53 protein-coding genes (2 of these 53 only partly in view) are annotated in these 55,790 nt (G+C 57.8%); 24 read left to right on the top strand and 29 right to left on the bottom strand.

Going from position 1 to position 55,790, the window contains the following annotated elements; genetic code table 11:
• Positions 1 to 593, bottom strand: the beginning of a protein-coding gene (locus BMZ66_RS02180; RefSeq protein ID WP_439645756.1) for a S9 family peptidase. Its footprint begins 1,555 nt before the window's first position; only the first 593 of its 2,148 coding nucleotides appear in the window; the start codon lies at positions 591 to 593; the stop codon falls past the left edge of the window.
• A 141-nt stretch (positions 594 to 734) separates the two neighbouring features.
• Here BMZ66_RS02180 and BMZ66_RS02175 point away from each other — a divergent pair, with 141 nt between their 5' ends.
• Positions 735 to 2,360: a family 43 glycosylhydrolase gene (locus BMZ66_RS02175; RefSeq protein ID WP_092668499.1), complete on the top strand. Its 1,626-nt coding sequence runs from the start codon at positions 735 to 737 to the stop codon at positions 2,358 to 2,360.
• 9 nt (positions 2,361 to 2,369) lie between these two features.
• Here BMZ66_RS02175 and BMZ66_RS02170 read toward each other — a convergent pair whose 3' ends face one another.
• Positions 2,370 to 3,749 carry a glycosyl hydrolase 53 family protein gene (locus BMZ66_RS02170; RefSeq protein ID WP_092668497.1) on the bottom strand — a complete coding sequence of 460 codons (1,380 nt, stop codon included), beginning with the start codon at positions 3,747 to 3,749 and terminating at the stop codon, positions 2,370 to 2,372.
• 422 nt (positions 3,750 to 4,171) lie between these two features.
• Here BMZ66_RS02170 and BMZ66_RS02165 point away from each other — a divergent pair, with 422 nt between their 5' ends.
• Positions 4,172 to 5,602 carry a M50 family metallopeptidase gene (locus BMZ66_RS02165; protein WP_092668495.1) on the top strand — a complete coding sequence of 477 codons (1,431 nt, stop codon included), beginning with the start codon at positions 4,172 to 4,174 and terminating at the stop codon, positions 5,600 to 5,602.
• Between the two features lie 11 nt (positions 5,603 to 5,613).
• Here BMZ66_RS02165 and BMZ66_RS26225 read toward each other — a convergent pair whose 3' ends face one another.
• The 4 genes from BMZ66_RS26225 to BMZ66_RS02150 all read right to left on the bottom strand — a co-directional run bounded on the left by BMZ66_RS26225 (position 5,614) and on the right by BMZ66_RS02150 (position 9,955).
• Positions 5,614 to 5,736 (bottom strand): hypothetical protein, encoded by a 123-nt coding sequence (locus BMZ66_RS26225; RefSeq protein WP_262507564.1) that lies wholly within the window; start codon positions 5,734 to 5,736, stop codon positions 5,614 to 5,616.
• Between the two features lie 131 nt (positions 5,737 to 5,867).
• Entirely contained in the window at positions 5,868 to 6,449 is a 582-nt protein-coding gene (locus tag BMZ66_RS26380; protein WP_092668493.1) for a hypothetical protein, read from the bottom strand.
• A 149-nt stretch (positions 6,450 to 6,598) separates the two neighbouring features.
• The gene (locus tag BMZ66_RS02155) at positions 6,599 to 9,229 is read right to left on the bottom strand and encodes a valine--tRNA ligase (RefSeq protein WP_092668491.1); all 2,631 of its coding nucleotides are present in this window, start codon (positions 9,227 to 9,229) and stop codon (positions 6,599 to 6,601) included.
• A gap of 375 nt (positions 9,230 to 9,604) precedes the next feature.
• Entirely contained in the window at positions 9,605 to 9,955 is a 351-nt protein-coding gene (locus tag BMZ66_RS02150; RefSeq protein ID WP_092668489.1) for a 4Fe-4S dicluster domain-containing protein, read from the bottom strand.
• Positions 9,956 to 10,152: 197 nt separating this feature from the next.
• Here BMZ66_RS02150 and BMZ66_RS02145 point away from each other — a divergent pair, with 197 nt between their 5' ends.
• From BMZ66_RS02145 to BMZ66_RS02135, 3 genes are all read left to right on the top strand, one after another.
• A complete protein-coding gene (locus tag BMZ66_RS02145; protein ID WP_092670202.1) occupies positions 10,153 to 11,166 on the top strand; it encodes an acyl-CoA reductase in 1,014 nt (337 codons plus the stop codon).
• Positions 11,167 to 11,276: 110 nt separating this feature from the next.
• Positions 11,277 to 11,582 (top strand): hypothetical protein, encoded by a 306-nt coding sequence (locus BMZ66_RS02140; RefSeq protein ID WP_143080011.1) that lies wholly within the window; start codon positions 11,277 to 11,279, stop codon positions 11,580 to 11,582.
• 39 nt (positions 11,583 to 11,621) lie between these two features.
• Positions 11,622 to 11,840, top strand: coding sequence for a hypothetical protein (locus BMZ66_RS02135; protein ID WP_092668485.1), 219 nt, complete (start codon positions 11,622 to 11,624; stop codon positions 11,838 to 11,840).
• A 79-nt stretch (positions 11,841 to 11,919) separates the two neighbouring features.
• Here the strand turns inward: BMZ66_RS02135 and BMZ66_RS02130 are convergent, their stop codons facing one another.
• The 8 genes from BMZ66_RS02130 to xerD all read right to left on the bottom strand — a co-directional run bounded on the left by BMZ66_RS02130 (position 11,920) and on the right by xerD (position 22,222).
• Complete coding sequence (locus BMZ66_RS02130) at positions 11,920 to 12,795, bottom strand: nucleoside phosphorylase (RefSeq protein ID WP_177204559.1); 876 nt, start codon at positions 12,793 to 12,795, stop codon at positions 11,920 to 11,922.
• A 95-nt stretch (positions 12,796 to 12,890) separates the two neighbouring features.
• On the bottom strand, positions 12,891 to 13,832 hold the full coding sequence (gene trhO / locus BMZ66_RS02125) for an oxygen-dependent tRNA uridine(34) hydroxylase TrhO (protein WP_092668481.1): 942 nt from the start codon (positions 13,830 to 13,832) through the stop codon (positions 12,891 to 12,893).
• A gap of 96 nt (positions 13,833 to 13,928) precedes the next feature.
• Positions 13,929 to 14,561, bottom strand: a complete 633-nt coding sequence (locus BMZ66_RS02120) for a NeuD/PglB/VioB family sugar acetyltransferase (protein ID WP_092668479.1) — start codon at positions 14,559 to 14,561, stop codon at positions 13,929 to 13,931.
• Positions 14,562 to 14,684: 123 nt separating this feature from the next.
• The gene (locus BMZ66_RS02115) at positions 14,685 to 16,016 is read right to left on the bottom strand and encodes a hypothetical protein (protein WP_092668477.1); all 1,332 of its coding nucleotides are present in this window, start codon (positions 16,014 to 16,016) and stop codon (positions 14,685 to 14,687) included.
• Entirely contained in the window at positions 16,013 to 17,314 is a 1,302-nt protein-coding gene (locus tag BMZ66_RS02110; RefSeq protein ID WP_092668475.1) for a DUF2851 family protein, read from the bottom strand. Before BMZ66_RS02110 ends, BMZ66_RS02115 begins: the two co-directional genes overlap by 4 nt.
• Positions 17,315 to 17,397: 83 nt before the next feature.
• Positions 17,398 to 18,042, bottom strand: coding sequence for an outer membrane lipoprotein periplasmic chaperone LolA1 (gene lolA1, locus BMZ66_RS02105; protein WP_092668473.1), 645 nt, complete (start codon positions 18,040 to 18,042; stop codon positions 17,398 to 17,400).
• 217 nt (positions 18,043 to 18,259) lie between these two features.
• Positions 18,260 to 21,205, bottom strand: a complete 2,946-nt coding sequence (locus BMZ66_RS02100) for an FtsK/SpoIIIE family DNA translocase (RefSeq protein ID WP_214606940.1) — start codon at positions 21,203 to 21,205, stop codon at positions 18,260 to 18,262.
• A gap of 117 nt (positions 21,206 to 21,322) precedes the next feature.
• Complete coding sequence (xerD, locus tag BMZ66_RS02095; protein WP_092668471.1) at positions 21,323 to 22,222, bottom strand: site-specific tyrosine recombinase XerD; 900 nt, start codon at positions 22,220 to 22,222, stop codon at positions 21,323 to 21,325.
• 168 nt (positions 22,223 to 22,390) lie between these two features.
• Between xerD and aroQ the strand changes: the two genes are divergently transcribed.
• The 4 genes from aroQ to BMZ66_RS02075 all read left to right on the top strand — a co-directional run bounded on the left by aroQ (position 22,391) and on the right by BMZ66_RS02075 (position 25,616).
• Positions 22,391 to 22,837 (top strand): type II 3-dehydroquinate dehydratase, encoded by a 447-nt coding sequence (gene aroQ / locus BMZ66_RS02090; RefSeq protein ID WP_092668469.1) that lies wholly within the window; start codon positions 22,391 to 22,393, stop codon positions 22,835 to 22,837.
• A gap of 229 nt (positions 22,838 to 23,066) precedes the next feature.
• The gene (locus BMZ66_RS02085; protein WP_092668467.1) at positions 23,067 to 24,143 is read left to right on the top strand and encodes an aminotransferase class V-fold PLP-dependent enzyme; all 1,077 of its coding nucleotides are present in this window, start codon (positions 23,067 to 23,069) and stop codon (positions 24,141 to 24,143) included.
• A 254-nt stretch (positions 24,144 to 24,397) separates the two neighbouring features.
• The gene (gene rnhA / locus BMZ66_RS02080) at positions 24,398 to 24,868 is read left to right on the top strand and encodes a ribonuclease HI (protein WP_092668465.1); all 471 of its coding nucleotides are present in this window, start codon (positions 24,398 to 24,400) and stop codon (positions 24,866 to 24,868) included.
• A gap of 7 nt (positions 24,869 to 24,875) precedes the next feature.
• Positions 24,876 to 25,616 carry a tRNA1(Val) (adenine(37)-N6)-methyltransferase gene (locus BMZ66_RS02075; protein ID WP_092668463.1) on the top strand — a complete coding sequence of 247 codons (741 nt, stop codon included), beginning with the start codon at positions 24,876 to 24,878 and terminating at the stop codon, positions 25,614 to 25,616.
• A gap of 31 nt (positions 25,617 to 25,647) precedes the next feature.
• Here BMZ66_RS02075 and BMZ66_RS02070 read toward each other — a convergent pair whose 3' ends face one another.
• From BMZ66_RS02070 to BMZ66_RS02060, 3 genes are read right to left on the bottom strand one after another with little or no spacing between them, the layout of a single operon-like run.
• Entirely contained in the window at positions 25,648 to 26,340 is a 693-nt protein-coding gene (locus BMZ66_RS02070) for an ATP-binding cassette domain-containing protein (protein ID WP_092668461.1), read from the bottom strand.
• Positions 26,341 to 26,351: 11 nt separating this feature from the next.
• Positions 26,352 to 27,305: a hypothetical protein gene (locus BMZ66_RS02065; protein WP_143080010.1), complete on the bottom strand. Its 954-nt coding sequence runs from the start codon at positions 27,303 to 27,305 to the stop codon at positions 26,352 to 26,354.
• Between the two features lie 42 nt (positions 27,306 to 27,347).
• Positions 27,348 to 28,700, bottom strand: coding sequence for a saccharopine dehydrogenase family protein (locus BMZ66_RS02060; protein WP_092668457.1), 1,353 nt, complete (start codon positions 28,698 to 28,700; stop codon positions 27,348 to 27,350).
• A gap of 148 nt (positions 28,701 to 28,848) precedes the next feature.
• Between BMZ66_RS02060 and BMZ66_RS02055 the strand changes: the two genes are divergently transcribed.
• Together BMZ66_RS02055 and BMZ66_RS02050 are read left to right on the top strand one after the other, a co-directional pair.
• The gene (locus BMZ66_RS02055) at positions 28,849 to 29,346 is read left to right on the top strand and encodes a cytidine deaminase (RefSeq protein WP_092668455.1); all 498 of its coding nucleotides are present in this window, start codon (positions 28,849 to 28,851) and stop codon (positions 29,344 to 29,346) included.
• Positions 29,347 to 29,423: 77 nt separating this feature from the next.
• Positions 29,424 to 30,083, top strand: a complete 660-nt coding sequence (locus BMZ66_RS02050; protein WP_092668453.1) for an alpha/beta hydrolase — start codon at positions 29,424 to 29,426, stop codon at positions 30,081 to 30,083.
• Positions 30,084 to 30,122: 39 nt separating this feature from the next.
• On the opposite strand, the gene BMZ66_RS02045 is transcribed toward BMZ66_RS02050, so the two are convergent.
• The 4 genes from BMZ66_RS02045 to BMZ66_RS02030 form a co-directional block, all read right to left on the bottom strand.
• Positions 30,123 to 30,869 carry an SDR family NAD(P)-dependent oxidoreductase gene (locus tag BMZ66_RS02045; protein ID WP_092668451.1) on the bottom strand — a complete coding sequence of 249 codons (747 nt, stop codon included), beginning with the start codon at positions 30,867 to 30,869 and terminating at the stop codon, positions 30,123 to 30,125.
• Positions 30,870 to 30,948: 79 nt separating this feature from the next.
• Complete coding sequence (gene porT, locus BMZ66_RS02040) at positions 30,949 to 31,755, bottom strand: type IX secretion/gliding motility protein PorT/SprT (RefSeq protein WP_092668449.1); 807 nt, start codon at positions 31,753 to 31,755, stop codon at positions 30,949 to 30,951.
• The gene (gene ubiE, locus BMZ66_RS02035; protein ID WP_092668447.1) at positions 31,704 to 32,432 is read right to left on the bottom strand and encodes a bifunctional demethylmenaquinone methyltransferase/2-methoxy-6-polyprenyl-1,4-benzoquinol methylase UbiE; all 729 of its coding nucleotides are present in this window, start codon (positions 32,430 to 32,432) and stop codon (positions 31,704 to 31,706) included. Before ubiE ends, porT begins: the two co-directional genes overlap by 52 nt.
• Positions 32,433 to 32,607: 175 nt before the next feature.
• Positions 32,608 to 34,866, bottom strand: coding sequence for an OmpA family protein (locus BMZ66_RS02030; protein WP_177204558.1), 2,259 nt, complete (start codon positions 34,864 to 34,866; stop codon positions 32,608 to 32,610).
• A gap of 434 nt (positions 34,867 to 35,300) precedes the next feature.
• Between BMZ66_RS02030 and yihA the strand changes: the two genes are divergently transcribed.
• The 3 genes from yihA to BMZ66_RS02015 all read left to right on the top strand — a co-directional run bounded on the left by yihA (position 35,301) and on the right by BMZ66_RS02015 (position 37,108).
• Positions 35,301 to 35,921, top strand: coding sequence for a ribosome biogenesis GTP-binding protein YihA/YsxC (gene yihA, locus BMZ66_RS02025; protein ID WP_092668445.1), 621 nt, complete (start codon positions 35,301 to 35,303; stop codon positions 35,919 to 35,921).
• A 75-nt stretch (positions 35,922 to 35,996) separates the two neighbouring features.
• Complete coding sequence (locus tag BMZ66_RS02020) at positions 35,997 to 36,440, top strand: energy transducer TonB (protein ID WP_092668443.1); 444 nt, start codon at positions 35,997 to 35,999, stop codon at positions 36,438 to 36,440.
• A 113-nt stretch (positions 36,441 to 36,553) separates the two neighbouring features.
• Complete coding sequence (locus BMZ66_RS02015; RefSeq protein ID WP_092668441.1) at positions 36,554 to 37,108, top strand: DUF5606 family protein; 555 nt, start codon at positions 36,554 to 36,556, stop codon at positions 37,106 to 37,108.
• 75 nt (positions 37,109 to 37,183) lie between these two features.
• Here the strand turns inward: BMZ66_RS02015 and fbp are convergent, their stop codons facing one another.
• Positions 37,184 to 38,209 carry a class 1 fructose-bisphosphatase gene (fbp, locus tag BMZ66_RS02010; RefSeq protein ID WP_092668439.1) on the bottom strand — a complete coding sequence of 342 codons (1,026 nt, stop codon included), beginning with the start codon at positions 38,207 to 38,209 and terminating at the stop codon, positions 37,184 to 37,186.
• Between the two features lie 188 nt (positions 38,210 to 38,397).
• Here fbp and BMZ66_RS02005 point away from each other — a divergent pair, with 188 nt between their 5' ends.
• From BMZ66_RS02005 to rsgA, 5 genes are all read left to right on the top strand, one after another.
• Positions 38,398 to 39,675: an aspartate kinase gene (locus tag BMZ66_RS02005; RefSeq protein WP_092668437.1), complete on the top strand. Its 1,278-nt coding sequence runs from the start codon at positions 38,398 to 38,400 to the stop codon at positions 39,673 to 39,675.
• 138 nt (positions 39,676 to 39,813) lie between these two features.
• Positions 39,814 to 40,587, top strand: coding sequence for an enoyl-CoA hydratase-related protein (locus BMZ66_RS02000; RefSeq protein ID WP_092668435.1), 774 nt, complete (start codon positions 39,814 to 39,816; stop codon positions 40,585 to 40,587).
• Positions 40,588 to 40,710: 123 nt separating this feature from the next.
• On the top strand, positions 40,711 to 41,304 hold the full coding sequence (locus BMZ66_RS01995) for a peroxiredoxin (protein ID WP_092668433.1): 594 nt from the start codon (positions 40,711 to 40,713) through the stop codon (positions 41,302 to 41,304).
• A gap of 47 nt (positions 41,305 to 41,351) precedes the next feature.
• Positions 41,352 to 42,602: a 3-deoxy-D-manno-octulosonic acid transferase gene (locus BMZ66_RS01990; RefSeq protein WP_092668431.1), complete on the top strand. Its 1,251-nt coding sequence runs from the start codon at positions 41,352 to 41,354 to the stop codon at positions 42,600 to 42,602.
• Positions 42,599 to 43,567, top strand: coding sequence for a ribosome small subunit-dependent GTPase A (gene rsgA, locus BMZ66_RS01985; protein ID WP_177204557.1), 969 nt, complete (start codon positions 42,599 to 42,601; stop codon positions 43,565 to 43,567). The genes BMZ66_RS01990 and rsgA overlap by 4 nt, the downstream gene beginning before the upstream one ends.
• Before the next feature lie 76 nt (positions 43,568 to 43,643).
• Here rsgA and BMZ66_RS01980 read toward each other — a convergent pair whose 3' ends face one another.
• A complete protein-coding gene (locus BMZ66_RS01980) occupies positions 43,644 to 44,270 on the bottom strand; it encodes a fasciclin domain-containing protein (protein ID WP_092668429.1) in 627 nt (208 codons plus the stop codon).
• 185 nt (positions 44,271 to 44,455) lie between these two features.
• On the opposite strand from BMZ66_RS01980, the gene BMZ66_RS01975 reads away from it, so the two are divergent.
• The gene (locus BMZ66_RS01975) at positions 44,456 to 44,914 is read left to right on the top strand and encodes a peptidylprolyl isomerase (protein WP_092668427.1); all 459 of its coding nucleotides are present in this window, start codon (positions 44,456 to 44,458) and stop codon (positions 44,912 to 44,914) included.
• A gap of 105 nt (positions 44,915 to 45,019) precedes the next feature.
• On the opposite strand, the gene BMZ66_RS01970 is transcribed toward BMZ66_RS01975, so the two are convergent.
• The gene (locus BMZ66_RS01970; protein ID WP_092668425.1) at positions 45,020 to 45,598 is read right to left on the bottom strand and encodes a DUF3109 family protein; all 579 of its coding nucleotides are present in this window, start codon (positions 45,596 to 45,598) and stop codon (positions 45,020 to 45,022) included.
• A 102-nt stretch (positions 45,599 to 45,700) separates the two neighbouring features.
• Here BMZ66_RS01970 and BMZ66_RS01965 point away from each other — a divergent pair, with 102 nt between their 5' ends.
• The 4 genes from BMZ66_RS01965 to BMZ66_RS01950 all read left to right on the top strand — a co-directional run bounded on the left by BMZ66_RS01965 (position 45,701) and on the right by BMZ66_RS01950 (position 51,299).
• Positions 45,701 to 47,947 carry an ATP-dependent helicase gene (locus BMZ66_RS01965; protein ID WP_092668423.1) on the top strand — a complete coding sequence of 749 codons (2,247 nt, stop codon included), beginning with the start codon at positions 45,701 to 45,703 and terminating at the stop codon, positions 47,945 to 47,947.
• A 191-nt stretch (positions 47,948 to 48,138) separates the two neighbouring features.
• A complete protein-coding gene (locus BMZ66_RS01960; protein WP_092668421.1) occupies positions 48,139 to 48,867 on the top strand; it encodes a DUF4290 domain-containing protein in 729 nt (242 codons plus the stop codon).
• Between the two features lie 120 nt (positions 48,868 to 48,987).
• Positions 48,988 to 50,292 carry a UDP-N-acetylglucosamine 1-carboxyvinyltransferase gene (gene murA / locus BMZ66_RS01955; RefSeq protein ID WP_092668419.1) on the top strand — a complete coding sequence of 435 codons (1,305 nt, stop codon included), beginning with the start codon at positions 48,988 to 48,990 and terminating at the stop codon, positions 50,290 to 50,292.
• A 257-nt stretch (positions 50,293 to 50,549) separates the two neighbouring features.
• Positions 50,550 to 51,299, top strand: a complete 750-nt coding sequence (locus BMZ66_RS01950) for a DUF4349 domain-containing protein (protein ID WP_177204556.1) — start codon at positions 50,550 to 50,552, stop codon at positions 51,297 to 51,299.
• A gap of 98 nt (positions 51,300 to 51,397) precedes the next feature.
• Here BMZ66_RS01950 and BMZ66_RS01945 read toward each other — a convergent pair whose 3' ends face one another.
• From BMZ66_RS01945 to BMZ66_RS01925, 5 genes are all read right to left on the bottom strand, one after another.
• Positions 51,398 to 51,736, bottom strand: a complete 339-nt coding sequence (locus BMZ66_RS01945) for a phage holin family protein (protein ID WP_092668415.1) — start codon at positions 51,734 to 51,736, stop codon at positions 51,398 to 51,400.
• 27 nt (positions 51,737 to 51,763) lie between these two features.
• Entirely contained in the window at positions 51,764 to 52,861 is a 1,098-nt protein-coding gene (locus tag BMZ66_RS01940) for an agmatinase family protein (protein ID WP_092668413.1), read from the bottom strand.
• A gap of 266 nt (positions 52,862 to 53,127) precedes the next feature.
• Entirely contained in the window at positions 53,128 to 53,760 is a 633-nt protein-coding gene (locus tag BMZ66_RS01935) for a chemotaxis protein CheC (RefSeq protein ID WP_234794944.1), read from the bottom strand.
• Between the two features lie 56 nt (positions 53,761 to 53,816).
• Positions 53,817 to 55,457 carry a chemotaxis protein CheA gene (locus BMZ66_RS01930; protein WP_092668410.1) on the bottom strand — a complete coding sequence of 547 codons (1,641 nt, stop codon included), beginning with the start codon at positions 55,455 to 55,457 and terminating at the stop codon, positions 53,817 to 53,819.
• Between the two features lie 105 nt (positions 55,458 to 55,562).
• Positions 55,563 to 55,790, bottom strand: the 3' portion of a protein-coding gene (locus BMZ66_RS01925; RefSeq protein WP_234794943.1) for a response regulator. It continues 174 nt past the right edge of the window; only the last 228 of its 402 coding nucleotides appear in the window; the start codon falls outside the window, past its right edge — the gene reads right to left on this strand; it ends in the stop codon at positions 55,563 to 55,565.

The raw sequence follows: 55,790 nt of genomic DNA, 5'->3' as shown, positions 1-55,790 counted from the left end.
TACAGCTTGCCCGTTTTCAGGTTTTTGAACCGCAGCGTGTACAGGCGCCGGCTCACGGTGTCGGTGCTGAAGGCCAGCACCTCGTTGTTGTCGCTCACGCTCATGCCGCCCACGGCAAAGTAGGCGCGGCCCTTGCCCATCTGGTTGGCGTCGAGTAGCACTTCTTCCGGTGCCTTCTCGTTGCCTTTGCGGCGGCCGTACACCGGGTACTCAGCTCCTGCCTCGAAACGGGAGTGGTAATAGTAGCCGTTGTCGCGGTACGGCACCGACTCGTCCTGCTCCTTGATGCGGCCTTTCATTTCCTGAAACAGCTTCTCTTCCAACCCTTTCACTGAGGACGTCTGCTGCTCGAAATAGCTGTTTTCCTCGTTGAGGTACTTGATGACCTCCGGGTTTTCCCGTTCGTTTAGCCAGTAGTAGTTGTCGGTGCGGGTGCCGTGGGGCGACACCAGCTGTTTGGGCTTGATGGGAGCGATGGGAGGTTTGGGCATGGGAATACCGGGCTTGGACGAGGTTTGAGCAAAGGCAGCCGGCGGCGCAAAGCTCGTGCTCACAAGCAACAATGCCGCTGCGCAGAACAAAGAACTATTCATGAGATTTACAGAAATGAATGAAAGGTGCAGTGCAAGCTAAGCTACTTTACATCCAATTAATGATTTTCCGGCTGAAATAGAAAGGGGCCGTCTATTATTACCTAAGATTCCGGCCAAGGCCAATTAATTGATGTAGCCTGCATGTACCAAACTCACCTTTTTGCGCAGCGGGCGGCCAAGCACGGGCCAGTGCTTTTGCTGCTGGGCCTGTTGAATTGTTCTTTCATCGCAACCGGAAGCGCCCAGAAACTGAACATTAAAAACGATGTGTTCTGGGATACCAAAGAAGGCCAGCCCCTCTACAGCCAGGGAGGCGGCATATCTACCTTCAAAGACCCAAAATCCGGGCAGGAAAAGTATTACTGGTACGGCGTGCACTACCAGGAAGCAGAAACGTACCGCAGCTCTCCCAATAAAACACTGCCCCGGGCCAGCTTCGAATCGGTGACCTGCTATACTTCGACCGACCTGGTTAACTGGACCTTTGAAGGCGACGCGCTAAGCAAAGCCGAAGCCCTGCCCGACGGGCGATTGACCTGGGTGGGCCGCCTGGGCGTGGCGCACATCCAGGAAAGCGGGCAATACGCCCTGCTGGTTCAGCACGGGGCCGAGGTGCTGATTGCGGTGGCAAACCAGCCGGCGGGACCTTTTACGTGGCACCAAAAAATTAGCATGCTGGACCGGATAGGCACCACCAATACCGGCGACCAAACCGTTTTTACCGATGCAGACACCGGCAAATCTTACCTGGTGTACTCGTACGGCAGGGGCCGCAACAAAATCTACGTTTCCGAGATTGGCCTCAAAAACGGCAAGGTGGATTTGCTCGATTACACCAAGATTTTTGAAGGTGCGGGCCGGGAGGGAAACTGCATGTTCAAACACCAGGGCAAATACTACATGGCGGCCTCCAATTTGTACGGGTGGGACGCTTCGCTGGCCTACTACCTGGTTGCCAACGACATCAGGGGGCCGTACGAGCCCGCCAACGACATGCGGGTGCTGGCTGGGAGCACCGCCGACTACGCCCACGTAACGCAAACCGGCTTTTTTGTGAACGTGAAAGGCAGCAAGCAGGAAACCGTGGTGTACTGCGGCGACCGATGGGCCAATTTTGCCGGCAACGGCCTGGGCTACAACCAGTGGTTTCCGTTGTCCTTCGCCGGGGCCGAGCCGTATTTCAACTCGCTCGGGTCGTGGAACCTGGACGCACAAACCGGCGAGTGGGCGGTGGCGGCCGATAACAACTATGTGAAGAACGGCAGCTTTGAAGCCGACCGGAAAAGGATGCCCAGCCTGGTGAAACCGGTGCAAACGCATTTGCTGGGCTGGGAAACCACGGTGCTCAAGGGCAATAAAATCTCGCTCGATACCACCAGCTCGCCCGTGCTGAACTACAACAACACCGAAGAAGAACGGAAAAAAGTGGTGGGCGAAAAGAGCCTCAATATCAGCGATAAAGTTGCGTTTGGGCGGCGGGTATCGCAGGTCATCAGCTCGTCGCCCTACGTGACGCTGCCCGACGGTTACTACACACTCAGCGCACGCATTAAAAATACGGCGGGCTTCTCGACACTAGAGATGTATGCCGAAAGCGCCGGTAAACGAATGGCGCGCCGGGTGAAGCAGGCCCATCCGGCATGGGCCACCATCGAGCTGAAGCGGGTGGCCGTTAAAAATGGCAAAGTTGAAATAGGCTTCCGGGCCGAAGGCAACGCGCAGGCGTCCTGTCAAGTAGATGATGTTTCGTTGACGAGAGCAAAATGAAGGCACGGCTTATTTGAGATATTTCTCGGCAATCGTGGGATACAGGTCCAGGAGTTCGTTGGCTTTGCCGGTGCGGTCGAAAATGGCTTCCCAGGTGTTTAAGGGCTCCCAGATGAAGGAGCCGATGCCCTTGCCGCCGGGCACGCTGAAAGCAATATCGTTCACTTCGCGTTTCAGGTGGGTGTACTCGGCCACCATGATTTGCTTGTTGTATCTCTTGGCAAGGCCGGCGATGTTGCTTTTCAGGTCGTCGAGGGTACCATGCCACTTGGGGTAGTAAGACAGGCCGATGATGTCGTAAGGCACGTTGCGTCGGCGCAGGGCGTCGTAGAAGAATTCTGACTCTTCGGCCTGGCCGCCCAGCGCAACGTGCACCATAATCAAGGAATTAGGGCTCACCGCTTTCACGCCCCTAAACCCAGCGTAGAGCAGCTGAGCCAGGCTGTCGAGGTTGTTCACGTGGCCTTCGGGCCAAATCATGCCGTGGTTGATTTCGTTGCCAATCTGCACCATCTCGGGCTCCGTGCCCTGGTTTTTGAGCTGCTGCATCACGTGTTGGGTGTAGGCCTGCACCGAGTCTTTGACGGCGGCAAAGTCCTTGCCTGCCCAGGCCGCCGGTTTATTTTGCTGCTGCGGGTCGGCCCAGTAGTCGCTGTAGTGGAAGTCAAGCAACAGTTTCATCCCGGCAGCCTTCACCCGTTTCGCCATTTGCTTGGTGTGTTCCAGGTCGCAGAAGCCCTGGTTGGGCGAATAGCCCTTGGGCTGCGCCGGGTTGTTAAATATTCGGAGCCGCACGTAGTTGAACCCGTGGTCTTTCAGAATGGCAATGGCGTCTTTTTCCACGCCCTGGTCGGTGAACTTGATGCCACGGGCTTCGAGCTGGGGCAGAAAAGAAATGTCGGCGCCCAGGATTTTGTCCGAAGTCGTCCGAGCTTTGTAGCCGGCAGTGGTCACCTTGTGCGCCTTGCCCGGCCGGATGGCATGAATCTCGGTGGCGCCCACCCCCAGGCTGTCGGCTTTGGCTTCAAATTTCAGGGGCTTGCGGGTGGTGCCGGCTTTTACCACAATCCGGGCCGTGCCCGTTAGCGTTGTGTGCCAGGTGCTATCGGTTTTGCGGAGGCGTTGCGCGTCAACGCCGTTGATGCTGAGTAGGGTGGCATCGCCAATGAGTTTGTAGGTAACTGGCTTGGTGAGGCTGGGCACCTCTTTGCCTTGGCTGTCAATGATTTTGGCCGTTATCAAGACTTTGTCCTTGCCGTTGGCGAGCATGGTGGTTTTGTAGGGCGTCACCTGTATTTCGGTGGGCTTGCTGGTTTGGGCCTTTAGGGGGCTAGCGCAAACCCCAAGCACCAGGGAGGTGCTGGTTAAGAATTTGCAAAGTCTGTTCATTGGGTGAGCTTGTGGAGGGGTGAGTGCGAGCAACGAGATGTACGGACCCCGACAAAGCAAATAAACTTACGCCCTCATCAACCTTAGGCTGGGTGAATTGAATGGTACGCAATTGGAAGGTGGATTTATAATACTTGTTTTTAAATAATAACGAGCGTCATGTCGAGCGCAGCCGAGACATCTCGCTCGCCTCGTTGACACGATTGGATTACAAACCCATGCGAGATGTCTCGACTACGCTCGACATGACGCTCGTTATCAACACAACTTCGAAAAGTTTGCGAGGCCGTCGGCAGCGCGGCGGTGGCTGGCAGTGGCGCGCCCTCTCCTAACGGCCATGGCCTTTCGCAACAAAGCCCCCGCCTAACCAGACGGGGGCTTTATTGTGAAAGAATGGTTTTCCAGGCTTTTGCCCAGTCCTCGTGGCGGCCAGGGCTTGGGCTTTACTTCTGCAAGAGCAGGCGCAGGCGCAGGTGCTGCACCTGATGAGCGCCGCGCTGCAGGCGCAGAACGTAGAGGCCCGCATTCAGCTAGGAGGCGTCCACGGGCACTTCGCGCTGCTCACTGGCTTGCAACTCTCGCGTCACTTGCATACTGTTTGGTCAGATGCCTTGAGCGCCAGCGTGGGACTTTATGAGAAAACAGATTCGCGCTTTTTCGGCGTTGTTGTAATTCCCAACGCGTTTGAGCGATACAGTCCGTGGCAGCACCTTAATGCAGTTTTTATGAAGCGCTTAAAAAAATTTGGCTACCTGGCGGGAGCAGCCGCAGTGGGAATGGTGGCAGGCGGGCTGGGCGCGAAGTACGGCGCGGCCTACATCAAAGACCCGGCCTGGAGCGGCGGGCAAAAAATAGGGCTCTTGGCGTTGCTGCCGGTGGCTTGGCTGCTGGCCGTGCTCGCCCACGAGTTGGGCCATGTGTTGCTGGGCCAAACCCAGGGCTTTGCTTTTCGCTGGCTGGCCGTGGGGCCTTTTATGTGGAAAAAAGAACTGGGCCGCCTGCGCTTTTCGTGGAACAAAGACCTGAATACGGCTGGAGGCATGGCCCTGTGTGTGCCACCCGACGAACACAACCTGCGGCGGCGCTTTCTGGCCTTTGCCGCCGGAGGGCCCCTGGCCAGCGCCCTGTATGCCGGAGTGGTCTTGGGCGTATCTGCCCTGTTGCCCCCCGCCACGTCGGGCGCGGGCCAGGTGCTGGCCGGTGCGTTGGCGGTGAGCGGCATCATTTCGGCGGCCCTGACCGTGGTGACGTTGATTCCCATGCGGGCTGGCGGCTTTTACAGCGACGGGGCCCGCATTCTGAACTTGTGGCGCGGCGGGGTCGCTGGGCAGCTGGAAGTAGCCGTGCTCTCTGCCCTGATACCGTCGATGGCCGGCACCCGCCCCCGGGAACTGGCCCGCCCGCTGCTAGAAGCCGCCGCGGCGCTGCCGCAGGAGTTGCCCTTTAAGATGTTCGTATTTCATTACCTCTACCTCATCGCGCTCGATAACGGCCATACCGAGCAGGCGGCCCGCTACCTGCACGAGTACCGAGAACGGCTGGATATGCTGCCCGATGCCCTTCAAGGCGGCGTGTGGCTAGAATCGGCCTTCTTTGCAGCCGCTTACCAGCACGACCTGCCCGCCGCGCAGGCGTTTCATGCCCGGGCCACTCCCAGCCCCCACATTCAGGCCGACGTGTGGGCCCGCGTAGAGGCGGCCCTGGCCCGGCAAGCCGGCGATGCCGAACAAGCCCGCGCCAAGGCCCAGCTCGCGCTGCAGGAACTGCCCAAGAACCTGGACCAGGGCAGCGCGCGGCTCTACGGCGAGTGGCTAACGGACACCTTGCGCTGGGCCGAGGCGCTTCCGGCTTAGGCCCGGCCCACCTACCCCACCTCCCGGCCCCGTACCCACAAGCCGTGGTTGCGTTCGACCACCAGCCGCGAGCAGATGCGGCAGGCAGCCCAGCCCGGAGCGGCATTCGGTAATAACGTGGGGACGGGCATCATGACAACAGTACTGTTTAGGTATTAGTAGATTGCTTATGCCTGGCCAGCCGCTCCTACTCAATCCTTCGCAATGCCGAACCGCAGCCCGCCGCTTAGGGCGCCGACGGCGGCCATTTGGCCGATAACTATGGCTACGCCACGGCCGGGCTCAACACTTCTGGAAGTGCGACGGCGTGGTCGCGGGTCGTGTCAGGCTGGGTCAGGAGTTGATGTTCCAGAACGCCGATAAAGTACAGCAGCGGGCTGAGCCTGGGCGTTTCGCCCAGTATCCGCGTCAGGTACAGCCCTTCGGCGGGCGTCAGGGGCACCGACGTCACGCACTGGCCGGCCCGCAGCACCACCACTACCCAGGGAAACACAGATTGCACCAGAAGGCCATGGTAATCCTGCCCCTGGGAAGAGGCTTGGCGTTGCAGGAAATTGAGTCGGGATAATGTGCTATACATAGCAACAAACATATATAATTGCTGTGAGCTTAGCAAGTAGATTTGGGAAGCATGAGCTTTTATCCTAACATCATTCCGAAGTATCGGTCCATCGCCTGTGCCACAAGCCTGAGAAGCTGCTAACTTCCAGCAAGCACGGGCGTGCATTTCGGCAATGTCTTCGGTGTCGCCGGATAGGTAAACGGTTTTACTGACCAGCGTCAGCACGTAGCCGTTGCCCCGGCCTTTGGGGTGCCGGGCGTCGGCCGCTTCGGGCAGGTTGTACATCGGTATGGCCGAAACCTGCAGGCCCAGCGTGTCGAGCCGCTGGCCGTTGTGGAGGATGCGCTTGGTACTCCACCGGCAGCCCCTTGGCCATCAAAAAGGGCTGCCTCGACGAAGAAACAGCCCTTTTTGCAACAGGTATAATGGCTATGCTACAAGGCAGCGAGGCTTTGCTCTAGCGCCGCCAGCTTGCTCTCGGCATCGGCCAATTTCTGGCGTTCGCGTTCCAGCACGTCGGGCTTGGCATTTTGGGTAAATTTCTCGTTGCCCAGCTTCCTGAGTACCGACTCCCGGAAGCCCTGGGCATACTCAAGCTCTTTTTCCAAGCGAGCCCGCTCGGCAGCCATGTCGATGTGGCCTTCAAGGGGAATGAAGAACTCGCTGCCGCCCTGCACGAAGCTCACCGAAGCGGCCGGGCCAGCATCGGCAAACGTAACCTCGGAAATGCTGCCCAGCTTGCGAATAATGCCATCGTAATCGGTGAACAAAGCCGGTTCATCAGTTTTGGCAACCAGCGCCAGCGGCTTGTTGGGGCCAATGTTTTTCTGGTTGCGCACGGTACGGATGCCTGCTACCACGGCCAGGGCCTTGTCCATATCAGCCAGGAGGCGGGGGGACTCGGCTAGCTCGGTGGGCCGGGGCCAGGGGGCTACGCACACGTAGTCGCGCGACTCCCGCTCGGCCAGCTCGTGCCACAGCTCTTCGGTAATGAAGGGCATGAAGGGATGCAGCAGCTTGAGCAGTGTTTCGAGGTAGGCCGTGGTGTGGCGCAGGGTTTCGGCGTCGATGGGGTGCTGGTAGGCGGGCTTCACCATTTCCAGGTACAGCGCGCAGAAATCGTCCCACACCAACTTGTACACCGTCATGAGCGCATCGCTCATCCGGAACTTCTCGAAGTGGTCATCGAGCTCCACAATGGCGGCCTGCAGCTTGGCATTGAACCACGCTACGGGCTTTTCATTCACGAAGGGCAACGTGGCATCAACCTCCCACCCTTTCACGAGGCGGAAGGCATTCCAGAGCTTGTTGGAAAAGTTGCGGCCTTGCTCCACCAGCTTCATGTCGAAAAGCAAGTCGTTGCCGGCGGGGGCTGAGAACAGCATGCCGGTGCGCACGCCATCGGCGCCGTACTGGGCAATCAGCTCCAGTGGGTCGGGCGAGTTGCCGAGCTGCTTGCTCATTTTTCGGCCCTGCGCGTCGCGCACAATGCCGGTCAGGTACACATTTTTGAACGGGATTTCCTTGCGGTATTCCAGGCCAGCCATAATCATGCGGGCCACCCAGAAAAACAGGATGTCGGGCCCGGTTACCAGGTCATTAGTTGGATAGAAGTAGTTGATGTCGGCGTTGTCGGGGTCTTTGAAGCCGTCGAACACTGAAATCGGCCACAGCCATGACGAAAACCACGTATCGAGCACGTCCTCGTCCTGCCGCAGGTCGCTGAGCTGGAGGTCGGGGTTGCTGGTTTTGGTGCGGGCCTGTGCCAGGGCAGCCTCGGCCGTCAGGGCTACTACAAACGTGCCGTCGGGCAGGTAGTAGGCCGGAATTTGCTGGCCCCACCACAGCTGGCGCGATATGCACCAGTCGTGCACGTTCTCCATCCAGGCCCGGTACATGTTCTTGAACTTGGGCGGATGCAGCTTAATGGTGTCATTCTCCACCACTTCAAGCGCGGGCTTGGCCAGATGCTCCATTTTCAGGAACCACTGCAGGCTGAGCTTGGGCTCGATGACGGCCTTGGTGCGCTCCGAGGTTTGCACAATGCTGGCGTACTCTTCAATTTTGACCAGCAAGCCGGCTTCCTGCAAATCCTTGGCGATTTGCTTGCGTGCGGCAAACCGGTCCTGACCCACGTACAGCACCGCCTTTTCGTTGAGCGTGCCGTTATCGGCCAGGATGTCAATAACGGGCAGGTTGTGCTTTACGCCCAGCTCGTAGTCGTTAAGGTCGTGGGCCGGCGTCACTTTCAGGGCACCCGTACCGAAATCGGTGGATACGTATTCGTCAAAAATCACCGGGATTTCGCGACCCAACAATGGAATCGTAACCTTGGCCCCGGCCAAATGCGCGTAGCGCGGGTCGGTGGGGTTCACGGCCACGGCTACGTCGGCCATAATCGTTTCAGGCCGCGACGTGGCCACGGTCAGAAACTGGCCCTCCTGCCCCACTACCGCGTAGTTGAGGTAGTACATCTTGGCTTGTACATCCTTAGCAATCACCTCCTCGTCCGAAATGGCGGTGCGGCCTTCCGGGTCCCAGTTCACCATGCGTACGCCGCGGTAAATCAGGCCCTTGTTATACAAATCGACGAAAACCCGTAGCACGGCGTCGGTCAGTTCGGGCTCCATGGTGAAGCGGGTCCGGTCCCAGTCGCAGGAGGCGCCCAGCTGCTTTAGCTGCTCGAGAATGATGCCGCCGTACTTCTCTTTCCACTCAAAGGCGTGCGTGAGGAACTGCTCGCGGGTGAGGTCTCGCTTCTCAATGCCCTGCTCCTTGAGCAAAGCCACTACTTTGGCCTCGGTGGCGATGCTGGCGTGGTCGGTGCCGGGCACCCAGCAGGCTTCCTTGCCCTGCATGCGCGCACGGCGCACCAGCACATCCTGAATGGTATTGTTCAGCATATGGCCCATGTGCAGCACACCCGTCACGTTCGGGGGCGGAATAACTACCGTGTAAGGGACTTTCTTGGGGTTGGGGGAGGCTTTGAAAAAGCCTTGCTCCTGCCAGCGCTGGTACCATTTGGCTTCAACGTCGGTGGGCGAGTAAGTAGTGGCGAGGGACATAGAAAAGTAGCAAGAAGCAGAAAGGGCAAAAATAGGCATTAGAAGCGGGGGCTCATCGGTGCGCTCCGCTTGCTGAGTCAATCAGGGCTGCAATACCCAATTAGCTACGAGGCTAAGCACAGCCGCTTTTCTAAAAGCGCAGCGGCTGATTTTCACCAACTGACTGTGCATGAGTTCTAAGCGAAAAAGCACTTTCTAAAAAAGGCCGTCATGCAGAGCGCAGCGAAGCATCTCGCTCGCTTCGTTGAACAATTGAATTACTGCCCCCTGCGAGATGCTTCGCTGCGCTCTGCATGACGGCCTTTTTTGGATAGGCATCAGCACAAAAAAAGCCGCCCCCGGAGGAGCGGCCTTCTCTATTCTGAAATAAACTGGCTACGCAGCAATGTGCAGCCATTCTTTCTTTTCGAGCAGGCGCTCGCGGGTTTCGCGCAGGTCGGGGTCGTCCACACAGCAATCCACGGGGCACACGGCGGCACACTGGGGCTCTTCGTGAAAGCCTACACATTCGGTGCACTTATCCGATACGATGTAATAGTATTCGTCCGAAACGGGAGTTTGGGGCGCAGTGCCCGATACCACCTGCCCGTCGCCGGTAGCTACTTCTTTGAGGCTGGTGCCATCGGCCCAGCGCCATTGGGCTCCGCCTTCGTAAATCGCATTGTTGGGGCATTCCGGCTCGCAGGCACCGCAGTTGATGCACTCGTCGGTTATCATGATGGCCATGGGGCGTCGGGGGTCAGGTAGTGAGAAGGGAAACCAAATAGAAATTAGCAGGCTTTACGTAAAACGCCTGGCTCGCGCCGTTCTTTGGGCCAGCAAAATTAACCAACAACCGCTGGCTTTGCATGGCTTAGCCCAATTTTGCCAGGCTTTTGTCGGCGCAAGGCCCGTATTGGCCTGCCGCCGTGCCCTTCTTCCTCATGAAACACTCCGAACGTTTGGCTGCATTTGCAGCCCTGGGGCAACGCCTCGCCTCGCTTACTCCTGACGAAATTTACCAGCTTGCCGCCCGGGCGCGCAACCAAAACGCCTGGTTCGACGAGCCCAGTGTGGCCGCCGCCATGGCCGGCCTGGCCCACATGCTGGCCGAAGAACCGCTGCGCCACTGGGCCGCCCGCTACCCTGCCGAGCCCACCACCGTGCACCAGATTGGTGTGGTGATGGCCGGCAACATCCCCATGGTGGGCTTCCACGACATGCTGTGCGTGCTACTCAGCGGCCACGTGCTGCTGGCCAAGCTCAGCGCCGACGACACGGTGCTGATGACCTGGCTGATGGACGAACTCACGCGCCTGGAACCCCGCTTCGCCGATTACATCAAAGTGCTGCCGCGCCTCAACGCCGCCGACGCTTTCATCGCCACCGGTTCGGACAACACGGCCCGCTACTTCGAATTTTATTTTGGCACGAAGCCCCACCTCATCCGGCGCAACCGCACCAGTGTGGGGATACTCACCGGCTCGGAAACCAGCGAAGAGCTGGCCCGCCTGGGGCCCGACATTTTTCAGTACTACGGCTTGGGCTGCCGCAACGTCAGCAAGCTCTTCGTGCCCACGGAGTATGACTTTGTGCCCCTGCTCGATGCGTTGCAACCGCACGAAGGAGTACTTAATCATCACAAATACAACAACAACTACGATTACAACAAGAGCATTTTGCTGGTCAACCGCGTGCAGCACTTCGACAATGGCTTCCTGCTTCTCCGGCCCAGCCCCTTATTGGTGTCCTCAATTTCGGTGGTGCACTACGCCGAGTACACCAGCGAAATCGACCTTGTTGACCAGCTCACCGACATAGCGGCCCAGACCCAGTGCGTGGTGTCGGCCGGCGCGCGCTTTGCCGGCAGCTTGCCCTTTGGCCAGGCGCAGTCACCGGGCGTAGATGAGTATGCCGACCGCGTCGACACTATGGAATTTTTAGCACAACTTCCCTGAGCTATTTTCCGTAAATAATGCTAAGAAAATAAAAATTTTAATAGTTGATTAATGAGCAAAAAATTCTACATTGCTACATCATCAACTTCAAATCTTTTTATTTCTTTGCCATGTTTGCAACGTCCATCGACTCCGACATTGAGATAGTTCAAAAAGAACAGCTCGCCAACATGCGCTTCCCACAGGGCGATGTGCTTTCCGATGAGTTGGCCAAACAACGCCGCCGTGCCGATGCCGACCGTGCCGTGACCCTCGGCAACGCTTATCACGGCAAACTCGACATTTATTTTCGGACTGCCGACGGCGAAACCAAGCGCATGGCCACCACCATTTGGGCCGCCGATTCGGCCTATCTCACCCTGAAGTCCGGTACTTCGCTGCCACTGCGCGCCGTGCTGGGCTTCGATTTCTATTAGCCACCCTCTCGCCACTCCGGCCCCTATTTTCCATTTCCAATGAATATCATTTCAACCCTTTGGGGCATTGTCGCGCTCTTACTGGCCGTGCTCGCGCTGTTTCCTTTTTTGGGGTGGGCCAATTGGTTTATTCTGGTTTTCGCAGTTATCGGCCTCATCATTGGCGCTTTTGGTCAACGCAAAACCGGCATGACGCTCAATGGAATTGCCATTCTCATTGCCTGTTTCCGTCTGTTTATTGGTGGCGGCATTTTTTAAGAAGTAAAAAAGCAAACGAAAAAGCCGGGCCTCCGCAGTACATCTGCAGAGGCCCGGCTTTTTCGTATTTGTGCTATTATCAAACTACGAGGCGTAGCAGCGTGCGCTCAATCATGGCATCGACCACGGCCCCGGCGTTTTCGGCAAATTCGCCAGTGGCCCGGTTGGCCACGATGGCGTTGAGGGAGAGCACCTCGTGCCCCAACAAGCGGCCCAAGGAATAGTAACCGGCGGTTTCCATCTCAAAGTTGGTAAGGCGGAACTCCCCTTCCGCGCTCTGGTGGCGGAAGTTTTGCAGGCGCGAAATGTAGTCGGGCTGGCGCAGGTCGAGGCGCAGAATGCGGCCCTGGGGGCCATAGAAGCCCGGGCACGTGAGGGTGTTGCCCATCACCATGCCGGCGCCCAGCTGCTCGCGCAGCAGGTCGGAGCCCCGCACCACATACGGCGCGAAGGGCAGCTCAAGGGTTTGCTGCAGCTCGGTTGCAATCTCGGTTTCGAGGCCGGTTTCCACCAGCGGGTAGAACTGCATGAGGGTATCGAGGCCCACGGCGTGCTCAGTGGCCAGCATAGAACCAACGGGAACATCGGCCTGTAGGCTGCCGCTGGTGCCCAGCCGGATGATGCGCAGGCTCATGCGCTCCTCAGCTGGCCGCACGGTGCGCGACACAAAATCAATGTTGACGAGGGCATCCAGCTCGTTCATCACGATGTCGATATTGTCGGTGCCCATGCCCGTGCTTATCACCGCCAAGCGCTTGCCGCGGAAGTAGCCCACGTGCGTCACAAACTCGCGGTGAGTGGTCTCGAACTCCACTGAATCGAAATGCCGGCTTACCTGCGCCACTCGGGCGGGGTCGCCCACGGTGATGATGGTGTCGGAGAGATGGTCAGGCATCAAGTTGAGATGGTAGATGCTGCCGTCGGGATTGAGGATGAGCTCGGAAGAAGGAATCATGATGGAAAAACGGTCACTCCGAATGGAGTAGCGGGAAAGAATTGAAGGGTATAAAGTCAGCCGCGCCTTCGCTACATGGAAGGCTGTTTCGCTGCTTACGCCTTATACGAGGCCAACCCCTGCGCAGGGTTGTAGTGGTTGCTGACCTTGGGATAAGCGCCGGTGCCGTCGTAGGGGCGTTTGTCGGGGTGGGCGGCGCAGGCCTCGGAGCAGGCGCCTTCCAGTTGCTCACCACAGGCTTCGCAGAGCGGCAGGTGCGCATTGCAATGGGGGTTGGCGCAGTTCACGAGGCGGTTGCTGGGCTCCTGGCAGTGTTGGCAGCGGGATATCACGGTGGGGTTCACGCGGTTCACGTCCACGGCCACGCGGTTATCAAACACGTAGCACTGCCCGTCAAAATCTTCGCCGCCCGCTTCGATGCCATACTTGATGATGCCGCCGTGCAGCTGGTACACGTTTTCGAAGCCTTGCTCGAGCAGGAAAGCACTGGCTTTTTCACACTTTACGCCGCCGGTGCAATACGTCAGAATTTTCTTGTCTTTGAACTCCTTGAGGCGCTCAACCCGCTCGGGAAAGTCGCGGAAGTTCTCCATGTCCAGAGTGACGGCATTTTTGAAGCGGCCCAGGTTGTACTCGTAGTCGGAGCGCACGTCCACCACCACCACGTCGTCGCGGTCCTTTAGCGCCTTGAACTCCTCGGGCGACAGGTGTTGGCCGGTTTTCTCATGCGGGCGCACGTGGCGCAGGCTGCTGTGCACAATCTCGGGCTTTACCCGCACATGCAGCTTCTGGAACGTGTGGGCGGGCACGTCGTCAACCTTGAATTCGAGCGTCGCAAAGCGCGGGTCAGCCTTCACGGTCGCCATGTAGCGCGCGCAGCTCTCCACCGTGCCTGACACCGTGCCGTTCAGCCCCTCGGCAGCCACAATGATGCGCCCGCGCAAATCCAGCTCCAGGCAAAAGCGGTGATGCTCTTCCCGGAACTGCTCCGGGTTTTCGAGGGGCGTATAGCAGTAATAGAGAAGAACCTGGTACATTATTATTTAGCTGTTAGCTGAGAGCTATTGGCTGGTAGCTTTTCGCTGTTGCTTCGTAAGACGAAAGCGAACAACTAATGGCTCCCAGCTCAGAAATTAAACTTTCACCGCAGGGTTTCCAAAAACAGTCTGGCCGTTGGGCACATCGGCCACCACCACCGAGCCCGCCCCTACCCGGGCTTTGTCGCCAATTTTAACACCGGCCACAACCACAGCTCCCGCCCCAATAAAGGCAAGCTCGCCCACCTGAACATCGGCCCCGAGCAGAGCGCCGCTGCCTATCTGGGCGAAGCTGCCAACAGTGGCGCGGGCTTCTACTACGGCATTGGCACCCACCAAGCAACCATCGCCGAGGGTGGCGGTGCCTACTACAACCGCGTTGGGACCGATGTAGTTGCCGTGGCCGAGGGTAGCATGCGCGGCCACGCTGGCGCGCTGGTGAATGGCATTGACAGGTACGGCTTCGTACTCGCTGCGCAGCATCTGGGTGAGGCTACGGCGGCTGGCGGTGTCGTCGGTGGCCACAAACACTTCGCACTTTTTGCCAAGCAGCTTGAGCAGTTCGCCGTCGTCGGTGTTGCCCATCACGGGTACGTCGAGCAGCTCCGTGCCTTGCAGCGATTTGTCGTCGTCGAGCAGGCAGTAAACCACGATGTCATTCGACAAAAAGGCATCGAGTACAGCCGTGCCAACCGTTTGGGCACCAAGAATGATGACGGGATTTTCCATAAAAAGTAATTTCAATTGAACGTTCGTGCGCGGAGCATGATGGCCCCAGCGGCTTTTGAACAAGCCGCAAAGTTACGCTACCGGCCGGGCAAGCCTTTTACCCAACTTTTAAACAATCATAAATCAACTCCGGCTCGGTCCGGCCAGCCCCACCCGTCGTAATAGCGCGGCAGCATAGTCGTTTTGCAACAACAAGAATAGAAGAAACGGCACCAGTTCGCTTCTGTATCGATTCAGCGAGCCAAGGTTGGGAGTAGTCAGTCCCATCAAAAAGGCCAGAATCAGACAGAAAACGACGAGGCCCAACCCCAGTGCAAAAGGCAAATGCCCGCCGCGCCCACGGGCAAGCGCTACCACCGCGAGGACAAGCAAGCTTAAGATTGCGGCGTTTTCGAGGCCGGCTGCTATGTAGGTCGGCTGCCGGGACTCGCCCAGCCACGGCCTTGTTAGTACATTGGCCACGGCTAGCGGGGCGTGGGCCATCATGCTTTCGAGCGTGGGGCGCAGGTCCGGGTATTCGAAGTGAGGTTTCCCTACTGAGTGTTCGACTTCGAAGGTGTAAACCTTAATTACCTGATTGGTGAATTTATTGGCGCTAAAGCCCGTACTCAGCTGCGGAGCCAGCCATATTCCCAGCCCCAGCACGGCAGCCATCACCCCGGCTTGCACCCAGCGGTAGCGGGCCAACCCCAGCTGCTGCAGCCAGTACCCCAGCGCTACCCCGGCCAGCACCCCAAGCAATGGCACGGCGAAGAAGTAGCGCATCTTAAAATGAAAGTAGGCGAGCCCTGCCGTGAGCAGCCCCCAGCCCAGCCAGTGCCAGCCTTGGCGCCGCCCCGCGACGTCCCCATAAAGCAGGTCCAATACCTGAGCAGTAAGCCAAGCACCACTCCCAAGCAGAGCCGCTTCTTTGCTGATGCCAGTTGTCCAGAACCAAACCGATGGCCATAATAGAAAAGCGACCACGCCGGCTCCGGGCAGGGTATGGGGTAGCACCTGCGCCAGCTTCCGCACCAGTTGCCAGCAACCTACAAAGGCGAACAAGCTCAGATATAGCCCATTCAGCCAGCTGGTTTCAAGCGAGGCCAGGTTCAGCAGCGCTAAAATCTTGATTAGGTACCAGGTATTAGACAATCCCTGGTACACTGCATCATATCCAGTGCCGTCGGCATGCGTTATGCGGAACACATTCACGGAGCCAAACAGCAGACTCGCGGCCTCCGCCGGGCCCGACCATAACCTTGCAGTGACCTGCGTGCTCAGATACGTCATGAACTGTGCGTCCAGCTTCGGGACCCAGCTACGGGCCACCCCGACCACCACCCGCAGGGCCAGCCCCACAGCAAAAATGGTACGCCACCACCCTGCACCCGCCCAGTGCCACTGCCGAATCAGCCAAGGCAGCAGCAGGGCCAAGAGCCCCGCATTCAGTAAAACGGCCAGAACTAGCTTCACCGGGCCACGCGGGGTTGCTGTACCAAACGGCTGCCAATGGCGCAATGCAGGCAGCGCCGCGGAGCACAATAGCTCTTGTGCAGGGCCAGTAGTCCCTGCGAATCGGCAGCACTGCCGTGGGCAAATCCGAGAGCATCGTAAACATCGGTGAACTGGTTGTGCTCAGCAGGTAATTCGCTAAGCAGGGCCACGCTGCTCTCTACCAAAGCTGGCTGACCCAGGTGGCGGGCATAAGCTACCCGTAGCGGGACTACCACGTTAGTGATAAGCAAGCAAATGCTGCTCTTGCCTATGGCCGGCACCTTGCCCGCGCGGCCGGGCCGGAAGTGCGTGCGCCAATATTCAGACACGGGAGCCTGGAAAAACTCGGCCAGCGCCGACACGCTTTGCGCCGTAACTAAGGCATCAAACAACGCGGGCCGAGCGTGGAGCAGGCCCGCCAACTGCCCCAGCCGCACAGGCGGAAAATTGGCGGGCCGCAACCGGAGGTAGTTCCATTCGTGGACCTGCAATGCCGCGGCGCCCAAGTTGTACTTGTGCCGCAAAAACTCATGCTCTTGCTTCAAGCTCTGGATGTACTCATCGGCAACTGTCTCCTCATTATCAGCAAGAAAACCTGCTTGACCAAATAGCAGCGCCTCCAGCTGCCGCGGGTTGTGCCGGTGCCGACGCAGCACCGCCAAGGGCAGAGCCTTGGCAAGGCGAGCCAGCGGTTCGCTGTTTTTCTGAAAGCCGAAGGCCGCCATTAGCGCATGGTAAGTGGTAGCCTCCCAGTCCTGACCAAGGTGTTGGTGCAAATCCAGAACCGCATCGGCTTTACGCTCCACGCGCTCAAATAGCGCCCGGTCAACCATCATGGTCCTGGTGATTTCGGGCACCAGGCCAAGTAGTGGCGCGCAGGGCAGCGGGGCGGCAGCGGGGGCTTCTACCAAAGCAGTATAGCGTCCCAGCAGCTCCGGCATAAGGCGGGGCTGCAAAGCCAAGGCAGGAATCAGGCTGCCGTTGGTACGAACCACTTCGGCATCGTGGCTGCCCACTACATGCAGAATAACTTGGTCGTACTTGGGGTCAATCTGGTGGTTGTGACGGGCCCAATCGGAAGCCCGCAGGTGGATTTCGACTGCTCCGTTCCACTCCACTTCACCCAGGCGCAAGCGGGCATTGAGAAAGTCGGGGCCGGCATCGGCGTTGCGGTGGCCGGGGCGAAGCACTTGGATTTCCTCCCCTCCAGCAGTTCGCAAATCAGCCTTGTCGAAATACTGGTGCTGCCAGATGTAGTGGAGGAAGTCTTCGCGCATGACTACAAATGTAAAACGGCCCGCCTCTTTCGAAGCGGGCCGTTTTCAAGAAAAATTGAGTTAGTGGTAACTCAACCGCAGGTTTAGCGCAAGTCCACCACTTTCACGCCTTTATACTTGGCCTTGTCGAAAGCAAACGTATTGGCATCGACAGGCGGATTGGGCTGGAATTTTTTGATGTTGAACGTGTACTGGTTGCCGTTCTTTTTAAACATCTGCCAGCTTTTCACCGACGAGTCGTTTTTACGCACCTTCAGCCGCACTTTAAACACGTCATTCTGGCGGTTTTCGGGGGCTAGCTCAATTACATCGAGGGCTTCGCCACCTTCCTGCACCTGCTGCACATAGGTGTACTTATATCCCTTTTTGTACATGGTGTAAATCTGCGAAGGAGACATCTCTTGCGTATCCGGGTCCGAATCCGAGATGTTGACCTCGTTTTCGTTCTTCAGGTACGTCCAAGTCGTTTTGCCGTCATTGATGACTTCCTGGCCGCTGATTTTTAGACGAAACTTCTGGCCGCTTACCAAAATGTCACCGTTGATATTCTGCTTCACTTTGGCCGCTGGGTTTTCCAGGGTTTGGGTAAAAGCGGCTTGAAACGCATTTAGTGCCTGGTATTTGGCACTCATTTGGTCAAGAATTTTGCCGGCTTTAGGGTCCTGTTGAGCGGCAGCGGGCAAGGCCAGGGTCGCCATGAACAGCAACAGGGAGAATGATTTTTTCATTAGATAAGGGAGAACTGGAGGCATCTTAAAGCGCTCCGATGGCCTGATACGGGCTCAATAAACAAACGGCCGGCCAAAGTGCTACTCAAAGAGCATTAATACCAAAAAAAGTTTGGATTACCGAGAACCGCTAACAAACAACGAGCTGGCCGGACGCAGACACTGAGTTGATTAACCTCCTGTCGCCCGGCCAGCTCGCTGCAAATCAAAGCATTTATTACTTCATCGAGTTCAGCAGCTGTTCCAACTGGTACTCGTCGGGAATGAGCACGTCACGGGCTTTGCTGCCCTCGAACGGCCCTACGATGCCCGCGTGCTGGAGTTGGTCGATAAGGCGGCCGGCGCGGTTGTAGCCGAGCTTGAGCTTGCGCTGGAGCAAGCTGGTACTGCCCTGCTGGTGGAGCACGATGCAGCGGGCGGCCTCCTCAAACATGGTGTCGCGCTCCGAGGGGTCCATCTCCTCGTTGCCGCTGCCGGCGTCGCCGTCGGCCCCGGCTACTTCGGGCAGCAGGTAGGCGTCAGAGTAGCCCTGCTGCTCGCCGATGAAGTCACAGACACGGTCCACTTCCGGGGTGTCGATGAAGGCGCACTGCACGCGAATTAGGTCGGAACCGGCCGAGAACAGCATGTCGCCCTGGCCGATGAGCTGGTCGGCGCCGCCGGTGTCCAGAATGGTCCGCGAGTCAATTTTGCTCGTCACCTTAAAGGAAATCCGGCAGGGGAAGTTAGCCTTGATGATACCCGTAATCACGTTTACGCTGGGGCGCTGGGTGGCCACAATGAGGTGAATGCCAATGGCACGGGCCAGCTGCGCGAGGCGGGCAATGGGCGTTTCCACTTCTTTGCCGGCCGTCATCATCAGGTCGGCCAGCTCGTCGATGACCAGCACGATGAAGGGCAGGAAGCGGTGGCCTTTCTTGGGGTTGAGGCGGCGCTCGATGAACTTGTGGTTGTACTCCTTCAGGTTGCGGCAGCCGGCTTCCTTCAGCAGGTCGTAGCGCCGGTCCATCTCCATGCACAGTGAGTTGAGGGTGTTGACCACCTTCTTCGTGTCGGTGATGATGGCCTCGTCGGTGTCAGGCAGCTTGGCTAGGTAGTGGCGCTCAATCTTGTTGAAAATGCTCAATTCCACCTTCTTAGGGTCGACGAGCACAAACTTGAGCTGCGCGGGGTGGCGCTTGTAAAGCAACGAAGCCAGAATTACGTTCAGGCCCACCGACTTGCCCTGGCCCGTGGCGCCGGCCATGAGCAAGTGGGGCATTTTGGCCAAATCCGCCACAAACACTTCGTTGGTGATGGTGCGGCCGAAGGCAATGGGCAGGTCCATTTCCGACTTGGCAAACTTCTCCGAGCCCAGCACCGAGCGGATGCTCACCATCTCCTTCTTCGTGTTGGGCACCTCGATGCCGATGGTACCCTTGCCTGGGATAGGCGCAATAATACGAATACCCAGAGCCGCCAAACTCAGGGCAATATCGTCTTCCAGGGCCTTGATTTTGGAGATGCGCACGCCGGCCTCGGGCACGATTTCATAAAGCGTGACCGTGGGGCCAATCGTGGCCTTGATGCTGGCGATGCTGATGCCGTAGTGCCCCAGCGTTTCCACAATCCGGTCCTTGTTAGCCTCCAGTTCCTCCTTGGTTACTTGGGCTTTGGCAACGCCGTAGTCGTTCAGCAGCTCCAGGGTTGGGAACTGGAAGCGCGAGAGCTCCAGGGTGGGGTCGTAGTTGCCCGGCGGCATGGCATCGGCGTCTTCGTCCTCGTCGGCCACGGCGGCGATGTCGGCCCCAGCGTTCGGGTCGAGGTCGTCGCGACCTGGCGTGGTGATTTCCAACGTGCGCAGGGCTGGAGCGGCGGGTGCTGCTGGTGCGGGTGCAGGCAGGTCGCCATCGGCTAAATCGGCCAGTGACAGCGGAGTAGGAATGGTAGAAAGCGGCACGCTGGGCGCAACTTCCGGCGTGGGCATCTCAATGGAGAAGGCAGGGCCGGTGGCTGCCAAAGGCACTGCAGCCACGGCAGCGCCAGCCGGTGCGACGGCGGTGCTGGCCACGCTCAACGCCACGCCGGCTCCCATCCGGGGCGCTGGCTCAAACTCGACGGCTGCCGGGGCATCCGTCAGCTCTTCCTCGGGCTCATCCATGTTGATGTCCAGAGCAGGCGCAGGAGCTTTGGCGCCGCCAGCCGAAGTGCGGGCAGTGGTTGTAACGGCCGACTCCTGAGCCGCGGGCTTGGTCTTGGCAGAAGCCGCAGCCGCCACTGGTGCCACGGCTGCAGCCTGCTCGGCGGCAATTTCGGCTTCCAGTTCGGCGTCTTCTTCGGCGTCGTCTTCCACGCCCATGCGGCGGAAGCTGCCCAGGTTAATGCTGGTGACATTGAAGAAGAACACCACAAACGAAATCAACGCAAAGGCCAGCAGCAGCACCGTGCCCCAGCCAATGAGGCTGTCGAGCCAGGACGCGGCTTCGAAACCAACGCCGCCACACAGAAAATCGAGCCGGTGAGCTAGGGCGGGGTCAGCACCGGGGGTGGCTAGCGTGACTACCACGTAGCCGAGCAGCACACTCAGCCACGCCATGGTGAACAGGCCCAGGGCCAACACGTAGCTCACCGAGCCGGAGGCCGACCGGAAAACTATTTTGTATCCCAGGAAGAACACCACTGGAATCAACGCAAATGCCGCAACGCCAAACAGTTTGTAAATAAACAGTTGTGCAGCCCAGGCCCCCAGAAGGCCAAGCCAGTTGCCCGACTCCTGCCCTGCCTCTTTAAGTGGCGTTGTTCCTAGGCCTGCCACCACACTCTGGTCGGCGTGGCCCGTGAACAGGAACGAGGTGAAAGCGATGGTGAGGTACAAGCTGGCCAGCAGCAACCCAAACCCGATGAAGAGGTGAAAGCGGCGGTCGCGCAGAATGGCCAGCAGGTTGCCTACGCCGGGCAGCGGCCCGCGTGGGGCACGGGGTGGCTTGGGCGCAGGCGCTACCCGAGCAGCTTTGGGCACATTGGTAGCCGCGGGCCGGGGTTCGGGCCGGGGCTCCGGGCGGACCGGAGCGGGCTCCGGACGGTTGCCCGCGGCGCGCGGCTCGTTCCGCCGAGGCTGCCGAGAATCAGCAGGGCGGTTGGCAGAAGGGCCGGCGGGGGTGTTTTTATAACGATTATCTGCCATTCGAAAGAAGCATAAAGGCCAAATTTAAGCAATCCAGGCTTGAAACCGGCAGCGGGCCAGAAAATGAAAAGCGCACCCAAACGAGCCCCTAGCTTCCCTCCTACCCCGGGCCCGTTGCTAGCTCCGGGGATGAAACTCGGTAATTACCTGGCGCAGATAGTCCCGGTCAAGGTGCGTGTAAATTTCGGTGGTGGTAATGCTGGCGTGACCCAGCATCTCCTGCACGGCGCGTAAGTCGGCCCCGCCCTCAATGAGGTGCGTAGCGAAGGAATGCCGCAAGGTGTGGGGGCTGATGGTTTTGCGCAGCCCCGCTTGCTCGGCCAGCTTTTTTAAGGTGGTAAAAACGGTGATGCGCGAAAGAGGCCGGCCGCGCTGGCTGAGAAACACCACGTCTTCGGCCCCGCTTTTTATGTCCTGGTGCCCGCGCACTCCGCTGATGTAGAAGTTGAGGTGCTTCAGGGCTTCGCGGCCGATGGGCACCAGCCGCTCCTTGTTGCCCTTGCCCACCACCTTCACAAACCCTTGCTCGGCGTACATGTTGGAGAGGCGCAGGTCGCACAGCTCGCTCACGCGCAGACCCGACGAGTACATCACTTCCAGCAGGGCGCGTGCCCGCAGGCCCTCGTCGGTGCTCAGGTCGATGACGGCCAGCAGTTCTTCAATTTCAGGGTAGCTGAGGGTGTCGGGAAGGTGGCGGCCGGTTTTGGGCGCTTCCAGGGTGTCGGTGGGGTCCAGCTTCAGCAGGTCTTCCATGATGAGGAAGTCGAAAAAGGCCTTAAGCCCCGAGAGCGTGCGCGCCTGCGAAGTAGCGCTGAGACCCAAGCCCTGCAGGGTGCTCAGAAATTCGCGCAGCACGGCCGTAGTCACTTGCGTGGGGCCGGCAAACACCTTCTCCATCATTAAAAACTGTTGGAGCTTGGTCACGTCGCGCACGTAGGCTTCAACGGAATTGGGCGAAAGCGACTTTTCGAGCCGCAGGTAACCCTGAAATTGTTGAATAGCCTGGGGCCAGGTCATGGCAGTTGACAATAATCATTTAACATGTGACACGCAACTGCCGCCTTCAGGGCTCGGGGGCCACTTGCGTAGCTTGCGGCTCCAAAGAACGGCGCTTGGCCGCAATGCCTCGTGAGAGAACACGCCAGCCGCGTGCTACCTGTTGAATGCTAACTGTTAAATAACCCGATGAACATTCTCATTATCAACGGCCCCAACCTCAACTTACTGGGCCGCCGCGAACCCGGCATCTACGGCACCCGTTCGTTCGACGATTTTTTCCCGGAGCTGGAAACCGCTTTCCCTGACCTCACCCTGAGCCATTTTCAGTCGAACCACGAAGGAGCAATCCTTGACAAGCTGCACGAAGTAGGGTTCACGCATCACGGCATTGTGCTCAATGCCGGGGCCTACACCCACACCAGCATTGCCCTGGCTGATGCCGTGGCCGGCATAGCCACGCCGGTAGTAGAGGTGCACCTGAGCAACCTGGCGGCTCGCGAGGAGTTCCGGCAGAAAAGCCTGCTGGGACGGCATTGCGCGGGCAGCATCAGCGGCTTTGGGCTGGAAAGCTACCGGCTAGCGGTGCAGTGGTTTCTGAACCAGCAGCCCAAGCGGGTCGGGTTTCGGGTGTGAGACTGCGCCGCGGCTGATTTCTAAAAAGGCCCGGATTTTTGCGTTGCCCGCCTTCGGATGCGGACAATTTCGCGCCGAACTTTGCGCCCGTAGGCGGTTCTCCGTCTGCCTCCCCGTTTTGGGCGCCCCGCTCCACGGCCTGGGCCAATACATGCAGTAGTGTATTCGTTGCAGTCCCGGGCCCACGCCGCGCCCCTGCGTTTCCTCAACCCGAAAATCCGTTCAATCCGTGGTTCAGCCTTTCACTTTCAACCCCGGGCCTTCGGCCGTATATCCCGCCGTTCGCCAATACCTGACCGATGCTTTTGACGAGGGCTGGCTCTCGGCCCCCCACCGCAGCGAAAAAGTAACCAGTCTGGTCCGCCAAACCGTGGCCGATGTCAAGGCCAAACTCAATATTCCACAGGACTACACCGTGCTGTTCACCAGCTCGGCCACCGAGTGCTGGGAAGTGCTGGCGCAAAGCCTTACGCCCCGCCGCAGCTTTCACCTCTACAACGGCGACTTCGGCGAGAAGTGGCTGAAGTATGCCAAGGCCCTGCGGCCGGCCAGCAGCGGCATGTCGTTCGGCCTCGATGAACTGCCCGACATTGGGACCCTGCCCTTTTCGGCCGAAGACACCGACATGGTGTGCATCACCCAAAACGAAACCAGCACCGCCACCCAGCTGCGCGAAGGCTTCATTCTGAACCTGTTCAATCGCCTCGGCGGCGCCCTGCTGGCAGTGGACGCCACCAGCAGCCTCGGCGGCCTCAACCTGAAATACATCAAGGCTGATATTTGGTTTGGCTCGGTACAGAAGTGCTTTGGGCTGCCTGCCGGCCTGGGCCTGCTGGTACTCTCGACGCGGGCCGTGGCCCAGGCGCGCCTCGTGAACGACCGGGCGCACTACAACGCCTTGCCGGCCATGCTGAGCCAGATGCTCAACTTCCAAACCAACTACACGCCCAACGTCCTCGGCATTTACCTGCTCAGCCGGGTCTTGGCCGAACGGGAGCCCATCAAAACGGTACACCAGCACCTCGCCGACCGCGCTCAGAAGCTCTACGACTTCTTCGAGCAGGCCACGCCGCTGCAGCCCCTCATCACCAATCCCGAAACCCGCTCAACCACCGTTATCGGCCTGAAAGGCGATGCCGCAGTCATAGAAGAAATCAAGCGCAAGGCCCTCGAAGTAGGTCTGCATCTGGGCAGCGGCTACGGCCCGCTGAAAAATACCACCATCCGCATCGCCAACTTCCCCGCCGTGCCCGACGCCGCTTTCGAAGCCCTGGTTCAGTTCTTCGCCAAGGAATTCCCCGCTTAGCGCAACAAGAGAACGTCAAACTCCCCTCCTTGGATAAGGAGGGGATGTTGTCGCGCAGCGACAACGGGGGTGGTTGGATTCGTTGCACGACACCTGAACAATACCCGAACTGTATCGTCAGCCCGACCCAAACCCAGTCGTGCAACGCCCACAACCACCCCTGTTCAGCCTGGCGGCTGAACATCCCCTCCTTTGTAAGGAGGGGAGTTTGTCGTGCGCCGAGCACGCTTCCCACCTGAAATACCACTCCATCCATGATTCAATTATTCACCGACGGCTCTGCGCGCGGCAACCCCGGCCCTGGCGGGTACGGGGCGATACTGCGCTACGGCCCCCACGAAAAAGAACTTACCCAAGGCTTCCGCCTCACCACCAACAACCGCATGGAATTGCTGGCTGTCATTGTGGGCCTCGAAGCCGTGAACCGCCCCGACCTGCCCATTCGGGTAGTGTCCGACTCAAAGTACGTGGTGGATGCCGTGGAGAAAAAGTGGGTATTTGGCTGGGAAAAGAAACCGGACTTCGGCAAAAAAGCCAACGAGGACCTGTGGCGGCGCTTCCTAAAGGTCTACCGCCAGCGCAAGGTGAGCTTTCACTGGATAAAAGGACACGCCGGGCACGCCGAAAACGAGCGCTGCGATGTGCTGGCCGTGCAAAGTGCACTAGGCAAGGGCCTGCTAATTGACGAAGGCTACGAGGCCATTGCCAAGGCCTCGCTCCTGTAGCCGCGTCATGCCCAACGACTATTTCCAGTTCCAGCAGTTTCGCATCGAGCAAGGCAGCTGCGCCATGAAGGTGAGCACCGATGCCTGCCTGCTGGGCGCGGCGGCCTCCCTAGCGGGCGCTACGCGGCTCCTGGACATTGGCACCGGCACTGGGCTACTAGCCCTGATGGCCGCCCAACGCCACCCCACCGTCGAAATAGAGGCCGTGGAGATTGACGAGGCCGCCGCTGCACAAGCTGCCCACAACGCCGCTGCCAGCCCGTGGGCCGACCGCATCCAAGTACGCGCCACTACCTTGGCCGATTATGCAGCCTCCACGCCAGCCTCGTTCAGCCACATCATTTGCAATCCGCCGTTCTTCCGGCATTCGTTACCCTCGGCCGATGCCGCACGCAACACGGCCCGGCACGTCAGCACCGAATCGCTTTCATTTGGGGAGTTGGCCGGGTTTGCCTACCAGTTTTTATTGCCGGCGGGAGCCTTGACCGTGTTGCTACCGACCCCCGAGATGCTTCATTTTGAAGCAGTGGCCCAGCAGGCAGGGCTGCACTTGGCTGAGCGGTTGGTAGTGCGACACCGCCCTGGCGGGCGCCCTACCCGGCACATTAGTCGGTTCCTGCGTGAGGAATCAGGTGGCCATTCAGGCTTGAGTCTGAAAGAAATGGAATTGACAATTCACGCTGATGAGGGGCCGGCTTATTCGGCTGCTTTCCGAGCTTTACTGTCAGGGTTCTATCTCGCGCTTTAGCTTTAGCATTGGATAGCTTTACTCATGGAATCTAAACCAATGAATCCAGCATTGCTAGTTTTCCGCGGTGCAAACTATTGAGCAAGTCACTTTCCAAGGTTCCGAAATCGGCAGCTAAGTAGTGGCGCTGCACAAGCCCGTCAACGAGCACCGTTATTTCATCGGCGGTTTCGGTGAGGGTGCCAAGGATATGAGAGGTTAGCAGGATGCCGGTGCCCCGGTCACGCAGTCGGCACAGTATTTCTTTGAGCAGCAGGTTGGCCTCCAGGTCCAGGCCGTTGAAAGGTTCATCCAGAATCAGGTAGTCGAAATTCTGCACCAAAAGAGCCAGCAAGGCGAGCTTTTTGCGCATGCCGGCGGAGTACTCATCGGCGTACTGGTCTAGAGGCAACTCCAGCAAGCGGTTCCAGCCCGCAAAATCAGTGATGTCCCGGCTGCGGGCCTGCAGGCAGAATTCCAGGTACTCCCGCCCGGTCAGGCGGGGGTAGAAGTAGGGTTCGTAGGGCAACAAGCCAGTGTGCTCCCGTAGCGGCTGGCCGGCAGAGCCATGCACTTCGCCCGAGAAGTCGGTCTCTAGCCCATAGAGGCAGTTTAGCAAGGTCGTTTTGCCGGCGCCATTAGCCCCCACCAAGCCGTGGATGGTACCGGGCCGCAGGGTCAGGCTCACGTCGTGCAGCACCACGTGGCTGCCGTAGGCCTTGCGAAGGTTTTTAACTTCAAGCATCAGCAAATTTGTTAATGGCCCAACACGGTTCGCAGGCGGCGCTGACTCTGCCAAATCAGGCCTCCGGTAGCTACCAGCAGCAGTACCGGGTACACCGGGTTGCCGGGCAGCGCCAAAGCCACCCCCACCACCAGCGCCTGGGTAGTGCGAATATGCGTGGCGTTAGGATAGAAAGCGTACTTCGTCAGAATAATTAGTCCCACCAGCCCGAGCCAAGCCACTGCCACTGCCACGGCCCCCCCTATGCCGGCTGGGCCCACCGCCAACAGCCACCAAAAAGGAGCGGCCGTAAGCGCGGCATACCCTAGCCCCAATATCAACCGCCGCCCCAGAAACTGCCGCGCCGAGCGCGCCCCCAGCGCCACCATGGTAACCGGCTCTGGCGTCCCGTAGCAAGCCACTACCACCAAAAGCCACCCGGCCAAGGCCAGCACCGGCCCCAGCGGCGAGGCGTGCTGCCACCCGGCACCGGCCAGTAGCACCGGCCATGCCCAGCCACCCGTACGCATGCCACTCACCCACTCAAATGCTTCGCTCCGAAACCAACTTTGACTTTTATGCCGTGTGCCCAGCGCCTCGCGTACCGGCGGCAACGCCGCTGCCCCAGGGGCCAGCAGCAGCGTGAGCCCGGCCGCTGCCCAGTGCTGGAACAATGCCAGCACCACCGCCACCGGAACTACCCACAACAGGTATTCAACCGCCAACCACCACCGGTAGGCCGGGGCGCTGATTGCCAGAAACCGCAAGTCGCTCCGTTGCCTATGTGCTGAAGCCACCAGCAGCGCCACGCTTACGGGCACCGCCCATTGCCACCCTGGGCTGCTTGCCGCCAGCACCACCGCCCGCCCCACAACTGCCAGCAGCATGGGTACCAGCAGTGCCAGCCGCACCCACCCAATTTCGAGCAGGAGCCGACCAGCCAGCCGCCGGCGCATCAGCAAATAGGCGAATAGCGCTTGTGTCATACTACCTCAACGCACCAACCTGAATTGCTATTGCCTGCTTTATTAGGCTCCGGTTTCTTCCTCGCTGAAAACAATGCCGTAGTCAGCCGCCAGCTCATCAAGAATGGGTTCGTAGAGGTCGGCCCCAATAGGCAGCAGCACCCCGGGTTTGCGGCCCTCGCCCCGCACCAGGCGCCTCACGGCCATGCCCAACGGCAAGCCCACGGTTTTGGCCATGCCGGTATGCGTGGCATCCTCGCCCTCCACCGCCAGCGAAGACGTCAGCCGATGCACAGCCCCGTTCAGCTCGTACTCGAACAAATGCTGCATCACAATCAAGTCGTGGTCGTAGGGCTGAAGCTGCCACTTCTCGCTGAGCAAACGCTCGAGCAGTTGAGCAGGCGTAGCGTTGGCGTGGCCCACGGGCCGGGCCGAAAACAAACCCAGCCAGTTGAGGCGGCCCATTTCTTCGCCCGTTGGTTCTAGGCCCAGGTAGGTGGCGAAACGCACCGACAGGTCAAGGTTGGGGACGCGCGCAAGGGGCAAGTAAGCTCCCACCAGCTCTGCCCACGTCATGGATTCGGAGTTGCCTAGGTTCACCGAGTCATCGGTGAGGCCCAGACGCACGAGGGCGTGCCAGGCAGCACAATAGCCCGGCCGCCGCAAGGTGCCGCGCAAGATGGTTGGAATGTCATCCAAGCCATAAGGGGCCCGGTAGCTGAGCGAGTCCCGGTTGGCATAGCCCTCAAACTCTCCATAGCCCGGCAAGGCCAGCGTTTCGGTGCGGGCAAACAATTGCTGGTAAGGAATAAAACGCGGATGGCCGTTTTCCAAGTACTTGGCCGTGCTTTGGCCAGCCAACACCACGTTGCGCGGGTTCCAGGTAAACTTGTATCTCCAGGGGTTGTCGCCCTCGGCGGCCGGAGCCAGCAACCCGCCGCAATATGACTTAAACGACGTGATGCGCCCGCCCCGGCGCCGGATGTGCTCAATGGCCCGCATGGCCGACATATGGTCCAGCCCCGGGTCGAGGCCGCACTCCATGAGCAGCGTCACGCCGGCGGCCACGGCCTCGTCGTGCAGCGCCGCAATCTCGGGGCTCACGTAGCTGGCCGTGGCCAAATGCCGCCCGTGCCGCACGCACACGCGGGCCACCACCGGGTGCAGCAAGGCCGGCAGCATCGAAATCACCACATCGGCCTGCGTCACCAACTCTTCCAGCAGGGTAGCATTTTCCAGGTCGAAGGGCACCGCGCGGGCGTACTCCGAGTGCGCGGCCAGCACCGGCACTAAGTGGGCGGGGTTGGCATCGGCCACGGTCAAAAACCACTTTTCGGTGGGCGCGTGGCCCAACAGATATTGAATCAGAGACGAAGCCGAGCGCCCCGCGCCCAGCAATAACAAGCGGGTAGTCATGCCGCAAAAGTAGGGCGCTTGGGCTGCCCTGGCCGAAGCTAATGCAGCAGACCGCGCTGGATGAGGGCAGCGGCTAATGTCCAATTTGAATTATTCCGGCCTCATTCCGCACCACGTCTTATCTTCGCCGCCCCCTTACCCGCACTACATGGCCCGCATTCCCCGCCAGCAGCTCATTGCCTACGAAGAACTGGACTCTGCCACCGACCTCAGCGCCGCCGAGCAGGCCACGTGGCAAGCCGCCCGGGACGCTACCGCTCATGCCTATGCTCCCTACTCCGGTTTCCACGTAGGCGCAGCGTTACTTCTGGCCGATGGCACCATTTTCCGGGGCACCAATCAAGAGAACGCCGCCTACCCTTCCGGTCTCTGCGCCGAGCGCACGGCGCTGTTTGGCCTGGCCGCCAACCAACCCCACCATGCTCCCATCGTTGCCATGGCGGTGGCCGCCCGGCCCAGCGACGGCGACTTTGGCCCTGCCTTCCCCTGCGGAGCTTGCCGGCAGGTAATGCTAGAGTATGAAGTGCGCCAAGGCCAGGTCATCCCGCTGCTGCTCCCCAGCCGCGCCGGCACCATTTTGCGGTTTAGCTCCCTGGCCGCGCTGATGCCCTTCAACTTCTCACCCGACGACTTACCGGCTAGCTAAAGTAGCCTCGTCTCCATCAGGTATAGGCTGCCGGAAATCCTAGTTTAAGGCAGCAGCCACCTCGTCTCAGTAATAGCATGACCGAGCATCACCTGGCCGTAACCCGCACCGCTCGCTACTATCAGCTGGGCGAACTGTCGGAAAGCACCACCCGCGTTTGGTTTGTATGCCACGGCTATGGGCAGTTGGCGGCCTATTTCATTAGGCATTTCGCTTTCTTAACCGAAGCCGACCCCCACACCGTAGTCGTTGCCCCGGAAGGCCTGTCGCGTTTCTACCTCAGCGGCAACGGCGGCCGCGTCGGAGCCAGTTGGATGACCCGCGACGACCGCCTGCATGAAATTGAAGACCACATTGGCTTCCTCAACCAGTTGGCTGGCCAGGTGCTGGCCGCCTGCTCTGCCGATGTTCAGGTCACCGTGTTGGGATTCTCGCAGGGCACCGCTACCGTAAGCCGCTGGCTTGACCAGGCTGCCTTCCGGCCGGCACACCTCGTACTCTGGGCCGGGGGCTTTCCCGAAGACTTGGCGCGAGCCATCGCCGCTCCCCTGCTGCACCAGCTCCCCCTGACCCTGGTGGTCGGCACCGACGACGAATACGTTTCCGCGGAGAAAATAGCGCAGCAGCAAGCGCAGCTTGAGGCCCTGGGGGCCACTCCCCGGCTACTCACCTTCGCCGGAAAGCACCAACTCGACCGCCGCGTACTAGAAGAACTCGCCGGCCTCACCCGCCCGTAATTTCAGTTTTGCAGCCCTACCCAGTCGGAATGGTATTCGCTACTTCCGCACAATGGTAGTGGCCGCGCCTTGCGCGCCGGCCAGCACCAGCACTTCGGCAATGGTCACGTGCGGCGGTCGGGTCACCATAAACACGATAATTTCGGCGATGTCCTCCGGCAGCAAGGGCTGAAAGCCTTCGTACACCTTAGCGGCTCGGGCTTCGTCGCCCTTGAAGCGCACGCGCGAAAACTCCGTTTCCACGGCTCCTGGGTTTATTTCGGCTACGCGCACGCCGGTTGGCAACAGGTCCAGCCGCATGGTTTTAGTGAGCATGGCTACTGCGGCTTTGCTGGCGCAATACACATTGCCATTGGCGTAAGCTTCGTGCCCCGCAATTGAGCCCACGTTCAGAATAAAGCCTGTCTGCCGGGCCGTCATGCCAGGCAGCAGCGCGTGCGTTACGTTCAGCAAGCCCCGCACGTTAGCATCCAGCATTTGGTCCCAGTCGGTTGGGTCGCCAGTCTGAATGGGTGCGAGCCCATGCGCACCACCCGCGTTGTTTATGAGCACATCGGGGGCCTGCAATTCAGCTGGGAGGGTGGCAATAGCTGCCTGCACCGCCGTACGGTCTCCCACATCAAATACCAGGGTGTGAACCGGCACCGGCGCCAACTCGGCTGCCAGCGCTTCCAGCCGCTCGCGGCGCCGCCCGGTCACCACCAGTTGAAAGCCGGCTCCGGCCAGGGCTACGGCCGAGGCGCGGCCAATACCCGACGAAGCGCCGGTTATAAATGCAGTCCGCATGGGTATGGAATGTAGGTTTTTGGGGGCTCGTTGTGCGCTACCCACAACTGGTAAGCGGGAGACACCGAGCACCCAAAAACTAGTTTTGAATATTTATATACAGCGTCACCGAGTTAGTACTCATGCTCTGCAGACTGCGGCTGAACACGTCCTTATCGCCAGCCACCAGCAGGTTTCGCAGGCCGTGCGAAAAACGCAGCTCCGGCGCCAGCTTAAAGAGCGGGTAGAATAAGTCAAGCCCTACGCCGTACTCCAACGTCAGGTCGTTGTTGAGCGCGCGCAGTTGGTTGCGCAACGGGTCGCTGCGGCGGTTGCTGGCCGTTAGGGTGGGGCTGAGACCGGCAATCATGTATACCCGGCTGTTGCGGCGGCGGTCCGACTGGTATTTAAGCAGCAACGGAAACTGAATGACGGTAGAAGTCACCTCCTGCGTCACAATAGAATCCGGATTGGCATAGCCCCGCGGCCGAAACTCAACGCGGCGAGTCAGGAACGTAACCCCCGGCGCAAAGCGCAGAATGAAAGGCGACTCTGGATTGCCCAACCGGGCATCGCCAATGAACCCCACTCCCAAGCTTGGGCTGACCACCGAGGTGGCGGTGATGTTTTGGTTATTAATGTAAGTCTGCGACTGCTCAATAATAAACCGCGAACCCGTGAAGCCGATGTACATGCCCGGATGAAACCACCGCTCATCATAGGCCGGCAGGTTTTTCACCGTAATGGACTTCACCGTACCTCCCTTGCCGCGGGTGGCCTTGGCGCTGGCTTTGCGCTGCGCCATAGCAGCTGTGGGCACCAGCAGCCCTAACAGGCCCAGCAGGGCAAAGCGCTTTATTTGTGCGCCGTGTAAATGGAGCTGATGCCGAATGTGAGTGGTTGCCATGCAGGTTCTTTAAAACCGACTTTGGTCAGAATTGCCAGGAAGTCGGTGCCGTCGGGAAAAGCCTGCACGGAGGCAGGCAGATAGGTATAAGCCGATTGGTCTTTGGAAATCAATTTGCCAAAGACGGGCAGCACCCGTCGGAAGTAAAAATTATAAGCTTGCTTGAGCGGAAACGCCGTGGGCTTGCTGAATTCAAGGATAACGAGCTTGCCGCCCGGCCGCAGCACGCGCAGCATCTCGGCCAAGCCAGCTTCCAAGTGCGCAAAATTGCGCACGCCAAAGGAGGCCGTTACGGCGTCAAACTCCCCGTCGGTAAAAGGCAGGTTCTCCGAGTCGCCCAGCTCCAGCTGGATGCGGTGGCCCAAGCCTTTGGCGGCCAGTTTACGCCGCCCCACTTCCAGCATGCCTTCCGAAATGTCCACGCCCGTCACGTGAGCATCGGCCGCAGCCGTGCGCAAGGTCTCAATGGCAAAGTCGGCAGTGCCGGTGGCAATGTCCAAGATGCGCGCCGGACGCAGGGCTTTCAGCTCGTCCACGGCTTTGCGCCGCCAATAGATGTCGGTGCCCGCGCTGAGGAAGTGGTTGAGGAAATCGTACTTGCCCGCGATGGAGTTAAACATCTGGGCAACCTGCGATTTCTTATCGGCGGAATTGTCTTTGTAAGGTACTACAGCCATGAGCGGGCGCAAAGAACGGAAATGAAGCGAGAAAATTGTTCTCCCCCAACGCCCAATTGGGGGGTATTGTTAGCAGAACCGGCCATAAATGCGCCCAACTGCTCCGGCAAAGCTCATAAAAAAAGCGGGCCGGACAATTTGCCCGGCCCGCTTCCCTTGTTAAAGGCCAACGCGACTAGTCGACTTTGGTCTTGATTTTGGTTTTGTTGCCATCGGCATCCTTGGCTTTGCCATCCAATTCACCATTCTTGGTTTTGGTTTTGGTATCGCCTTCGGGGCTCTTGGTTTTAACTTTTACTTTGTCCGAATCCTCATCCACTTTGGTTTTCACCTTGGTGCCGTCGGCCAGTTTCACTTTGCTCTTGCCGGGGGTCAGCGGAGCGGCAGTGCGGGAGGCGCCAGCGCCCGAGCGGGTGCCAGCACCAACGCCGGTGCCGGTAGTGCTCGTGGCAGCAGGATTCAGGGTAGGCATGGTTTCACCTTCCTTCAGCACAATTCTAAACTCGTCGCGGCGGTTGAGCTGCATGTTCTCAGGCGAATCATTCGGCGCAGCCGGACGACGCTCGCCGTAGCTCACCGTCGTCATGCGCGTCTCGGCAATGCCCTGCTTCTTGAGGTAGTTATAGGCTGCCTCGGCGCGGTTCTGGCCCAATACCATGTTGTACTCGTCGGTGTTGCGCGAGTCGCAGTGGCCTTCAATCGACATGTTGATGCCGGGGTTAGCCTTCAGGACGTTGCTGATGTTGTTCAGCTCCTTAATCGACTCCGGACGCAAACGGTACTTATCGGTGTCGAAATAGATATTGGCGAAGGCATTTCTGGCCGTCGTATCGATGTAGTTCACGTAGAAGTTTTTCGTGATGGTCGTCGAGTCATTCGTCGACACGGGCACGGCAAACTCCTGAGTTTCGATGTTCTGACCATCTTTGCTTACGGCCACCTGGTAGGTACGGCCCGAAAGCACGGCCACTTGGTAAGCACCATCAAATTTGGTTACGTCGCGGAAGCTCAGAGCCGTTTTGTCGGCTTGGGCACCGCTGAACACCAACTCAACGCCGGGGATAACTGTGGTGCTGTCGCGCGACGAGAACACCTTGCCCTTGATGGTAGCGTTCTTGATGTAGTTGATGGTGTAGATGTCCTTTTCACCGTAGCCACCGATGCGGTAAGAGCTCAAGTAAGCGTACGAGCCATCGGGGCTCAAGCGGTAGTAAGAGTCATCATCAGGCGTGTTGATGGGATAGCCGAGGTTTTCGGCTTGCCCCCAACGACGGGTCTCAGGGTTGTACTCCGACTTGAAAATGTCGTAGCCGCCCATGGTGTTGTGGCCGCGCGACGAGAAGTACAGCGTCTTGCCGTCCTGGCTCAGGTACGGGCTGTCGTCGTCGTACTTGGTGTTGATGGCACCACCCAAAGACTTGGCCGGGCCAAAGTCAGCCGTGATGGAAGGACGGGTCGACACGTAGAGGTCGAGGGTTCCGTCTTCCGAGTAGCGGCCGGTCGAGAAGTAAAGCGTCAGACCGTCCTGCGTGATGTAGGCGTCGCCTTCGTACGACTTCGAGTTGATGTTGCTGCCCAGAGGCTTAGGAGCTGTCCAGTCACCATTGGGGCCTCTTTCTGCTACAAATATGTCGCCGTTGTTATCGTTGCGATACATCAGCAGCTTGGTGTCGTTGTCGAACAGCTGAGTCGAAGCATCGTGGCCACGGCCGTTGAGCGCAGCGCTCAGCGAGCGGGGCTGCTCCCAGTTCTCGTCGTCAATGCGCTTGGCTTCGAAGATGTCTTCGTAGTACTCGCCATCAGCCGCAATGCTTTTGTTTTTCTTGTCGCTCACCTGGCCCGTTGCGCCGGTTACTTTTTCACCGCGCGAGGTAAAGATGAGAGTCTTGTCATCTGACGAGATTACGGGGCTGTGCTCCGAAAACGGCGTGTTGATGGTAGGCCCAAGGTTCTTCACGAAGATGTCCTTCGGCGAGTTGAACTGCACCTTGGCGTTCTGGCTGTGACGAATCAGCTGAGCCAGTTCCTCTTTGCGCTGGTCGTTCTTTTTCAGCGTGGTGTTGTACGCCTGGAAGTGGGCTACGGCCTCATCAAAGTTGTAATTGAGGTGGTCGACCCGGCCCAGCCAGTACTCCACGTCCTTCGAAACCTTGGGCTTCAGTTTTTGCGCCTTGTAGATGTAGTCGCTGGCCTTTTCCTTGTCGAACGACATGTAGGAAATACCGGCGTTGAACAGTGCTTTGGCGTTGTTCGGGTCTTTGGCAAGCACCTTCTCGTAATAAGGAAGCGCGGCGCGGTAGTTTTCCTGCTCGAAGAACTTGTTGCCGGTCTTGAGGTCCTTACGCGTGCTTTGCGCCTGGGCCGGAGTGGCAATAGCGGCGGTGAGGGCAACGGCGCACGACGCTTGCAGTAACCTTCTGGATAAGTTGTCCATTGGAGGAGAAGTTTGAAAAAAAGAAATGCTGAAGGGTTTTGAAGAGAAACGCGCCGCGGTGCGGTAGGGCTACGGGCTATTTTTTTGGGCTTATACTGAAAAACTGCAGTAGGGTTAGGCTTTAATCCCTGTTTATATAGAAGGTAACCGTGTGAAAGAGGTTGGCACCTTGTCTTATAGAAAGTCAATGGCAGCGCATTGACGGGCAAAGATAGGTTTTTTGCTTACTAAAAGCTCTTTTCAGCAAATTTTGAGCCATTCGACACCGTATAATTACAACAGCACGGGCCTACTGCATTGGAAGGCTTGCCGCGCAAATATAGAAGCATCAATGAAATAGCAATTCAAAGCCGGTTTTTATTTGCTCAGACGCTCCTTTGTTTTAAGCTGTAATTTTGCAGCTCTTTCCTTATCGCATTTTTACTTGTCAATCAATGATTATTCGTGACGCCCGCTTCCTTACCAGTAATTCACGAGCGGAGCTGTGCCCGGCCCCTACCCTGCCCGAATACGCCTTTATTGGCCGTTCCAACGTTGGCAAATCCTCGCTCATCAACATGCTCACCGGCCGCAACGGCTTGGCCAAAACCTCGTCGTCGCCCGGTAAAACGCAGCTCATCAACCATTTTATAATTAATGACCAATGGTATCTGGTCGATTTGCCCGGCTACGGCTATGCCAAAGTGAGCAAAACTTCGCGGGCCGAATGGGCCCGCATGATTAATTACTATTTGCGCAACCGCCCCAATCTGATGTGTGTGTGCGTACTAATTGATTCGCGCCACGCGCCTCAGCCCGCCGACCTCGAATTCATGGAAAAACTCGGCGAAGAAGGCATTCCGTTTGTGATGATATTTACCAAAACAGACAAACAGTCGACGGCCCAAACCAAGGCGCTGGTGACTTCTTACCTGCAAAAAATGAGCGAAATTTGGGACGAGCTGCCTCGCTATTTCCAGACCTCGGCCGAGACGGCCTTGGGCCGGGAAGAAGTGCTCGAATTCATTGCCGAAGTGAACAAAGAGTGGGTCGCGGGTGCTGAACCTAATTCATAAATTGGCCCTTTTATTGCCAATAGCCGTGCGCTCTATGCGCCTCATTTCCGTTGTATTCCCGCCCACACTTATAAGATGATTAAAAAACCATCCTTTCCGCAGCTGGCCCTGGGCTTGCTGCTGGCAGCTGCGGCACCGGCCGCGGCGCAAACGACTCCCGCTTCACAAGGCGAAACGGGCGCCGGTATCGCCTCGGCAGGCAAAGTGATTCCCGTAGCCGAATACTACGAAGGCGGCCAGGAGGCCATGTATGCCTTCATTGCCAAGGAGTTGAAATACCCGCTCATGGCCAAGCGTAACCGCATCCAGGGGCAGTGCATTGTCAGCTTCACCCTCAACCCCGACGGCACCATGCAGGGCGTGAAATTGGTGAAGCAAGTAGGCGGCGGCACTGGCGAAGAAGCTTTGCGCGTGGTCAAACTGCTCAAATTCAAAAAGCCGGAGTACCCCATTCTCACCAGCCTGCCCATCACGTTTAAGCTGGGCGTGACCGGCTCGAACGCCGCGGGAGGAGAATAAAGCGTAATTTTGAATGAGGAATGCAGCATGTGGGATTGAGGAACCGGCCGCCATGGTCCTAGTCCTTTGTTCTTTATGCTGCATTCCTCATTTTTCATTTCATATTAAAGAAGATGCCCTACGAACTGCAAGAGTTAGCCGCCATCAGCGGTATGCCTGGTCTTTACCGCTTAGTGCGCGCCGCGCGCCACGGCGTGCTGGTGGAAAGCCTCGACGAGAAAGCAACCCGCACCCTGGCCCCGGCCCGCAATAAAGTGTCGCTGCTGTCGGAAATCTCCATTTATACGCAGGACCCCGAAGAGACCGTACCGCTGACGGAAGCGTTCGAGCGCATTTACCAAAAGCACGGCGCTACGGCTCCCGTAACGTCCAAATCGAGCGAAGGCGAACTCACCGAATTCATGGCGAGCGTCATTCCCGACTACGACCGTGACCGCGTGTATCTGTCCGACATCAAGAAGCTGGCCACCTGGTTTGGCATCGTGAGCAAGCACGTTCCCTACCAGGAAGCCGCTACTCCGGCTACTACCGACCAAGCAGCCGACACTGAGCCAGCTGCCGAGGAGCCGCTGAGCACCGGCGGTGTTATCGCCGCTTCCGACGAGGCCGCCAGCGCTGAAGGCAATCCTGAAGCTGCTCCCAAGAAGAGCCGCAAGAAAGCTGAATAGTCTGAACAACGCCCACGCAAAAAAGGCCGCTCCTGATGCAGGAGCGGCCTTTTTTTTGTGAGATATGTAGCTGTTTTACTTAGCAGCCACGGTCTTCGGTTGCTTCTCTTTGGCCAGGAAAGCCTCAGCGGCTTCCACGAGTTCCTTGCTGCCGATGAAAACGGGGCAACGCTCGTGCGGCGTTTTAGGCTCGATTTCCATGGTGCGCTGGTAGCCGTTGGAGCTCTTGCCGCCAGCCTGCTCTACAATGAATGCCAAGGGGTTGCACTCGTACATCAGGCGCAGCTTGCCTTGGGGGCCCTTAGCCGTAGCAGGGTAAATATAAATACCGCCTTTAAGCAGGTTGCGATGGAAGTCGGCCACCAGCGAACCGATGTAGCGCGCCGAGAAGCTGTTGTCTTTGCAGTGCTTTACGAAAGCGGCTACCCCAGCCGAGAAGGAATCGGAGCTGCCTTCATTGATGGAGTAGATGTTGCCGGTTTTGGGCGTGGCGATGTCAGGGTGCGAAAGGAAGAATTCGCCCAGCGAATGCTCGTAGGTGAAGCCGTTCACGCCGTTGCCAGTGGTGTACACCAGCATGGTGCTGGAGCCGTAGATGACGTAACCGGCAGCTACCTGGTGCGTGCCGGGCTGCAGGCAGTCAGCTGCGGTGCCTTCGCGGCCGGTGGGCGACACGCGGCGGTAGATGCTGAAGATGGTGCCAATGCTCACATTTACGTCGATGTTCGAGGAACCGTCTAGCGGGTCGATGGCCACCACGTACTTGCCTTGGTTGTTGCCGGTCTGAATCATCTCATCGTCTTCTTCCGAGATGATGGTGCAGACCTCGCCGCCGTTGCGCAGGGCCCGGATAAAGCGGATGTTGGCAATGACGTCGAGCTTTTGCTGGTCCTCGCCCTGCACGTTGCGGTTGCCATAAGCACCGGCAATGTCAATCAGGCCCGAGCGGTTGATTTCGCGGTTTACAATCTTAGCAGCCAGTGCGATATCGCGCAGCAGCTGCGACAATTCACCCGTGGCATAGGGAAAATCCTCCTGCTTGCGCATGATGAAACGGTCGAGAGTAGTGCCGACAGGCAGGGCCAGTTTATTGTGGTCCATAATAATTAGAAGGAGCGGAATGAGAGGGCAGGAACGCAGGACAAAGCTACTCTTTCGGGACTGAAATTTTTGCTGCCAGCAAGCCCTTGTTGGAGAATAGGGCCAATATGAAGAAGACTGGCTGGTGTTGATTGAAGTTCTGTGCATCGGTTCGGCAAAGCCTGCCCGGTCTCCTACCTTTGCCGCACATGGAAAATGTGCAGGTTTATAAGTTTGGCGGAGCATCGGTGCGCGATGCCAACGCAATCAGGAACTTGGAGGGCATTGTGCGACGCTACGGCAACCAGCAACCCTTGGTCATTGTGGTTTCGGCCATGGGCAAAACCACTAATGCCTTAGAGCAGCTGTTTCAACTGGCGCACTCCGGCCAGCGCTACGAAGCACCGCTCGCAGAGCTACGCGCCTTTCATGAAAACGTGGCCACTGAGTTGGGCATCAACAATGATTCAGCCGGACGGGCCAGCACGCCTGCCCCTACCCTGGCCGACATGTTCACGGACCTCTCCGACCGCCTGGCCACGGTGGGCTACGGCGACTACGACCGGCAATACGACCAGATTGTAAGCTTTGGCGAGCTGCTGGCCACCTGCATAGTGGCGCGAGCTATTGGCGCGCAGTGGCTCGATTGCCGCCCCCTCATTCGCACCGACCACACCTGGCGCGAAGGCAGCCTCGACTGGCCTACTACCGAGCTCAACATCAGCGCAGCCCTGCCCGAACTGCTGGCCCAGGGGCCGGTTCTTACCCAAGGTTTTTTGGGCGGCACGGCGGGCGGGGCTACCACCACCCTCGGCCGCGAAGGCTCCGACTACACGGCCGCCATCTTTGCTTACTGCCTGCGGGCGGCGGGAGTCACCATCTGGAAAGACGTAGCCGGCCTGCTCAACGCCGACCCCAAACTGTTTCCGGATACGGTGCGCTATCCCGAAATCAGCTACCGCGAAACCATCGAAATGGCCTATTACGGAGCTTCGGTCATTCATCCCAAAACGCTAAAGCCCCTGGCCGACCGTGGCATTCCGCTGCGAGTTAAGTCATTTTTGGAACCCGAAGCCGAGGGCACACTCATTCACGAATGCCAGCATCCGGCCCTAGCGCCGGCCTTCATCTGCAAAGCCGACCAGTGCCTGCTTTCCTTCGAGAGCAAAAACTTTGCGTTTATCTCGGAAGAAAATCTGGAGGTGATTTTTGGGGCGTTGGCGCAAGCCAAGCTTAAGATTAACCTCATGCAGAACTCGGCTATCAGCTTTTCGGTGTGCACCGACTTTTCGGAGCGCCGGGTACATAAGCTGATGGATGTGCTGCGCGAGCATTTCACGCTGCACTACAATACGGGTCTGATGCTCTTCACCATCAAAAACTACGATGCGGCCAGCATTGCCCGCCTCACGGAGGGCAAACGCTTGCTCTTGGAGCAGCGCACCCGCAACACATTTCAATTTGTTTGCAAGACGGAGGCTCCGTAGAACGTCATGTCGAGCGTAGCCGAGACATCTCGCATGGGACTGTAACTCAATTAACAAGGATTACTTCAGCACGCGAGATGTCTCGGCTACGCTCGACATGGCGGGCTTTTAATCACAAATCCCACTCACTCATTACTCATGGAATTCATTCTTGTAACTCCCCAGTCGCGGCCCGGCGTAGCGCTCATCCAGCTCAATCGGCCCAAAGAGCTCAACGCCCTCAACCTGCAGCTAATGCAGGAAATCCGCGATGCCCTGAAAGCCCTGGACGAGGACGAAGCCGTGCGCGTGGTGGTGATAACCGGCAACGAGCGGGCTTTCGCCGCAGGCGCCGACATCAAGCAGATGGCCGGCAAAACGGCCATCGACATGCTCATCACCGACCAGTTCAGCACCTGGGACCAGATTCGCAAGTTCCGCAAGCCGCTCATTGGAGCGGTTTCGGGCTTTGCGCTGGGCGGCGGCTGCGAGCTGGCCATGACTTGCGACATGCTGGTGGCCTCGGAAACGGCCCAGTTTGGACAGCCCGAAATTCGCATTGGCACCATGCCCGGCGCGGGCGGCACGCAGCGCCTCACCCGGGCCGTGGGCAAGGCCAAAGCCATGGAAATGGTGCTCACCGGCGAGTTTATCTCGGCGCAGGAAGCCCACCGGGTGGGCTTGGTAAACCGCGTGGTGCCCGTGGGCCAGTACCTGGAAGAAGCTTATCGATTGGCGGCCAGCATCGCAGCAATGTCGCCAGTAGCTGCCCGCCTGGCCAAGGAATCGGTAAATCGGGCTTTCGAAACGCATCTGGACGAAGGCTTGCACTTCGAGCGCAAAAACTTCTATCTCACCTTCGCTTCCGAAGACCAGAAGGAAGGCATGGCCGCGTTTGTAGAAAAGCGCAAGCCCGAGTTTAAGGGCCGTTAATCTGTAAGAAGCGGTGAAATGTGCGGGAGCACGCCACTATTCCCGGCCTTGCTTACGTACACATCAGCCCTGCTTTTTCAGGACAGATTTTTTGCCTCTTTTCACTTCTTATAAAATTTTAGAATGTCAGTTCTTGTCGGCAAGCGTGCCCCTTCTTTTAAAGCCACTGCAGTAATTGATGCCACCTTCGAAGAAGACTTTTCGCTGGACCGCTACTTGGGCAAAAAGCACGTGCTGTTCTTCTTTTACCCAGCCGACTTTAGCTTGGTTTGTCCCACTGAAATACTGGCTTTTCAAGACCGAATCGAAGAATTTGAGCGGCGCGGCGTGGCCGTGGTGGGTTGTTCTACCGACTCGCAGTACTCGCATTTGGCTTGGCAGCTGAAGCCACGCGACCGCGACGGCATTGCCGGCGTGAAATACCCGCTAGTGGCCGACGCCACGAAAACCATCTCTGCCAACTACGACGTGCTAGGGGGCCATTACGATTACAACGCCGCCGGAGAAATGACTTTTGTGGGGTCGCCCATGGCCTACCGGGGCTTGTTTCTTATTGATAAAGATGGCATTGTGCGTCACCAGCTGGTCAACGACCGGCCGCTGGGCCGCAGCCTCAACGAGGCCCTGCGTATGATTGATGCCCTGCAGTACTACGAGAAGAATGGCGAGGCCTGCCCCGTGGATTGGGAATCCGACTCGCACGACACGCACTTGTAACCAAGGCACGGCCGTTAAGCTGGGCCTGTATTGCGTAATTTTGGAGCTTGCTGTTTCTCTATAACATTGCCTTGGGCCTCTATGGCCTGTTGCTGCGGCTGCTGGCGCCGTTCGTACCCAAAGCGGCGGCTTGGGTAGCGGGCCGGCGCGGGCTGTTGGCGCACATCCGTCGCACCATCGGCTCCGACCCCGCGCCGCGGGTATGGTTTCACTGCGCCTCGCTGGGCGAGTTCGAGCAAGGGCGCCCGCTGCTGGAAGCGTACCGCCGCGCTCATCCCGGCACCAAGCTGGTGCTCACGTTCTACTCACCTTCGGGCTACGAAATTCGCAAGGACTGGCCGGGCGCAGACTACATCTTCTATCTCCCGCTCGATACCCGGAGCAACGCCCAAGCGTTTCTCGATGTGGTGCAGCCCCGGCTGGTAGTATTTGTGAAATACGAATTCTGGTACCACTTCCTCAACGAGGCACACCGACGACGGATACCCGCCGTGGTGGTATCCGCCATTTTCCGGCCTGACCAAATTTTCTTCAAGGCGTGGGGCGGCTTTTTTCGCCAAATCCTTAACCGTTTTGCCCACATTTTCACTCAAAACGAAGCCTCTGCCAAACTCCTGCGCGACATCGGCATTAAGCAGGTGAGCGTAGCCGGCGACACGCGCTTCGACACGGTGGTGGCTACGGCTGCCGCCGCGCCGCGCTCCCTGCCTATTGTGGAGGCTTTCGTGGCCGATGGCGCTCCGGTGCTGGTAGTGGGCAGCAGTTGGCCCGAAGATTTGCCGGCCTTGGCGCCGCTCATTCGCCGGTATCAACCCGAATTGCGCGTGCTGGTGGCTCCGCATGAAATCACCGAGAACAACCTCCGCTTGGTGGAAACCACCTTTCCGGGCTTGGTGCAGCGCTACTCCCAGGCCGACGCAGCCACGGTGGCCCAATCTCGCATTTTGCTTTTCGACAACATTGGCCTGCTAAGCCAGCTTTACCGTTTTGGCAGGTACGCTTATATCGGCGGGGCGTTTGGCAAGGGCCTGCACAATACTTTGGAAGCAGCCGCTTTTGGCCTGCCCCTCTTTTTTGGGCCCACGTATGGCAAGTTTCAGGAAGCAGTTGAATTAGCAGCGCTAAAATGTGCTTTCCCCGTCCAAAATGCCGAGGAACTGGAATCAGCCTTCACGTATTTGTGGCATAATGAAGAAGCGCGCCTGCGGCTGCAAGATGCCATGCTCGACTACGTGCACGGCCAGTCGGGCGCCACTAGCACCATCATGGCCGCTCTGCCCGGCCTCCACCGCTCATGAATCCCGATACCTCTCCCACCGCTACCCCCAATGCCCTACTGCACGGCACCGTAGTTAAATCTACGGGCTCTTGGTACGTAGTGCGCGGCACCGAAACCGGGCAGCTTTACCGCTGCCGCCTGCGGGGCAAGTTCAAGATTAAGGGCCTAAAGGTGAGCAACCCACTGGCGGTGGGCGACCACGTTGAATTCACGGTAGAAGCTCAGGGTGAGGGAGCGGCGGTGATTTCTACCATTGTGCCGCGCCGCAACTACATCATTCGGCGCTCGGTGCACAAAACCGGGCATTCGCACATCGTAGCCGCCAATTTGGACCAAGCGCTGCTGGTAGTCACGCTGGTATCGCCGGCCACGTCGTTTGGCTTTATCGACCGCTTTTTGGTCACGGCCGAAGCCTACCACGTGCCGGTAGCGCTACTCTTCAATAAAACCGACCTCTACGACGCCGACGGATTTGAGTACCAGGCCGAGATAGCGGGCATGTACGCAAGCTTGGGTTACCCCAGCCGCACCTGTGCCGCTACTACCGGGGAGGGCGTAGCCGAAATCGACCAGTTGCTTGACGGCAAAGTGAGTCTGCTCGCTGGCCACTCTGGTGTGGGCAAAAGCACCCTTATTAATGCCCTGGTACCCGACCTCGACCTGAAGACCGCCGAAATCAGCGAGTTTTCCGACAAAGGAGTGCACACCACAACGTTTGCTGAAATGCTGGAAGTGCGCCCCGGCACCTTCATTATTGATACCCCCGGAATTAAAGAATTAGGACTAGTAGATATGCCTCCTGCGGAACTGGCCGGCTACTTCCCCGAGATGCGCGCCCTGCTCAACCAATGCCGCTACCATAATTGCCAGCACACCCATGAGCCGGGGTGCGTAGTGCGCGAAGCCGTGGACCAGGGCCGCATTGCCCTACCCCGCTACGACAGCTACCTCAGCATGCTCGCCGGCGAGGACAATCGGCACTAGCCGATAACATGGTTGCATAAAAAAGCCCCACCAGAATTAACTGGTGGGGCTTTCTTTGGGGTTAGCAACCGAAAGCTTACTTGCCCTTAGGCAGAATCACGCCATCAATAACGTGGGTTACGCCATTGCTGGAAATAACGTCGGCAATTTGTACAGTGGCAGGAGCATCTTTGCCATTGCTCACCATCACGCTACCGTCTTTTACCGAGATGCGCAGCTTCTCGCCATTCACGGTGGTCAGTTCCTGGCCGTCTTTCAGGTCAGCGGCCACCAAGCGGCCGGGGATTACGTGGTAGGTAAGCAAGCCAGCCAGCTTGGCTTTGCTGGCGGGGTCCATCAGGCCGGCTACGAAGCCTTTGGGGAGCTTGTCGAACGCAGCGTTGGTCGGCGCAAACACGGTGAAAGGGCCCGGGCCGCTCAGCGTCTCAGCCAGGCCAGCCTGCTTCACAGCAGCAACCAGAGTGCTCACGCTTGAAGCAGCAGCGGCATTTTCTACAATGTTTTTGTCGGCTGTCATGGCTACGCCGTCAACCATTACGCCTTCAGGCTTGGCCATACGGGACGAATCGCCTTCCATCGCCATGTTGGAATCGGTCGTTTCGGTGGTAGTGGCGGTTTCGGTAGTGGCAGTGTCGGTGCCGCAGCTAGCCAGCATGAGCGACGTGGCTAGAGCAGCCATCAGGGGAGCAATTTGCTTTTTCATGAACGGGGTTGTGAAAGATGTGGTGAAAATGAGATGAAAGTGAAGATGTTAAGGAGTGTAGTTGAGCTTACGAAGAAGGAAACCCCTCCGGATGTTTTGCAACGCAGCCTATTTCTTACCTTCGTACTATCGTAAGCATCTCCTTGTTTCCGTAAAATCCCACTTATCCGCCAAACCCGCGATACATGAAAACTGCTGAAATCCACACCAAAAAAGGTGTAATGAAGGTTGAGTTTTACGAGCAAGACGCTCCTAAAACTGTAAAGAACTTTATCGACCTGGCTGAAAAAGGCTACTACGACGGCCTGAAATTTCACCGCGTCATTCCCAACTTCGTGATTCAGGGCGGCTGCCCCAACACCCGGGCCGGCGCAAAAGGCGCGCCTGGCACCGGCGGCCCCGGCTATAAAATCGACTGCGAAACCAGCGGCAACAATCAGTACCACGAGCGCGGCGCCCTGAGCATGGCTCATGCTGGCAAAAACACCGGCGGCTCGCAATTCTTCGTGGTGCACGACCGCCAGAACACCGCCCACCTCGACCGCGTGCACACCGTGTTCGGTAAAGTAGTGGAAGGCGTTGAGGTTATCGACCAGATTCAGGCCAACGACGAAATCGAGAAGATTGTAGTGAAAGAGGCGTAAGCTTTTAAAGCCTCCGTCATCCTGAACGCAGTGAAGGACCTTATCACGCTAGAACAAGTCGTTCTAGCGTGATAAGGTCCTTCACTGCGTTCAGGATGACAGAAACTACTTCTTAAAGGGCGTCGGGTTCTCAATTTCCCGCACCAACTCGCCGTACCAGCCTTCACCGTACTTGCGAATAAGTGGGTCTTTCAAAAATTGATAAACCTTCACCCCAAGTGTGCCACCAAACGCACACGCCGGGTTGCAAATACCCCACCGGTCGTAATTCAGGGCATCAAAGCCGTCGTATTTCGTAATGCGAATCGGATACAAGTGGCAGCTTATGGGTTTTTTGAAAGTAGTAGCGCCAGCCAGGTACGCCTGTTCGATGCCGCATTTCAGGATGCCGCGCTCATCGTAGAGCGCGTAAGCGCACTCCTTGTCGTCAATCGTTGTTGTGCTGAAGTCGCCTTCCCAGTCCTTGATGTAAAGGCCTTGGGCTTCAATGGCTGCCCGGCCAGCATCGGTGAGGAAGGGCTTGATGTTGGCGTACTCCTGCTCCAGAATCTTAAGTTCGGGCTCTTCGAGGGGCGCGCCGAGGTCGCCCTCCACGCAGCAGGCGCCTTTGCACGCTTCGAGATTGCAGACAAAAAAATTGTCGGCGATGTCGTCAGAGATGACCGTTTCTTGAATAATAATCATTAGTACAAAGATAACCCCGACGGCGGGGTCAGAAATTCATTGCGCCCCCTACTTAGTGGGCCGTATCTTTGTCAACCGCCCCCTAGGCGGCTTAATTCGCAGATGGCACTAGATTATTTATCCCTCCTGAATGGCTCACAGGCCGCCGCGGTAATGCAAACCGAAGGCCCGTGCATGATTATCGCCGGTGCCGGCTCGGGCAAAACCCGGGTACTCACCTACCGCATTGCCAACCTGTTGGAGAAGGGCGTCGATCCATTCAACATCCTCGCCCTCACCTTTACCAATAAGGCCGCCAAGGAGATGCGCGCCCGGGTTGAGAAAGTAGTAGGTCCCGCCGCCCGCAACCTCTGGATGGGCACGTTTCACTCGGTATTCGCGAAAATCCTGCGCTCCGAGGCCGACAAGATTGGCTATCCCCGCAGCTTCACCATCTACGACACCCAGGACTCGAAGACCCTGATTGGCCAGATTGTGAAAGAACTGGAGTTGGACGACAAGCTTTACAAGTCCAGCCTGGTGCTCGGCCGCATCTCAGCCGCTAAAAACAAGCTGATTTCGGTAAATCAGTACCTCAACGACGCTGCCATTAAGGCCGACGACGAGGCGGCGCTCCGCCCCAAAATCGGGGTGCTTTACCAGCAATACCAGCAGCGCTGCTTTAAGGCCGGTGCCATGGACTTCGACGACCTCCTCTTCAACACCAACGTGCTGTTCAAGGAACACACCGACGTGCTGAACAAGTACCAGAATATGTTCCGCTTTGTGATGGTGGACGAGTATCAGGACACCAACTATTCGCAGTATTTGATTACTCGCAAACTCGCAGCGAAAGAGCGGAATATTTGCGTAGTGGGCGACGATGCGCAGAGTATTTATGCCTTCCGCGGTGCTGACATCACCAATATTCTCAATTTCGAGAAAGACTACCCGGAACTGCAGGTATTTAAATTGGAGCAGAATTATCGCTCCACTAAAAACATCGTGTGGGCGGCCAATTCGGTAATTAAAAACAACCAGGCGCAATTGCGTAAGGATGTTTTTTCGGAGAACGAAGACGGCACCCTGATTGAGGTCCTGAAAGCCGCTTCCGACAACGAGGAGGGCAAATTGGTGGCTAATTCCATTTACGAGGACAAGATGAATGGTCATCTTTCCTACGACAATTTCGCCATCCTCTATCGCACCAACGCGCAAAGCCGCGCAATGGAAGAAGCGCTGCGGAAATTAAATATTAAATACAAAATTGTTGGCGGCCTGTCGTTTTATCAGCGCAAGGAAATCAAGGATTTAGTGGCCTATTTGCGCCTGACCGTCAACCAAAACGACGAGCAGGCCTTGCGCCGGGTAATTAATTATCCCAAGCGCGGTATTGGCGACACCACCATTAGCAAACTGATTACCACGGCCGACGAAAACAACCACACCCTGTGGGAAGTGGTGGCCAACGCCGACCAGTTTATGCCTGCCCGGGTATCGAACCCCGTGGTGGGCTTCGCGGAGAAAATCAAGAGCTACATGGTGATTGCGGAGAAAGAGGACGCCTTTGAGGCCGCCAAATTCATCGCCAAAAACTCTGGCATGCTCGAAGAGCTGTATGCCGATAAGAGCATCGAAGGCCTTTCCCGCTACGAAAACATGCAGGAGCTGCTCAACGGTATCAAGGAATACGTCGACGACCCCGAGCGCGAAGACAAGAGCCTCGGCGCTTTCCTGCAGGACATTGCCCTTGTAACGGACTCCGACGTAAAGGATGCTCAGCAAGACGGCGAAGCGGTGACGCTGATGACCATTCACTCGGCCAAGGGCCTGGAATTCCGCAACGTATACATCGTGGGCATGGAGGAAAACCTCTTCCCGAGTCAGATGATGATTACCTCGCGGGCGGACCTGGAGGAAGAGCGCCGTTTGTTCTACGTGGCCATCACCCGAGCCGAGAAGAAGCTTACGCTGAGCTATGCAACGTCGCGCTACCAGTGGGGCAACCTGCGCAGCTGCGAGAAGAGCCGCTTCCTGGATGAAATTGACCCGCAATACGTTAACTTCAAGTTCGCGGCCGGGCCGGGCGCAGGAGAGTCGCCGTTTCAACACGTATTCGAGCGTCGCTCTAACCTGATTCCCACGGCGCCTCGTAAAGTGCAGGCGACCAAGTATATTGCCCCGGCCGACTTCACGCCCTCCGATACTTCCAACCTCCAGAGCGGGCAGCGCGTAGAGCATGCCAAATTCGGCTTTGGCGTGGTAAGCCAACTCGAAACCCAACAAGGCACCACCAAAGCCACTATTCAGTTTGAGGAAGTGGGCGAAAAGGTGCTGTTGCTGAGCTTTGCGAAGCTGCGGGTACACTAATTAGGAAGCATCTATCTTCATTGAGTCATGCTAAGCTTGCCGAAGCATCTCCACCGCAATAGCAAATTACTGCTTGGTAGAGATGCTTCGACAAGCTCAGCATGACGCGCTAAGATTTCTACCTTCCCGAGCCAACCACAACCGTATCTTTGGCCTGAGCTCTGCCGCCGGCCGCGCTCCTATAGCTTTTTATGACCGACCTCACCACCCTGCCCTTCCACTTGCAACTGCTGGTGCGCGAATACGGGCATAGTACCTACCAGCTTATTCTGGGCTTGGCAGCAATTGAAGACCCAGCCGAGCGCACCAAGCGGGCCGGGCAAATTGTGCAGCTTATGCTGCGCCTGCAGCCGGCCTTGCGTGAGCTGCCCGAAGTGCAAACCCGCCTCTGGAATCACCTGCACGCCATGGCGGGCGAAGAAGTAGCTCTCGACGCTCCCGTGCCACTGCGCAGCCTCACGGTGCGCACCGAGAAGCCTACTCGCGTTCCCTACCCACGCCAGGCACCTAAGCTACGTGCTTACGGTGCTGCAGTCGAAGCCCTTATTGCGAAGGCCGTCACCATTGAGGATGCTGCGGAACGCGAACAAGCCACCGTGCAGATTGGCCGGACAATGAAGTTCCTGTACCGCCAGCACAACAAGGAAAACGCGAAAGATGTGACCATCCTACGCCATTTGGGCGAGCTCTCAGGTGGTCAGCTCAAGCTTGACCCGGCCGTGGTGGACAGTGAAAATCTATTCGAAATGCCTGTGGGCACTGGTCGGACCCAAGCCTTTATTGTACCCCAGCCCCAGCAGCGCGAAGGCCGCGACCGGCGCGAGGGCCGCGACAACCGCGAGGGTCGCAGCGGCTTCGGCAACAAAGGCGGCAAGAAGCGCAAAAAAGGCCGTCAAGAACCCCAGCAGCCTCCTCAGTAATTTTTATGCTGTTAGCTAGTAGCTGTTGGCTGTTAGCTAAGTCCTGCCTAAGCGGGTCAATCAGCAATCATTTTTTTAGTTGCTATCAGCCAACAGCTATTAGCTAACAGCTCCAGATAAATGGCAGCATTTGAAGTACGCGGCGGCAAAGCCTTGCGCGGTGAAATCACGCCCCAGGGCGCCAAAAACGAAGCCCTCCAGATTCTTTGCGCCGTATTGCTCACGTCCGAGCCGGTTACCATTAGTAACATCCCGGACATTCGCGATGTCAACAAGCTCATCGAACTGCTGCGCGACCTGGGCGTGAAGGTGGGCAAGCTGGCCACCGATACCTACATTTTCCAGGCTGAAAATGTAAACTTGGATTACATGGATTCGCCCGAATTCATTGCCCAAGCCGGCGCTTTGCGTGGCTCGGTGATGATTCTCGGCCCTATGCTGAGTCGTTACGGCCGTTGCCAATTGCCCAAGCCCGGCGGCGATAAAATTGGCCGCCGGCCGATGGACACGCACTTCCTGGGCCTCGAAAAACTAGGCGGCAAGCTCACCCTCGAAGGCCTGGATTTTTACCGCATCAAAGCCGATGGCAAGCTGAAAGGCACCCATATGCTGCTCGACGAAGCTTCGGTAACGGGCACGGCTAACATCCTGATGGCGGCCGTACTGGCCGAAGGCACCACCACCATCTACAACGCCGCCTGCGAGCCCTACCTGCAGCAGTTGTGCCGCATGCTGGTGCGCATGGGCGCCAACATTCAAGGCATCGGCTCCAACCTGCTCACCATTGAAGGTGTAGAAAGCCTCGGCGGCACCGAGCACCGCATGCTCCCGGATATGATTGAAATCGGTTCCTTCATCGGCCTTGCGGCCATGACGGGCTCCGAAATTACCATCAAAGACTGCCAGATTCCGCAGCTCGGCCTCATCCCCGACACCTTCCGCAAGCTGGGCATTCTGATTGAATTCCGGGGCGACGACATTCACATTCCGGCCCAGCCGCACTATGAGATTGCCACGTACCTGGACGGCTCCATCCTCACGGTGAGCGACCACACCTGGCCCGGCTTCACCCCCGACCTGCTTAGCATTGTGCTGGTAGTAGCCTGCCAGGCCAAAGGCACGGTGCTCATTCACCAAAAGATGTTTGAGAGCCGCTTGTTCTTCGTGGACAAGCTCATCGACATGGGTGCCCAGATTATTCTCTGCGACCCGCACCGCGCCACGGTTATCGGCCTCGACCAGGCCAAGCAACTCCACGGCATCACCATGACCTCGCCTGATATCCGGGCTGGCGTGGCGCTGCTCATTGCTGCGCTCTCAGCTGAAGGCACCAGCACCATCCTCAACGTGGAGCAGATTGACCGCGGCTACCAGTTTATCGACCAGCGTCTGAATGCGTTGGGTGCGGATATTCGGCGCATTTAAGCCAGTACGATTTTAATTTATGGAAATGCCCGGCTTACAAGTCGGGCATTTTTATTTTGAAGTATATGGGTTACTAATGATTGTGCGTTGGAATGAAAGTAGCTGCGCAGCTTCTGTTTCAGGTTTCACTCTAATGCCGATGAATCATGAAGTACACCCCAGGAATCGTCCTTGAGCTGGCAGCGCTTATGAGCAGCTGCAGTCACGAGAATAAACAAACTGCCGAAAGGAGCAGTGTGAGGCTGGAAAGCGTAGCCATGAGCGCACCACCTCCCATGCAGGCAGATGAGCCCGATAAGGCAGAAATGATAGGACCTGCATTGCCTACGCCAACGGCCGCCGTGGTTGCACCCGCGCGACGTTTGATTTACCACGCCGATTTACGGGTGAAAGTAGATAACCTGCCACAAGCCAGCCGGCGGCTCGACAGCTTAGTGCAACGCAATGGTGGCTATCTGAGCGCAGCGAGAGAGATACGCGAGGACGACGAGTGGCGGCAGGCCATGACCATTCGGGTGCTTCCCTCCCGCTTTCGCGCCATCATGTCGGCTTTGGGAAGCTTGGGAACGGTAGAAGAAAAGCGTATAACCACCGACGACGTCACGGCCCAACACGCCGATATTTCGGCCCGGCTTGCCACCAAGCGCGTGGTGGAGCAACGCTACATTGCTTTGCTGGCACGCGCCAAGAAAATCAGTGAGGTGCTGGAGGTAGAAGGGAAAATCGGGGAAGTACGTGAGGAAATTGAAAGCACCGAAAGTCGCCTCAAAACCCTTAACGATGAAGTAGCTTATTCTACCATTTCCTTGGTTTGCTACCAAGCCTTAGCCCAACCCGTTCCCGATGCTCCTATTGTATCGTTCAGCAGCCGGTTGGTCGAATCCTTTTATACAGGCTGGACCCTCATCACCAGTTTACTGATTGGGGTGGTCACCATTTGGCCATTCCTTTTGTTAGGTGGCTTTGCATTGTGGGGCGTGAAGCGCTGGAGGAGTAGACTGGCATAATGCTCTTTTAACACTCATTACTGAACTAATGAAAAAGCCCCACTGGCGTGACTTTGAATTAAGTCACGCCAGTGGGGCTTTTTCGGAAATACTTAAAACTAGTCTACCACCAAATCCACAACAGCATTTACAATTGACAGCGCAATGCTGAATAGCAACGCATTGAGCAACCCATGAACATCAAAGCTGCTCATCAGGAAATCGGCCAGCTTCACAATGATGACATTAATGACTAGCAGAAACAAGCCCAGCGTGAGAACCGTGATGGGAAAGCCCAGAATTTTCAAAATGGGTTTAACCACGGCGTTCAATACGCCGAGCACTAGTACCAGAATGGCCGCGCTGCCGAAGCCGCCCAACACCACGCCCGGCAGCACCATGCTGAGGCCGTAGACGAGCACTGCGGTGAGAATGAATTTGAGGATAAAACCAAGCATTGGAACAAGGGTTGAGGTGAAAGAAGGTTACTCGGCCACCTCCATGCCTTTGGCAACGAGGCGCCCTTGCGATACGGCCATCCAGTTGCAAAGTTGGTAGAGCAGGCGGGCGCCTACTATGCCGTTCCAATCGGTGTCGCCGGGCGCTACCTCGTTGAGGTCGCAGCCGATGATGGTGATGCCGGCTCGTACGATGGAGCGAATCAAGTAAGTGGCTTCTTCGAACTCCAGGCCGCCGGGCACGGGGGTTCCAGTACCGGGGCACAGCTTGGGGTCCAGCCCGTCGATGTCGAAGCTGATGTAGACTTTGGGTGGCAGCTGGGCGATGATTTTACCACACACCTTCTTCCACGACTTCTTGGCGAATTTCTCCTCGCTCAGAAAGCGCTGGCTGAATAGGGCCACACGGCCATTGGAGTGAGCGATGAACTCTGCTTCCTGCTGGCACATGTCGCGGATGCCTACCTGCACCAGTTTTTTCACCTGGGGCAGCTCAAGAGCATTGTGCATGATGCTGGCGTGCGAGTACTTGAAGCCTTCATAGGCAGGGCGCAAGTCGCAGTGGGCGTCGAACTGCAGAATGGCGAATTCCTCGTGGCGCTCGGCCAACGCCTGCATATAGCCAAGCGGCGTGCTGTGGTCGCCGCCGAGCACTACCACGCTTTTGCCTGCGTCGAGGAGGGCCCCGGTTTTCTCTTTCAGCCACTTCACCATCACTGCTCCTTCGGTCGTGACCTTAGCGGGCACGCTACTGTGTTTGCTGGTCCCAGCATCGGGTTGGCCTTCTTCAACCCAATTGATGTACTCCGCTGCCAACGGACGCAGGTTATTGCTGGCCGCGGCGATGGTCTCGTCTTCCTCCTCCATGGCCAAGCCGAGCTTCCAGGCATCAGGCAGGTCCGGGTCGTACAGGTCAACTTGAAGCGATGCTTCGTGAATGGCGGCCGGGCCCTGGGCCGTGCCGGCGCGGTAGCTTACCGTTACCTCCCAGGGCACGGGCACTACTACCACGCGTGCCTCCTCAGGAGTAAAGGGCAGGCCGAACAAACCGCCTGCGGCATCGCCAGGGGCGTTGGGGTCAAAAGTGGCTATTTTTTGGGCCAGAGCGGCTTCGGATTTAGACATGAGAAGTTGTTCTGAAATGAGTTGAATTGAGAAGGGTACGGACAGCGAACCAGAGAATACGGTACCCAACAAAAAAACGTCATGTGGAGCTTGCTGAAGCCTCATGACTACATCCTTAATTCCTGCCAGGCTGGCGAAGTATCCTATCTCGCCGAACAGCTCGTCCGTTTAAATGGGATGCTTCCTTCGTCAGCACGACGGACGGATGCGGTCAGGAAGCTCACTCAGGCTCCGCATGACGTATTCTTTTAGTTACCTAACGCTGCTTAAGCCGACATTTGGCTGCCCAGGAAGTCGTAGCTACGAATTATCTCCAGAATCTTGGTAAACGTTTCGCGGTCAAAGAACAGCATCAGGGGAAGCTCTACCATGTTATCCTTGTCCGAAAACTGCGTGATAACAGAAAAGATGAGAGGCTGCAGTTGGTGTTCTGGCAACAGACCCTGCATGATGTCGGCAATATCACCGCCCGGAGCGGTAGGCGGAGCGCCGTAGATATTGGCCTTAAGAATATTGGCTAGCTGCGTCACCAACGCTCCAGTGATGATGTTGCTGATTTCGAGCAGCAAAGATTCCTGCAACTCGTTCACCTCCAATGATTCCTGGGTTTGCATGCGCAGGCACACCCGCGAAAGGCGCTGAATGTGCTGGCCCGAAAAGAACATGAGCGTAGTGCCATTAAAATCACCCCGGATATCGGACTGGATAGGCACATGCTTCGCCTGATAGTCCCGCACGCGCACCAGAATATCGTCGCTGTCAAGCAGGTCAATATTCGGCACCTCCAACAGCACACGCTCTTGGGCAATAACGGCGAACGAATCGGCGGCGCGGGCCAAGCCGATATTTAGAATCTCGCGGATTATATCACGCTCTAAGTCAGTCATCGATAAATCCATAACGTACAGAATAGGGGAAGTGCAGCTGCGAGTACTGGGGTGAAAGAAAAGTTAGTTTAAGGCCGTTTGTTCAAAAACAAACGATTTAGAGCGGGTACGTCAAGCACAAGGCAGACTTGCCCGCTCCCGAGCAGGGTAACTCCCCCAAACAAATCGATAGTATCGAGGGGCTTGCTGAGCGGTTTGATAACGATGTTCTGCTGACGCATAAATCGGTCGACCACCAAGCCCAGGCGACGGTTGTTGTAGTTCACCACCAGCACATGCTGGGGGCCATTCATATCAGTTTTAGTTGCCGGGGGCAAGGGTTCGTCGCCCTCGTCAAACAGAAGCTGGCGCAACGGCACCAATGGTACCGCCTGCTCGTGGAAATGGGTTACCAGCACACCACCCACTACCGAAATCTGCCCGGGGTGCAGAGCCAATACCGTTTCGGTGTGTAGCAGCGGCACGGCATACGGCCGTTCGTCTACTTCCACTAGTAAGGCTCCTTTTACAGCGATAGATGTGGGCAGAACCAGGGTAAAGGTGGTTCCGGCGCCCATCTCTGACTCTACGCGAAGCTGGCCACCCAACGAATCGAGAGCGAGTTTAACTACATCGAGCCCCACGCCACGGCCCGAGATGTCGGTCACTTGCTGCGCCATCGAGAAGCCGGGCTCAAATAAGAAAGCCCAGATGGCGTGTTCATCCAGCTTAGCAGCTGCTTTGGCAGTGGTCAGGCCGCGGTCTATTGCTTTGCGGCGAACAGCTTCGGTATCGATGCCGCGGCCATCGTCGCGAACTTGGATAAGGACATCGTCGCGCTCGGTCAAAGCCGAAAGGGTGAGCTGCCCCACCGCCGGCTTGCCACTGGCCAGCCGCTCCTGGGTTGTTTCGAGCCCGTGGCTGACGGCATTGCGCACCAAGTGGAGCAAGGCATCCGTGATGATTTGCAGAATGTTGCGGTCAATTTGCACGTCCTGCCCGCTCATCATGAGCTCCACTTGTTTCTCCTCGGCAGCGGCCACGTCGCGCACTACCCGGGGAAACTTATTCAGCAGCACGCCCACTCCTACCAGCCGCGCATCCATCACGCTGTACTGCAAGTCGTCGGAAATGCGGAACAGGTGCTGCGCAGTAGCTAGCAAGGCCGGGTTATCAATTTCCTGCGCCAGCGTCATTATCCGGTCGCGGTCAATTACCAGCTCCCCTACCAAGTTTAGGAGGTTATCGAGCTTCTTAACCTGGATGTACACCAAGTCCGATAACTCCATTTTGCGGCCGGCTTCCTCGTCGGTTTCCACAAGGTCTTCGTCATCCAACACCGGCTCTTCGCCCCGCACCAAGCGGTCGAGATTTTCCAATAGCGTCGCTACATCGGGCAGAGGCTGATTGGCCCCTACGGCGCGAATCATGTTGCCCAAGGCGTCAACCCCAGTGAACACCACCTGAATCAAAGACCCGCTAAAAGTCCGCTCTCGGTCCCGGATGAGGCCAAATAGGGTTTCGAGATGGTGGGCTACTTCGCCCAGGTCCGTGAAGCCCATTGCACGCGCATTGGCCTTCAGGTTGTGCATAAGTCGGAATAGCTCGTTGAGGGCAGGCCCGGCGTCGGGATTGCGCTCCAGCTCGCTCAAGTGCCGGCTCATGGAGTCATAATACTCCAAGGCTTCGGCCATGAACAGCTCCCGGTATTCCTGGTCGCGCGTTTTCATTGGCCGGAGCGTTTAGGATATTTCATTCCCCAAACCGAGGCGCGCAGCCACGCCCCATCGTTTCCGACGGAGGGCACCACAGCTACGGAGGAATGCAGCCGCACCTTATGCAGTCTTTTCAGTGGCGTCGTTTTGCAACGCGGCACCCACAATTTCCAACACCTTCTCTTCCGAAAAAGGCTTGACAATGTATGCCAAGGCCCCGTTTTCGATGGCCTCGTTCACAATAACTTCCTGGCCAACAGCGCTGCACATTACCACTTTGGAGGATGGCTGGGTTTGGCGAAGGCTTTTGAGCACATCCAGCCCGGTGTTATCGGGCAGAATGACGTC

Source organism: Hymenobacter arizonensis (genome assembly GCF_900115775.1).
Lineage (GTDB): Bacteria > Bacteroidota > Bacteroidia > Cytophagales > Hymenobacteraceae > Hymenobacter > Hymenobacter arizonensis.
Note: the sequence above shows the minus strand (reverse complement) of the source record. Positions and strands in the feature narration are given on the sequence as shown.

Coding starts and splice junctions, on each gene's coding strand:
- BMZ66_RS02175 (WP_092668499.1), top strand. CDS start 735: ATGTACCAAACTCACCTTTTTGCGCAGCGGGCGGCCAAGCACGGGCCA.
- BMZ66_RS02170 (WP_092668497.1), bottom strand. CDS start 3,749: ATGAACAGACTTTGCAAATTCTTAACCAGCACCTCCCTGGTGCTTGGG.
- BMZ66_RS26225 (WP_262507564.1), bottom strand. CDS start 5,736: ATGATGCCCGTCCCCACGTTATTACCGAATGCCGCTCCGGGCTGGGCT.
- BMZ66_RS26380 (WP_092668493.1), bottom strand. CDS start 6,449: ATGTACAACCTGCCCGAAGCGGCCGACGCCCGGCACCCCAAAGGCCGG.
- BMZ66_RS02155 (WP_092668491.1), bottom strand. CDS start 9,229: ATGTCCCTCGCCACTACTTACTCGCCCACCGACGTTGAAGCCAAATGG.
- BMZ66_RS02150 (WP_092668489.1), bottom strand. CDS start 9,955: ATGGCCATCATGATAACCGACGAGTGCATCAACTGCGGTGCCTGCGAG.
- BMZ66_RS02145 (WP_092670202.1), top strand. CDS start 10,153: ATGAAACACTCCGAACGTTTGGCTGCATTTGCAGCCCTGGGGCAACGC.
- BMZ66_RS02140 (WP_143080011.1), top strand. CDS start 11,277: ATGTTTGCAACGTCCATCGACTCCGACATTGAGATAGTTCAAAAAGAA.
- BMZ66_RS02135 (WP_092668485.1), top strand. CDS start 11,622: ATGAATATCATTTCAACCCTTTGGGGCATTGTCGCGCTCTTACTGGCC.
- BMZ66_RS02130 (WP_177204559.1), bottom strand. CDS start 12,795: ATGATTCCTTCTTCCGAGCTCATCCTCAATCCCGACGGCAGCATCTAC.
- trhO (WP_092668481.1), bottom strand. CDS start 13,832: ATGTACCAGGTTCTTCTCTATTACTGCTATACGCCCCTCGAAAACCCG.
- BMZ66_RS02120 (WP_092668479.1), bottom strand. CDS start 14,561: ATGGAAAATCCCGTCATCATTCTTGGTGCCCAAACGGTTGGCACGGCT.
- BMZ66_RS02110 (WP_092668475.1), bottom strand. CDS start 17,314: ATGCGCGAAGACTTCCTCCACTACATCTGGCAGCACCAGTATTTCGAC.
- lolA1 (WP_092668473.1), bottom strand. CDS start 18,042: ATGAAAAAATCATTCTCCCTGTTGCTGTTCATGGCGACCCTGGCCTTG.
- BMZ66_RS02100 (WP_214606940.1), bottom strand. CDS start 21,205: ATGGCAGATAATCGTTATAAAAACACCCCCGCCGGCCCTTCTGCCAAC.
- xerD (WP_092668471.1), bottom strand. CDS start 22,222: ATGACCTGGCCCCAGGCTATTCAACAATTTCAGGGTTACCTGCGGCTC.
- aroQ (WP_092668469.1), top strand. CDS start 22,391: ATGAACATTCTCATTATCAACGGCCCCAACCTCAACTTACTGGGCCGC.
- rnhA (WP_092668465.1), top strand. CDS start 24,398: ATGATTCAATTATTCACCGACGGCTCTGCGCGCGGCAACCCCGGCCCT.
- BMZ66_RS02075 (WP_092668463.1), top strand. CDS start 24,876: ATGCCCAACGACTATTTCCAGTTCCAGCAGTTTCGCATCGAGCAAGGC.
- BMZ66_RS02070 (WP_092668461.1), bottom strand. CDS start 26,340: ATGCTTGAAGTTAAAAACCTTCGCAAGGCCTACGGCAGCCACGTGGTG.
- BMZ66_RS02065 (WP_143080010.1), bottom strand. CDS start 27,305: ATGACACAAGCGCTATTCGCCTATTTGCTGATGCGCCGGCGGCTGGCT.
- BMZ66_RS02060 (WP_092668457.1), bottom strand. CDS start 28,700: ATGACTACCCGCTTGTTATTGCTGGGCGCGGGGCGCTCGGCTTCGTCT.
- BMZ66_RS02055 (WP_092668455.1), top strand. CDS start 28,849: ATGGCCCGCATTCCCCGCCAGCAGCTCATTGCCTACGAAGAACTGGAC.
- BMZ66_RS02050 (WP_092668453.1), top strand. CDS start 29,424: ATGACCGAGCATCACCTGGCCGTAACCCGCACCGCTCGCTACTATCAG.
- BMZ66_RS02045 (WP_092668451.1), bottom strand. CDS start 30,869: ATGCGGACTGCATTTATAACCGGCGCTTCGTCGGGTATTGGCCGCGCC.
- porT (WP_092668449.1), bottom strand. CDS start 31,755: ATGGCAACCACTCACATTCGGCATCAGCTCCATTTACACGGCGCACAA.
- ubiE (WP_092668447.1), bottom strand. CDS start 32,432: ATGGCTGTAGTACCTTACAAAGACAATTCCGCCGATAAGAAATCGCAG.
- BMZ66_RS02030 (WP_177204558.1), bottom strand. CDS start 34,866: ATGGACAACTTATCCAGAAGGTTACTGCAAGCGTCGTGCGCCGTTGCC.
- yihA (WP_092668445.1), top strand. CDS start 35,301: ATGATTATTCGTGACGCCCGCTTCCTTACCAGTAATTCACGAGCGGAG.
- BMZ66_RS02020 (WP_092668443.1), top strand. CDS start 35,997: ATGATTAAAAAACCATCCTTTCCGCAGCTGGCCCTGGGCTTGCTGCTG.
- BMZ66_RS02015 (WP_092668441.1), top strand. CDS start 36,554: ATGCCCTACGAACTGCAAGAGTTAGCCGCCATCAGCGGTATGCCTGGT.
- fbp (WP_092668439.1), bottom strand. CDS start 38,209: ATGGACCACAATAAACTGGCCCTGCCTGTCGGCACTACTCTCGACCGT.
- BMZ66_RS02005 (WP_092668437.1), top strand. CDS start 38,398: ATGGAAAATGTGCAGGTTTATAAGTTTGGCGGAGCATCGGTGCGCGAT.
- BMZ66_RS02000 (WP_092668435.1), top strand. CDS start 39,814: ATGGAATTCATTCTTGTAACTCCCCAGTCGCGGCCCGGCGTAGCGCTC.
- BMZ66_RS01995 (WP_092668433.1), top strand. CDS start 40,711: ATGTCAGTTCTTGTCGGCAAGCGTGCCCCTTCTTTTAAAGCCACTGCA.
- rsgA (WP_177204557.1), top strand. CDS start 42,599: ATGAATCCCGATACCTCTCCCACCGCTACCCCCAATGCCCTACTGCAC.
- BMZ66_RS01980 (WP_092668429.1), bottom strand. CDS start 44,270: ATGAAAAAGCAAATTGCTCCCCTGATGGCTGCTCTAGCCACGTCGCTC.
- BMZ66_RS01975 (WP_092668427.1), top strand. CDS start 44,456: ATGAAAACTGCTGAAATCCACACCAAAAAAGGTGTAATGAAGGTTGAG.
- BMZ66_RS01970 (WP_092668425.1), bottom strand. CDS start 45,598: ATGATTATTATTCAAGAAACGGTCATCTCTGACGACATCGCCGACAAT.
- BMZ66_RS01965 (WP_092668423.1), top strand. CDS start 45,701: ATGGCACTAGATTATTTATCCCTCCTGAATGGCTCACAGGCCGCCGCG.
- BMZ66_RS01960 (WP_092668421.1), top strand. CDS start 48,139: ATGACCGACCTCACCACCCTGCCCTTCCACTTGCAACTGCTGGTGCGC.
- murA (WP_092668419.1), top strand. CDS start 48,988: ATGGCAGCATTTGAAGTACGCGGCGGCAAAGCCTTGCGCGGTGAAATC.
- BMZ66_RS01950 (WP_177204556.1), top strand. CDS start 50,550: ATGAGCGCACCACCTCCCATGCAGGCAGATGAGCCCGATAAGGCAGAA.
- BMZ66_RS01945 (WP_092668415.1), bottom strand. CDS start 51,736: ATGCTTGGTTTTATCCTCAAATTCATTCTCACCGCAGTGCTCGTCTAC.
- BMZ66_RS01940 (WP_092668413.1), bottom strand. CDS start 52,861: ATGTCTAAATCCGAAGCCGCTCTGGCCCAAAAAATAGCCACTTTTGAC.
- BMZ66_RS01935 (WP_234794944.1), bottom strand. CDS start 53,760: ATGGATTTATCGATGACTGACTTAGAGCGTGATATAATCCGCGAGATT.
- BMZ66_RS01930 (WP_092668410.1), bottom strand. CDS start 55,457: ATGAAAACGCGCGACCAGGAATACCGGGAGCTGTTCATGGCCGAAGCC.